This is a genomic window from Trinickia terrae, from assembly GCF_005144415.1.
GTDB lineage: Bacteria > Pseudomonadota > Gammaproteobacteria > Burkholderiales > Burkholderiaceae > Trinickia_A > Trinickia_A terrae.
In genome coordinates this window covers 229,595-273,899 of the sequence record NZ_SWJE01000006.1, presented here as the reverse complement: position 1 = coordinate 273,899, position 44,305 = coordinate 229,595, and the positions used below count along the sequence as shown (strand labels likewise).

At 65.0% G+C, this 44,305-nt stretch carries 43 protein-coding genes and 1 pseudogene (1 of these 44 only partly in view); 20 read left to right on the top strand and 24 right to left on the bottom strand.

The genetic code is table 11. The features are described from left to right. A partial coding sequence (gene kdpB / locus FAZ69_RS13965) for a potassium-transporting ATPase subunit KdpB (RefSeq protein ID WP_136895425.1) occupies positions 1-1,897 on the bottom strand: 1,897 nt, incomplete at its 3' end. A gap of 280 nt (positions 1,898-2,177) precedes the next feature. Continuing rightward, positions 2,178-3,470 carry an aspartate carbamoyltransferase gene (locus tag FAZ69_RS13960; RefSeq protein WP_136895378.1) on the bottom strand — a complete coding sequence of 431 codons (1,293 nt, stop codon included), beginning with the start codon at positions 3,468-3,470 and terminating at the stop codon, positions 2,178-2,180. Between the two features lie 342 nt (positions 3,471-3,812). Between FAZ69_RS13960 and dapA the strand changes: the two genes are divergently transcribed. After that, positions 3,813-4,670, top strand: coding sequence for a 4-hydroxy-tetrahydrodipicolinate synthase (dapA, locus tag FAZ69_RS13955; RefSeq protein WP_136895376.1), 858 nt, complete (start codon positions 3,813-3,815; stop codon positions 4,668-4,670). Positions 4,671-4,787: 117 nt separating this feature from the next. Here dapA and FAZ69_RS13950 read toward each other — a convergent pair whose 3' ends face one another. Beyond that, the gene (locus FAZ69_RS13950) at positions 4,788-5,540 is read right to left on the bottom strand and encodes a hypothetical protein (protein WP_240702225.1); all 753 of its coding nucleotides are present in this window, start codon (positions 5,538-5,540) and stop codon (positions 4,788-4,790) included. Between the two features lie 113 nt (positions 5,541-5,653). Further along, positions 5,654-6,055, bottom strand: a complete 402-nt coding sequence (locus FAZ69_RS13945; protein ID WP_136895374.1) for a rhodanese-like domain-containing protein — start codon at positions 6,053-6,055, stop codon at positions 5,654-5,656. 104 nt (positions 6,056-6,159) lie between these two features. Here FAZ69_RS13945 and ftrA point away from each other — a divergent pair, with 104 nt between their 5' ends. Continuing rightward, a complete protein-coding gene (ftrA, locus tag FAZ69_RS13940; RefSeq protein WP_136895372.1) occupies positions 6,160-7,125 on the top strand; it encodes a transcriptional regulator FtrA in 966 nt (321 codons plus the stop codon). 45 nt (positions 7,126-7,170) lie between these two features. Here ftrA and FAZ69_RS13935 read toward each other — a convergent pair whose 3' ends face one another. Continuing rightward, positions 7,171-8,139: an AraC family transcriptional regulator gene (locus FAZ69_RS13935; RefSeq protein ID WP_136895371.1), complete on the bottom strand. Its 969-nt coding sequence runs from the start codon at positions 8,137-8,139 to the stop codon at positions 7,171-7,173. A gap of 114 nt (positions 8,140-8,253) precedes the next feature. On the opposite strand from FAZ69_RS13935, the gene FAZ69_RS13930 reads away from it, so the two are divergent. Then, complete coding sequence (locus FAZ69_RS13930; protein WP_136895369.1) at positions 8,254-8,790, top strand: carboxymuconolactone decarboxylase family protein; 537 nt, start codon at positions 8,254-8,256, stop codon at positions 8,788-8,790. Between the two features lie 72 nt (positions 8,791-8,862). On the opposite strand, the gene FAZ69_RS13925 is transcribed toward FAZ69_RS13930, so the two are convergent. The 4 genes from FAZ69_RS13925 to FAZ69_RS13910 form a co-directional block, all read right to left on the bottom strand. Continuing rightward, positions 8,863-9,984, bottom strand: coding sequence for a 3-deoxy-7-phosphoheptulonate synthase (locus FAZ69_RS13925; RefSeq protein ID WP_136895367.1), 1,122 nt, complete (start codon positions 9,982-9,984; stop codon positions 8,863-8,865). A 32-nt stretch (positions 9,985-10,016) separates the two neighbouring features. Next, on the bottom strand, positions 10,017-11,765 hold the full coding sequence (locus tag FAZ69_RS13920; RefSeq protein WP_136895365.1) for a tetratricopeptide repeat protein: 1,749 nt from the start codon (positions 11,763-11,765) through the stop codon (positions 10,017-10,019). Positions 11,766-11,884: 119 nt separating this feature from the next. Continuing rightward, complete coding sequence (locus FAZ69_RS13915) at positions 11,885-12,190, bottom strand: high-potential iron-sulfur protein (protein WP_136895363.1); 306 nt, start codon at positions 12,188-12,190, stop codon at positions 11,885-11,887. Positions 12,191-12,236: 46 nt separating this feature from the next. Further along, the gene (locus tag FAZ69_RS13910) at positions 12,237-13,235 is read right to left on the bottom strand and encodes a LysR substrate-binding domain-containing protein (RefSeq protein ID WP_206171200.1); all 999 of its coding nucleotides are present in this window, start codon (positions 13,233-13,235) and stop codon (positions 12,237-12,239) included. A 72-nt stretch (positions 13,236-13,307) separates the two neighbouring features. Between FAZ69_RS13910 and FAZ69_RS13905 the strand changes: the two genes are divergently transcribed. After that, positions 13,308-14,312 carry a carbon-nitrogen hydrolase family protein gene (locus tag FAZ69_RS13905; protein ID WP_136895361.1) on the top strand — a complete coding sequence of 335 codons (1,005 nt, stop codon included), beginning with the start codon at positions 13,308-13,310 and terminating at the stop codon, positions 14,310-14,312. A 30-nt stretch (positions 14,313-14,342) separates the two neighbouring features. On the opposite strand, the gene FAZ69_RS13900 is transcribed toward FAZ69_RS13905, so the two are convergent. Together FAZ69_RS13900 and FAZ69_RS13895 are read right to left on the bottom strand one after the other, a co-directional pair. Beyond that, the gene (locus FAZ69_RS13900) at positions 14,343-15,116 is read right to left on the bottom strand and encodes an SDR family oxidoreductase (protein WP_136895359.1); all 774 of its coding nucleotides are present in this window, start codon (positions 15,114-15,116) and stop codon (positions 14,343-14,345) included. A 107-nt stretch (positions 15,117-15,223) separates the two neighbouring features. After that, on the bottom strand, positions 15,224-15,463 hold the full coding sequence (locus FAZ69_RS13895; protein WP_136895357.1) for a hypothetical protein: 240 nt from the start codon (positions 15,461-15,463) through the stop codon (positions 15,224-15,226). A gap of 107 nt (positions 15,464-15,570) precedes the next feature. Between FAZ69_RS13895 and FAZ69_RS13890 the strand changes: the two genes are divergently transcribed. From FAZ69_RS13890 to FAZ69_RS13880, 3 genes are all read left to right on the top strand, one after another. Next, on the top strand, positions 15,571-16,065 hold the full coding sequence (locus FAZ69_RS13890; RefSeq protein ID WP_136895355.1) for an SRPBCC family protein: 495 nt from the start codon (positions 15,571-15,573) through the stop codon (positions 16,063-16,065). A gap of 261 nt (positions 16,066-16,326) precedes the next feature. Next, entirely contained in the window at positions 16,327-17,847 is a 1,521-nt protein-coding gene (locus tag FAZ69_RS13885; protein ID WP_169708639.1) for an alkaline phosphatase family protein, read from the top strand. Positions 17,848-17,968: 121 nt separating this feature from the next. Further along, positions 17,969-18,340 carry a nucleotide pyrophosphohydrolase gene (locus FAZ69_RS13880; protein WP_136895351.1) on the top strand — a complete coding sequence of 124 codons (372 nt, stop codon included), beginning with the start codon at positions 17,969-17,971 and terminating at the stop codon, positions 18,338-18,340. A gap of 10 nt (positions 18,341-18,350) precedes the next feature. Here FAZ69_RS13880 and FAZ69_RS13875 read toward each other — a convergent pair whose 3' ends face one another. Further along, the gene (locus tag FAZ69_RS13875) at positions 18,351-20,429 is read right to left on the bottom strand and encodes a 2Fe-2S iron-sulfur cluster-binding protein (protein WP_136895349.1); all 2,079 of its coding nucleotides are present in this window, start codon (positions 20,427-20,429) and stop codon (positions 18,351-18,353) included. Positions 20,430-20,665: 236 nt separating this feature from the next. Between FAZ69_RS13875 and FAZ69_RS13870 the strand changes: the two genes are divergently transcribed. Both FAZ69_RS13870 and FAZ69_RS13865 read left to right on the top strand, forming a co-directional pair. Continuing rightward, on the top strand, positions 20,666-21,868 hold the full coding sequence (locus FAZ69_RS13870) for an amino acid aminotransferase (RefSeq protein ID WP_136895347.1): 1,203 nt from the start codon (positions 20,666-20,668) through the stop codon (positions 21,866-21,868). A gap of 21 nt (positions 21,869-21,889) precedes the next feature. Further along, positions 21,890-22,981, top strand: coding sequence for an alpha/beta hydrolase (locus FAZ69_RS13865; RefSeq protein ID WP_240702224.1), 1,092 nt, complete (start codon positions 21,890-21,892; stop codon positions 22,979-22,981). A 4-nt stretch (positions 22,982-22,985) separates the two neighbouring features. Here FAZ69_RS13865 and FAZ69_RS13860 read toward each other — a convergent pair whose 3' ends face one another. The 5 genes from FAZ69_RS13860 to FAZ69_RS13840 all read right to left on the bottom strand — a co-directional run bounded on the left by FAZ69_RS13860 (position 22,986) and on the right by FAZ69_RS13840 (position 29,582). Then, positions 22,986-23,741, bottom strand: a complete 756-nt coding sequence (locus FAZ69_RS13860; RefSeq protein WP_136895345.1) for a P-loop NTPase family protein — start codon at positions 23,739-23,741, stop codon at positions 22,986-22,988. 204 nt (positions 23,742-23,945) lie between these two features. Beyond that, positions 23,946-24,614, bottom strand: a complete 669-nt coding sequence (locus tag FAZ69_RS13855; RefSeq protein WP_136895343.1) for a WaaZ-like lipopolysaccharide core biosynthesis protein — start codon at positions 24,612-24,614, stop codon at positions 23,946-23,948. A 549-nt stretch (positions 24,615-25,163) separates the two neighbouring features. Beyond that, on the bottom strand, positions 25,164-28,076 hold the full coding sequence (locus FAZ69_RS13850; protein WP_240702223.1) for an EAL domain-containing protein: 2,913 nt from the start codon (positions 28,074-28,076) through the stop codon (positions 25,164-25,166). 167 nt (positions 28,077-28,243) lie between these two features. Beyond that, positions 28,244-29,023: an N-acyl amino acid synthase FeeM domain-containing protein gene (locus tag FAZ69_RS13845; protein WP_136895339.1), complete on the bottom strand. Its 780-nt coding sequence runs from the start codon at positions 29,021-29,023 to the stop codon at positions 28,244-28,246. Between the two features lie 271 nt (positions 29,024-29,294). Next, positions 29,295-29,582 (bottom strand): hypothetical protein, encoded by a 288-nt coding sequence (locus FAZ69_RS13840; RefSeq protein ID WP_136895337.1) that lies wholly within the window; start codon positions 29,580-29,582, stop codon positions 29,295-29,297. A 62-nt stretch (positions 29,583-29,644) separates the two neighbouring features. Between FAZ69_RS13840 and FAZ69_RS13835 the strand changes: the two genes are divergently transcribed. After that, complete coding sequence (locus FAZ69_RS13835; protein ID WP_136895335.1) at positions 29,645-30,553, top strand: LysR family transcriptional regulator; 909 nt, start codon at positions 29,645-29,647, stop codon at positions 30,551-30,553. 7 nt (positions 30,554-30,560) lie between these two features. Here the strand turns inward: FAZ69_RS13835 and FAZ69_RS13830 are convergent, their stop codons facing one another. From FAZ69_RS13830 to FAZ69_RS13820, 3 genes are all read right to left on the bottom strand, one after another. Continuing rightward, positions 30,561-31,580: a lysylphosphatidylglycerol synthase domain-containing protein gene (locus tag FAZ69_RS13830; RefSeq protein WP_136895333.1), complete on the bottom strand. Its 1,020-nt coding sequence runs from the start codon at positions 31,578-31,580 to the stop codon at positions 30,561-30,563. A 116-nt stretch (positions 31,581-31,696) separates the two neighbouring features. Beyond that, entirely contained in the window at positions 31,697-32,929 is a 1,233-nt protein-coding gene (gene hpnI, locus FAZ69_RS13825; protein ID WP_136895417.1) for a bacteriohopanetetrol glucosamine biosynthesis glycosyltransferase HpnI, read from the bottom strand. A 471-nt stretch (positions 32,930-33,400) separates the two neighbouring features. Further along, positions 33,401-34,369, bottom strand: a complete 969-nt coding sequence (locus FAZ69_RS13820) for a LysR family transcriptional regulator (RefSeq protein WP_169708638.1) — start codon at positions 34,367-34,369, stop codon at positions 33,401-33,403. Between the two features lie 139 nt (positions 34,370-34,508). Between FAZ69_RS13820 and FAZ69_RS13815 the strand changes: the two genes are divergently transcribed. From FAZ69_RS13815 to FAZ69_RS13780, 10 genes and pseudogenes are all read left to right on the top strand, one after another. Further along, positions 34,509-35,171 carry an NADPH-dependent F420 reductase gene (locus FAZ69_RS13815; protein ID WP_136895329.1) on the top strand — a complete coding sequence of 221 codons (663 nt, stop codon included), beginning with the start codon at positions 34,509-34,511 and terminating at the stop codon, positions 35,169-35,171. A gap of 49 nt (positions 35,172-35,220) precedes the next feature. Beyond that, the gene (locus FAZ69_RS13810; protein WP_136895326.1) at positions 35,221-35,871 is read left to right on the top strand and encodes an NADPH-dependent F420 reductase; all 651 of its coding nucleotides are present in this window, start codon (positions 35,221-35,223) and stop codon (positions 35,869-35,871) included. A 163-nt stretch (positions 35,872-36,034) separates the two neighbouring features. Further along, entirely contained in the window at positions 36,035-36,406 is a 372-nt protein-coding gene (locus FAZ69_RS13805) for a GFA family protein (protein WP_136895324.1), read from the top strand. Next, positions 36,403-36,525, top strand: a complete 123-nt coding sequence (locus FAZ69_RS34215; protein WP_255451533.1) for a hypothetical protein — start codon at positions 36,403-36,405, stop codon at positions 36,523-36,525. Before FAZ69_RS13805 ends, FAZ69_RS34215 begins: the two co-directional genes overlap by 4 nt. A gap of 7 nt (positions 36,526-36,532) precedes the next feature. After that, positions 36,533-37,273, top strand: a complete 741-nt coding sequence (locus tag FAZ69_RS13800) for a response regulator (RefSeq protein ID WP_136895322.1) — start codon at positions 36,533-36,535, stop codon at positions 37,271-37,273. Then, positions 37,270-38,640: an ATP-binding protein gene (locus tag FAZ69_RS13795; RefSeq protein WP_136895320.1), complete on the top strand. Its 1,371-nt coding sequence runs from the start codon at positions 37,270-37,272 to the stop codon at positions 38,638-38,640. The genes FAZ69_RS13800 and FAZ69_RS13795 overlap by 4 nt, the downstream gene beginning before the upstream one ends. Positions 38,641-38,722: 82 nt before the next feature. Then, positions 38,723-38,890, top strand: a complete 168-nt coding sequence (locus FAZ69_RS33260) for a hypothetical protein (protein WP_169708637.1) — start codon at positions 38,723-38,725, stop codon at positions 38,888-38,890. 366 nt (positions 38,891-39,256) lie between these two features. Next, positions 39,257-39,682 (top strand): organic hydroperoxide resistance protein, encoded by a 426-nt coding sequence (locus FAZ69_RS13790; protein ID WP_136895318.1) that lies wholly within the window; start codon positions 39,257-39,259, stop codon positions 39,680-39,682. 89 nt (positions 39,683-39,771) lie between these two features. Further along, positions 39,772-40,659, top strand: a complete 888-nt coding sequence (locus tag FAZ69_RS13785) for a LysR family transcriptional regulator (RefSeq protein WP_136895316.1) — start codon at positions 39,772-39,774, stop codon at positions 40,657-40,659. Positions 40,660-41,343: 684 nt separating this feature from the next. Then, a pseudogene (locus FAZ69_RS13780) lies at positions 41,344-41,520 on the top strand (MFS transporter); the annotation flags it as partial. A gap of 169 nt (positions 41,521-41,689) precedes the next feature. Here FAZ69_RS13780 and FAZ69_RS13775 read toward each other — a convergent pair. From FAZ69_RS13775 to FAZ69_RS13760, 4 genes are all read right to left on the bottom strand, one after another. Then, positions 41,690-42,667 carry a LysR family transcriptional regulator gene (locus FAZ69_RS13775; RefSeq protein ID WP_136895314.1) on the bottom strand — a complete coding sequence of 326 codons (978 nt, stop codon included), beginning with the start codon at positions 42,665-42,667 and terminating at the stop codon, positions 41,690-41,692. Between the two features lie 144 nt (positions 42,668-42,811). Continuing rightward, positions 42,812-43,237 carry a VOC family protein gene (locus FAZ69_RS13770; protein ID WP_136895312.1) on the bottom strand — a complete coding sequence of 142 codons (426 nt, stop codon included), beginning with the start codon at positions 43,235-43,237 and terminating at the stop codon, positions 42,812-42,814. Between the two features lie 62 nt (positions 43,238-43,299). After that, positions 43,300-43,533, bottom strand: a complete 234-nt coding sequence (locus tag FAZ69_RS13765; RefSeq protein WP_136895310.1) for a tautomerase family protein — start codon at positions 43,531-43,533, stop codon at positions 43,300-43,302. A 74-nt stretch (positions 43,534-43,607) separates the two neighbouring features. Further along, a protein-coding gene (locus FAZ69_RS13760) for an SDR family NAD(P)-dependent oxidoreductase (protein ID WP_136895308.1) crosses the window boundary here: on the bottom strand, positions 43,608-44,305 show its 3' portion. 13 nt of this gene lie beyond the right edge of the window; only the last 698 of its 711 coding nucleotides appear in the window; its start codon lies off the right edge, out of view; its stop codon occupies positions 43,608-43,610.

The window sequence follows — 44,305 nt, the reverse complement described above, 5'->3', positions numbered from 1 at the left end:
GCGTCATCAGCATCTGCTTGCCGATCTCGACGATCTCGATCAGCTTGGTCGGGTTCGAGTCGAGGTCGACCATGTTGCCCGCTTCCTTCGCCGCCTGCGTGCCGGTGTTCATCGCCACCGCGACGTCGGCCTGCGCGAGCGCCGGGGCGTCGTTGGTGCCGTCGCCGGTCATCGCCACGAGCCGTCCTTCGGCCTGGTGCGCGCGGATGGTCTTGAGCTTGGCCTCCGGCGTGGCCTCGGCGAGGAAGTCGTCGACGCCCGCTTCGGCCGCGATCGCGGCGGCGGTCAGGCGGTTGTCGCCCGTCACCATCACGGTCTTGATGCCCATCTTGCGCAGCTCGGNCATCGCCACGAGCCGTCCTTCGGCCTGGTGCGCGCGGATGGTCTTGAGCTTGGCCTCCGGCGTGGCCTCGGCGAGGAAGTCGTCGACGCCCGCTTCGGCCGCGATCGCGGCGGCGGTCAGGCGGTTGTCGCCCGTCACCATCACGGTCTTGATGCCCATCTTGCGCAGCTCGGCGAAGCGCTCCTTGATGCCGCCCTTGACGATGTCCTTCAGCTCGATCACGCCGAGCACGCGCGCCGCGCCTTCGCCCTTCTCCGCCACCACGAGCGGCGTGCTGCCGCGCCGCGCGATATCGGCGACGGCTTGATCGATTTCGGCGGCAAACTTTCCGCCGTGGGCTTCGACGTAGGTCTTGATCGCATCGGCCGCGCCCTTGCGGATCTCGCGATCCGGCAAATCGACGCCGCTCATGCGCGATTGCGCGCTGAACGAGAGGAAGGTGGCGTGCAGCTCGTGCATCTCGCGCTGGCGAATGTTGAAGCGCTGCTTCGCCAGCACGACGATGCTGCGGCCTTCCGGCGTTTCGTCGGCCAGCGACGAAAGCTGCGCGGCGTCCGCTAGTGCTTCCTCGGTCACGCCCGGGGCGGGCACGAACGTCGACGCCTGGCGGTTGCCGAGCGTGATCGTGCCGGTCTTGTCGAGCAGCAGCACGTCGACATCACCCGCGGCTTCGACCGCGCGGCCCGAAGTCGCGATCACGTTCGCCTGCATCATGCGGCTCATGCCCGCTACGCCGATCGCGGACAAGAGACCACCGATCGTCGTCGGAATCAGGCACACGAGCAGCGCCACGAGCGCGGTGATCGTCACCACATGCCCTGCCTTCGCGGCTTCCACCGAGAACATCGAGAACGGCAGCAGCGTCGCGGTCGCGAGCAAGAGCACGATCGTCAGCGCGACGAGCAGGATGGTCAGTGCGATCTCGTTCGGCGTCTTCTGGCGCTTGGCGCCTTCGACCATCGCGATCATGCGGTCGAGGAACGCCTCGCCCGGGTTCACCGTGACCTTCACGACGATCCAGTCCGACAGCACGCGGGTGCCGCCCGTCACCGACGAGAAATCGCCGCCCGACTCACGGATCACCGGCGCGGATTCGCCCGTGATCGCCGATTCGTCGACCGAGGCGACGCCATCGACCACTTCGCCGTCGGCCGGAATCGTGTCGCCGGCTTCGACGAGCACGATGTCGTCGCGGCGCAAATCGTTGGCCGCCATGACGCGCACCGCCGCCTTCGGATGCGGCTCGTTGAGCTTCTTCGCCACCACGTTGTGCTTCGCGCTCTTCAACGACGCCGCCTGTGCCTTCGAGCGGCCTTCGGCGAGCGCCTCGGCGAAGTTCGCGAACAGCACCGTGAACCAGAGCCACAGCGCGATCGCGAGGATGAAGCCCGCGGGCGCCTCGGCCTGGCCGTTGAGCGCGGCGATCCAGAGGATCGTGGTCAGAACGCTGCCCACGTAGACGCAGAACATCACCGGATTGCGCACTTGGTGGCGCGGCGTGAGCTTCCTGAACGAGTCGAAGAGCGCGGGCTGCACGAGCGCCGGGTCGAACATCGAACGGGCCGCGGTGCGGGCCTGGCCGATGTTGCCGGGCTGGTGAGCGGGCGGGGCGGGCGGTTGAGTGCGGGTGCTCATGCTTTCCTCGATGTCCCTTTGTTCTCGCGCGCTCCAGAGACGGAGTGTGTCGAATGGACTCTAGGAAAGCTGGCGTAAAGGCTGTGGCAAGGGTGGGGCGGCGCCCGTAAAGATGATGTAAACGGAGAGGCGGACCAAGGCTGGGCGGGCAGCGCGATCACGCGCTGCCCGCCGGCATCTCACGCTTCGTCAGCGCGACTCAATCGATCCCATGAAACACCGCGTCGTCCGGTCCGAGATACGCGGGCGCCTGCCAAGCCGCATCGCGCATCGAGTGCTGGACCAGATGATCGACCCCGAGCAGCACCGCGAAGATCGCCATGCGCACCGGAATGCCGTTGTCGGTCTGCCGGAAGATCGCGAGCCGCGAATCGTGATTCAGATCGGTGCTCAGGTCGTTCGCGCCCGGGCGGCTGTCGCGCGGCAGCGGGTGCATGATCAGCGTGTCGCGCCCGCAGGCCGAATCGACGAGCGCCTGATTGATCTGGAAGTCGGGCGTGTAGCCTTCGAACGATTCGTCTGTGAAGCGCTCCTTCTGGATCCGCGTCGCGTAGACGACGTCCGCGCCGCGCAGGCCCGCGGCGAGCTCGTGCGTCTGCTCGACGACGTGCCCGTGGCGCGAGATCTGGTCGACGATATATGCCGGCATTTCCAGCGTGGGCGGCGAGATCAGGGTGAACTTGATACCGCGGTAGAGCGCGAGCAGCTTCACGAGCGAGTGCACGGTGCGCCCGTACTTGAGGTCGCCGACGAGCGCGATATGCGCACCGTCGACGATCTTGCCGAGCCGCGAGAACTCGCGCTGAATCGTGTAGAGATCGAGCAGGGCCTGGCTCGGATGCTCGCCGGGACCATCACCGCCGTTGATCACGGGCAGGTTGGTCGCGCGCGCGAACTCGGCCACCGAGCCTTGCTCGGGATGGCGGATGACGAGCGCGTCGACGTAGCCGCTCATCACGCGGCTCGTGTCGTAGATCGATTCGCCCTTGGCCATCGACGAGAACGTGAAGCCGGTCGTATCGCACACCGAGCCGCCGAGCCGGCAGAACGCCGCGCCGAACGACACGCGCGTGCGCGTGCTCGCTTCGAAGAACAGGTTGCCGAGCACCGCGCCTTCGAGCACGCGCGAGATTTTCCGGCGGCGCGCGATCGGCTGCATGATGTCCACGACCCGGAACAGCGCTTCGACCGACTCGCGCGAGAACTGGTCGACCGACAGAAGCTGCGGCTTGCCCTCGTGCAGGATCCGGCTCGCCAGAGAGCTTGTATCTACGCTATGCGTACGTTTTTCGTCGTGATTGCCGGTGAGCACGATTTCCGACACGAAGCGCTGCACGATCTCCGGCATGGCGCGCGATTCCTGTGAATCGTCGGGCAGAAGCCACGTATCCAAGGCTCGGCGTGAAACGCCGATGCGGCTGGCGAAGCTTTCGCGGGTCATGTTCATGCGGCGCATGGCGTCGCGCAGGAAAGCTTGCTGGGGGACGGTCATCGTTCGCCTCGTCGGGTTTTTGTACGCGTTGCGTATATTAGGCTGCTTTTTTGAGAAGTCAAGAAAATTGCTTGGCTTGGCGGCCGTCGGCCCTGTACACTCGCCCGGATGGAAATCGCAACCCTCCCCCTCGCGCTCGAATCGCACGCCGACGCCTCGCTCTGCGCCGCGTTCGCTCGCACGGTTTCCAAAGCCAAAAAACAGCTGCTCATCTGACCGGAGCAGGCTGTTCCGTCAGATGTGCGGCGGAACAGTTTGCGAGGCGCGCCTTTTACGTCACCCTGTTCTCCCTCGCTGCACACGCTGGACGGATTCGATTCGGTCACGTTTCGAGGTGAAGTCATGGGTATGTTTTCGGGAATCTGGGTGCCGCTCGTCACGCCGTTCGCGGATGGAGCGGTCGATCACGCCGCGTTGAGAACGCTCGTCGGGCGCTATGCGGAGGCGGGCGTGTCCGGCCTCGTCGCGCTCGGCACGACGGGCGAGCCCGCCGCCTTGAGCGAGGCGGAAAGCGACGCGGTGCTCGCGACGATTCTGGAGGCGGCGCGCGAGCTGCCGGTGCTGGCCGGCGTGGCGGGCAACCAGACGGCGCATTTGCTCGAGCGCGTCGCGCGCCTCAACGAGCTGCCGGTGGCGGGGATCCTGGTGAGCGCGCCGTACTACATCCGGCCATCGCAGGCGGGGCTGATCGAGCATTTCACGGCGCTCGCCGACCTGAGCACGAAGCCGGTCGTGCTCTACGACATCCCGTACCGTACCGGCGTGCGGCTCGAGCTCGACACGCTGCTCACGCTCGCTGCGCATCCGCGGATCCAGGCGATCAAGGACTGTGCAGGCTCGACCGAGACGACGCTCGCGCTGATCCTCGACGGCCGCCTGCAAGTGCTGGCCGGTGATGACGCGAATATCTTCAACACGCTTTGCATGGGTGGCAGCGGGGCCATCGCGGCCTCGGCGCATGTGCGGCCGGAGCGGTTCGTCGCGATGTATCGCGCGCTGGCCGAAGGGCGGCTGGTCGAAGGTAGGGCGATTTATCACGAGCTTGCGCCGCTCGTGCGCGCGCTGTGCTCGGAGCCGAATCCGGCGCCCGTGAAAGCGGCGCTTGCTGCGCAGCGTCTCTTGCGCAACGAGTTGCGCGCGCCGATGACGCGCGCGACCGAAGCGCTCGGCCGGCGGCTCGCCGAACTCGTGCTCGATTGACGGCCGCGGCCGGTGCTGGTGCTGGTGCTGGTGGGGAGGTCTCCTCGCGTGAGCCGATGCGGCCTTCTTGTCGAATCCCCGCTGCTCCTTGCGCGTGTGTCCGGCACGGGCGTCATCTCACATCATGCCGCCCATGCTGCCTCCCGTTCCTGTGCCTGTCGTGCCGGTACTGCCGGTGCCGCTCGACGTGCCAGGCGCCGGCGGCAGCGGATGCTGCGCGCCGAGCGTCGCCATCAGCGAGAGCGCGACGGCGTCGGGCTCGCCGTTCGCGTCGATTGCGCCGGCCGAGCGCAGCGTCTGGAGATCGTGGTCGGCGCCGGGCTGGCCGACCGCAAACGGTGCGATCAGGAAATTCGTCGCAGTCAGCGTGACGTTGTACTGCGTATCGAGCCCCTGGACGACGGCAGCCTGCGCGGTCAGCACGACGCTCTCGTTCGCGAGCGTCTGCTCGAAGTGCGCATTGCCGGGAAAGCCCGCGACGAGGGCGCTTTCGGTCGTGCCGAGCTGTGCGGCCAGGTACGCGAGCAGCAAGTCCGTTTCGGGTGTGACGTTGAAGGTGCCGCCGGCGAAGGCGGTCGAATGCAATACGGTGCTGCCCGATGTCGCGGTGATCACACATGGGGCGCTACCGGTTACGGTCGCCTGAAAGGCGCCGTTTGCATTCGTGCTTGCGCTCGCCGAGCCTTGTGCGCAGACGATGCCGAGCGCGGCGTTCGAGAGCGCCCTGCCGGTCGCGGCGGTGCCGGACATCGCAACGGACGACGGCGTCGAGTTGCCGCCGCCGCCACCGCACGCGCTCAGCAGCGCAACGCCTAGCGCGAGCCACGGCGCACGGCGCAATGGCATGAAGTATTGGAACCGCGTTTTCATCGTTGGCCCCGCCGTGAGATCGGGTACGCCGAATAAACGAATGCTGCGCGGCCTCTATTCCATTCGGTATACCAAATGCCGGATGCAGCATGCCGAATGCCGAATGCGTTTTCTCAGGCAGCTTCAGCCGTTGCGAGCGCGAATCCTTCATCGATCCAGCCGGTAATGCCGCCCGGCATCACCTTCACAGGCCGCCCCAATTGCGCGAGCCGGATCGCACCGCGCGTCGCGCCGTTGCAGTGCGGGCCCGCGCAGTAAGTGACGAATACGGTCTCGGGCGGAAAGTCCTGCAGCTTCGACGCGACGATCTTGCCGTGCGGCAGGTTGATCGCGCCGGCCACGTGTCCGCGGGCGAAGAGCGCGGGGCTGCGCACGTCGAGCAGGACGAAGTCGCAAGCGCCCGATGCGAGCGCTTGATGAACGTCGGCGCAATCGGTTTCGAAACGCAGCTCCGCCTGGAAGTGGGCGAGGGCGGCGCTGCTGTCGGCGGGGGCGATGTCGGTGATGGCGGACAAGGTCGTGCTCCTTTTATCGATCGATGCATCAGGAGCCTTGATTGTCGCGATTGGAGGTCCGATGCGGCAGTGGCGCGATCGACAAGTTCCGGTAACATCGCGCCATGCAAAAACATCTCGTCGCCGCGCTCGCCTACGACCGCCTCTGCACTTTCGAATTCGGCTGCGTGGTCGAGCTGTTTGCGTTGCCGCGTCCGGAGCTCGAGGTCGACTGGTATCGCTTTGCCGCATGCGCGGCCGAGCCCGGCCCGATCCGCGCCGCGGGCGGCATCACGATGCAGGCGCCTTATACGCTGAAGCTGCTCGAGCGCGCGCAGACGATCGTCATCCCCGGCTGGCGCGATCCCGATGAAACGCCGCCCGAGCCTTTATTGCGCCGCCTGCGCGCCGCCCATGAGCGCGGCGCGCGGCTGTGCTCGATCTGCTCGGGCGTGTTCGTGCTGGCGGCGGCCGGCGTGCTCGACGGCAAGCGCGTGACGACGCACTGGCGCTACGCGGAGAAGCTCCAGCAGCGCTATCCGTCGCTGCAGGTCGAGCCCGATGCGCTCTATGTCGACGAAGGGCAGGTCGTCACTTCGGCCGGCTCGGCGGCCGGGCTCGACATGCTGCTGCACGTCGTGCGCAACGACCACGGCAGCGCGGTGGCAAACCGCGTCGCACAGCGGCTCGTCGTGCCGCCGCATCGCGAAGGCGGCCAGGCGCAATTCGTGCCGCGCCCGATGCCGCCCGGCGACAGCGGGCGCCTCGCGAGGCTGATGGACTGGGTGCGAGCGCATCCGGCCTTGCCGCATACCCTCGCGTCGCTCGCCGAGCGCGCGGCGATGAGCCCGCGCACCTTGCAGCGCCAGTTTCAAGAGGCGACAGGGCTCGGTCCTTATGAGTGGCTGATTCGCGAGCGGGTGGCGCTCGCCAAGGACATGCTCGAGGCGGCCGCGCCGCTGCCGATGTCGAGCGTGGCCGAGCGGGCGGGCTTCGGGTCGGAGGAATCGCTGCGCCGGCATTTCCGGCGCATTGCGCAGACGAGTCCGGCGGCGTATCGGCGCAAGTTCGGACCCTCCGCGCGAGGGTGACGCTCGCGTTCGTCTGTTCGTCAGGCGGTGAGCGGCGAAGCCGCCTCACTCGCCCAGCGCCTGCTTCACTTGCCCCGCGCGCCAGCGCGCCGGGCTCACGCCCGTGTGCCGCTTGAAAGTCCGCTGGAACGCAGCCTCCGATTGATAGCCGACCGCCTCGCCGATCGCCGCGACCGGCTCGTCGCTCTGCGCGAGCTTGCGCGCGGCGAGCGTCATGCGGATCTCGGTCAGCACGTCGTTGGCCGAGCGGCCGAGCGCATCGTCGAAGTGGCGCACGAACGTCGCGCGCGACATGTGGCAGAGCTCGGCCAGCGCGGGGAGCGTCCACGGCTTGCCAGGCGCGTCGAACATCGCCGCGAGCGCCGGCTGCAGGCGCGAGCGCTGTGCGAGCGCGAGCAGCCCGCGCGGCGGCTCGGGCGCCTCGCTCGCGAAGCGTAGCGTCAGCGCGAACAGCGCGCCCGACAGGTGGTTGATCAGCGCCGCGCTGGCCGGCGCGCCGTCGAGCGCTTCTTCCCGCATCAATTGAATCAGCCGCGTGAGGCGCGTGCTCGCGAGCGTGGGAGCGTCGCCGGCGCCGGCAGCGGACGACGCCGGCGCGGGCAAGCTGCGCACCACGAGCCGCTGCGGCAGGTAATCGCGCAACAGCCGGTCGGGCATCCCGGGCAGCAGGAAGCAGCCGCACAGGACGTCGGCGCGCTCGCCCTTGCCCTGGCTTTCGTTGACGAGCAACTCGCCTATCCGATGCACGACGACCGGCCTCGCGCGCTTGCCGCTGCCGTCGTGCAGCCGGTGCGGGTCGCCGCCCGGAAACAGCACGATGTCGCCGGCCGCGAGGCGCTGCGGCGCGCCCGTGCCGTCTTCGACCGTCGCTTCGCCCGAGAGCAGCACGTGGTAGGGGATTTCGCTCATCGGCGAGGCGGGATAGTCGATGACCCAGGGCGCGCCGAAGTGGCAGCGCACGTCGACCCGGCCATTGACCGGCAGCAATGCAAGCAGGCGGCTCAGCAGATCCATGTGAGACGATCGAGCATAAATGTGCGGTTTTTGGATATTAACAGGATCAGGGTGCGCGCTTAAAGTGACGCCATGCCAGACGAACTGGCGCATCACCCAACCAAGGAGCCCATCATGTCCCGTTTTCATTCCGTCAATCCCGAAGCCGCCACAGGCGCTGCCGCGGAAGTGTTCGCGAAGATCAAGAAGGCCGCCGGCAAGGTCCCGAACGCCTATGCGACGATCGGCACGCATACGCCGGCGGGTCTGTCGGCGATGCTGGCCGCCGATGCGGCGGTGGCTTCCGGCAGCCTGTCGAAGGCCGATGTCGAAGCGATCAAGCTGACCGTCAGCGAAGTGGGGGGCTGTGACTATTGTGTCGCCGCGCACACGATGGTCGGCAAGATGGCCGGCCTCAGGCCCGAGGAAATGAAGCAGATCCGCGCGGGCGAGGCGACCGGCGTGGCGCCGCGCGATGCGCTCGTGCGCTTCGTGCGTGCGGTGATCCGTTCGAGCGGCACGGTCGACGCCGCCGAGGTCGTTGCGGTCCGCGCCGCCGGCTATACGGAGACGCAGATCATCGAGGCGTTGCTCGCGGTGACCGTCATCACGTTCACGAACCTCGTCAATCGCGTGAACGATACGACGCTGGATTTTCCGGCTGTCGCGTGATGGATGAAAACGGGCCGCGGTCTTGTTCGAAAGTCCGCAGCCCGTGGTTTCGTTCAACGTGTGCTTATCGATTCATCGGAGGCCGCGGCGCGTGCGTACCGCGGCCGCCAGCGTTTCGAGCACCGGCTCGGTCTGCGTCCAGCCGAGGCATGCGTCGGTAATCGACACGCCGTGCTTGAGCGGCACACCCGGCTTCAGGTCCTGCCGGCCTTCCTCGAGATGGCTTTCGATCATCACGCCAATGATCCGCTTCTCGCCGCCCGAGAGCTGGTTCGCGAGATCCTGCGCGACGTCGATCTGGCGCTGATGCGACTTGTTCGAGTTCGCGTGCGAGCAGTCGACCATCACCTGCTCGCGCAGGCTTGCCGCGCGCAGCGCGGCGCAGCTTTCCTCCACCGACGCCGCGTCGTAGTTCGGCCCCTTCTTGCCGCCGCGCAGGATCACGTGGCAGTCGTCATTGCCGCGCGTCTCGAAGATCGCGGCCATGCCCATCTTCGTCATGCCCATGAACGCGTGGCTCGCGCGCGCCGCAACGATGGCGTCCGCCGCGATCTGCACGCCGCCGTCGGTGCCGTTCTTGAAGCCGATCGGGCAGGAGAGGCCGGAGGCGAGCTGGCGGTGGCTCTGGCTTTCGGTGGTGCGCGCGCCGATCGCGCCCCAGGCGATCAGGTCCGCGATGTACTGCGGGCTCAGGAGGTCGAGGAACTCGGTGGCGGTCGGCAGGCCGAGTGCGTTGATCTCGAGCAGCAGCTCGCGCGCGCGGCGCAGCCCTTCGTTGATGCGAAAGCTTCCGTCGAGGCGCGGATCGTTGATGTAGCCCTTCCAGCCGACCGTCGTGCGCGGCTTCTCGAAGTAGACGCGCATCACGATCAGCAGGTCGTCGCGCAGCGCGTCGGCCTGGCGCTTGAGACGGTGCGCGTATTCGATCGCCTGGCCGTGGTCGTGGATCGAGCAGGGGCCGACGACGATCAGGAGCCGGTCGTCGCGGCCCTTGAGGATGTCGGCGATGGCCGCGCGGCTCTTCTCGACGAGGTCCTGGACCGGCTTCGCGGCGGGCAGCTCGTCGAGCAGCAGCGCGGGGGAAATGAGCGGACGGACCGCTCCGATGCGGGTGTCGTCGATGCGGGTGGTGTCCTCGGTCGAGTCGGCGACGCCGACTTCCTGATCGTGTGCGGGGTTGTCGATGCGGCTCAAAATCTTCTCCAGGCTTTTGGGGCAGACGTGGATTATGGCACTGCGGCTTGGGTTGCGAGCGCCGCCAGCGCCTCGCGCGCCGAAGCGATCACGCTGTCCCAATCGCCGAGCGTCGGCTGGCGAAAGAGCCGGACGCCGGGATACCAGGGGCTGTCGTCGCGTCCGAGCATCCAGCGCCAGCAGGTGTCGAGGCGATTCAGGATCCAGACCGGCTTGCCGATCGCGCCGGCGAGGTGGGCCGTCGAGGTGTCGACGGAAATCACGAGATCGAGATTCGCGACGAGCGCGGCGGTGTCGGCGAAGTCCGTGAGATCTTCGGTGAGGTCGACGATGCGCCGGGCGTCGATGCGCCGGCTCGCTTCGTGACGCTCGTTCAGCGCCGCCAGTTGTGACGCCGGCGGTCCTTTTTGCAAGCTGAAGAACTGCACGTTCGGTACGTCGAGCAGCGGCGTCAGGCGCTCCAGGGCCATCGAGCGCCGCGCGTCGTTCTTGCGCAACTCGGGGACGTGAGGCCGGTTGCCGCCGGCCCAGACGAGGCCCACCTTCAAGGCAGCGACGCCCGCCGCCGACGCGACGCGCGAGCCCCAGCGCCCGACGGCTTCTGGATCGGCGAACAAGTAGGGCGCCTTGCCCGGAATGGTCGCGAGGCTGGTCTTGAACGCAAGCGGCAGGCTCAACAACGGACAGTGGCAATCGAATGCCGGCAGCGGCTGGCCCTGCGCGACGAGTTGCGCGACGCCTTCGAGCGGCGCGAGCAGCCGCATCAATTCGGGCTGCACCTCGAGCACCACCTTCGCGCCGCGTCGCGCGACGAGCGGCGCGTAGCGGCAGAACTGCAGCGTGTCGCCGAGGCCCTGCTCGGCGTGCAGCAGGATCGTCTTGCCATCGAGCGGTTCGTCGCCGAGCCACAGCGGCTCCTTGAACGGACGCTGGCTCGCCTTGGTTCGATTGCGCTTCCAGCGCCACTCGTACTCTTGCCATCCCTCGTCGAGACGGCCCATCTGCAGCAGGCAAAGCGCCCGGTTCCAATGGCCTTCGACGGAATCGGGCTTGAGCGCGAGCGCGCGGCCGTAGCTCGACAACGCATCGGCATGGCGGTTCATGTCGACGAGCGAGAGGCCCAGGTTGTTCCAGGCGTCGGCGAGGTCCTGCTGAGCTGCGATTGCCCGCTGGTAGCTCTGTTCGGCTTCCTGGGGCCGATTGAGATCGCTCAAGGCGTTGCCGCGGTTGCTCCATGCCTCGGCATAGTTCGGGCGCAGCGCGATCGCCTGATCGCAGCTTGTCAGCGCCTCCGCGGGACGGTCCAGGTCGCGCAGCACGCAGCTGCGGTTGTTCCAGGCTTCGGGCATCCCGGGCTTGAGCGCAAGCGCGCGGTCGAAGCTCGCCAGCGCTTCGGCCGGCGCGTCGAGCGCACCGAGCGCCGTGCCGCGATTGTTCAGCGCATCGGCGAAATCCGGCATCAGCGCGAGCGCCCGGTTCGCGCTCGCGAGCGCTTCCTTGTGTTGCTGCCTGGCGTTCAGCGCGAAAGCGAGGTTCGAATGAATCGGCGCGTGCATGCCGTTGATCGAGGCGGCTTTCTTCAGGAGCGCGATGCCGTCGTCGAGCCGTCCCGTCTGCAGCGAAAGCGCGCCGAGCAACTGCAGCGCTTCGAAATGCTTGGGCCGGATCGCAAGGATTTCGCGGTACAGCTCCTCGGCTTCGGCCAAGGCGCCGTTTTGCTGCAAGGCCAGGCCTTGCTGAAGCAGGGTGTCGAGTTGCCGCTGATTGCCTGACTTGCTCATGATTGCGTGCTTGAACGGATGCTCCGCCCGGCGGGTCGATGCGAAAGAATGGGGGCGATTATCGCTGAAACGGCGGCGTGCCCGTCACTCGCGCATTACGGTTTTCTTACGCAAGCGGACTACGCGTTCGTATAGGCGTTGCACCATCCGTGCGCCGCGACCTGCTTGGCGCCGAACAGCGGGCAGCCGCCCGACGCGTCGCCGGTCTTGCCCGTGTAGAGCGAGCAGTTGGTGCATTCCTGTCCGGCCTGGTAGCTCGGATACTTGGCCTTGTCGACTTTCGACGCATCCTTTACGTAGCCGTACGACTTCGCGGCCGGATCGTCTTCGCTCAACTGCTCGTCGGCGAAGACGCGTTGTGCGAGGAAGAGCGACGAGCCGATGCCGACGCTGGCGATCAGGAAGCTGCGACGAGATGCTTTCATGACTGGACTCCGTTCTGATGAGGGCCTGGATTGCTGCGAACAGGCCCTACGTTGGGGACTTTTTGCTCTTTGCCGCCGAACGGCGCGCGGTGCGAATGGGCCGCACGGGTCGCACGGGCCGCAAGTCGAGCGCTTGAAACGCCTCGTGCACGATGCCCTTGAACCATTCGAGCCCGGGATCGTGCGCACTCGTTCGGCGATAGACCATCGATACCTCGTAATCGTCGAAATGCACGGGCGGCGCGCAGATCCCGAGCTGCGAGACGCGCGCCAGCACGCGCGCGGCATGCAGCGGTATCGTGGTGACGGCTTTCACCGACGTCAGGAACGCGGGCACCGCGGAGAAATGCGTGAGCGCGGTCTGCACGTGACGCACCTTGCCGATCGCGCGCAGGGCCGTATCGACGGCGCCTTCGCGTCCCGAGAATGATACGAGCAGATGCGGCAGCGCGAGGTATTCGTCGAGCGTGAGCGGCAGGGCGATGCCCCAGCGCGCGCTGTCGGCGAGGCACGCGTAGTTGGACTTGCCGAGCGCTTCGCACGAGGCCCACCGCTTCGGCGCTGCGCCCACGGTCACGGCGAGCTCGATCTGCTGCTCCTCCAGCATCGCGTCGACGGTGTGCCGGTTCGTCTGACGGAAGATCACCGATACGCCGCTCGCGCGCTCGAGCACGCGCCGCGAGATTTCCGGGCCGATCGCCATTTCGAAGTCGTCCGACATGCCGATCACGAAGCGCCGCGTCGAGGTGGGTGGATCGAAGCGCGGCGCGGGCGCGAGCGCGGCGGCGAGCGATCCGATCCCGTTTTCCAGTTGCGCGACGATCTCGAGCGCGCGCTGCGTCGGCTGCATGCCGCCTTTGGCGCGCAGGAACAGTTCATCCTCGCAGGTCTCGCGCAGGCGCGCGAGCGCGGCGCTCGCCGCGGCCTGGCTCAGCGCGAGACGCGCCGCCGCGCGCGTCACGCTGCGCTCCTCCCAGAGCGCGAGAAACACCACGGCGAGGTTCAAGTCGATCTTTCTTGCATCCAGGATATCGATTTTCATCATCCAAAGAATTTGTTTGGTTCATGTCGATGCCGGAAGCATACTGCGTTCTCCATCGTCGAGGAGGAGGGGCATATGAGCAAGCATCGGGTTGCAGTCGTTCAGGCCGGGTCCACGTTGTTCGATACGCCGCGCACGCTCGAGCGCATGCGGGCGCATTGCGAAACGCTCGCGCGCGAAGGCGCCGAGTTGGCGGTGTTTCCGGAGGCGTATCTGGGCGGCTATCCCAAGGGGCTCGATTTCGGCACGCGCGTCGGGTCGCGCTCGAGCGCGGGGCGCGACGACTTCCTGCGCTACGCGCGCGCGGCGATCGACGTGCCGGGCCCCGAGACCGAGCGCATCGGCGCGTTCGCCGCGCAGGCGCGCTGCAATCTCGTGGTCGGCGTGATCGAGCGCGGCGGGGCGACGCTCTACTGCACGGCGCTCTTCTTCAACGACCGCGGCGCGCTGGTCGCCAAGCACCGCAAGCTGATGCCCACGGCGAGCGAGCGCCTGATCTGGGGCAGCGGCGACGGCTCGACGCTGCCGGTTGTGCAAAGCAGCGTCGGCAAGCTGGGCGCGGCGATCTGCTGGGAGAACTACATGCCGATGCTGCGGCAGTCGATGTACGCGCGCGGCGTCGAGATCTGGTGCGCGCCGACGGTCGACGAGCGCGACATGTGGCAGGCGTCGATGCGGCACATCGCGTACGAAGGGCGCTGCTTCGTGCTGAGCGCGTGCCAGTTCCTCACGCGCGAGGATTGCCCGCCCGACTACGACTGCATTCAGGGCAACGAGCCCGGCACGCAATTGATCAAAGGGGGCAGCGTGATCGTGAGCCCGCTCGGCGAGGTGCTGGCGGGGCCGGTCTATGGAGAGGAGGCTGTGCTCACCGCCGATATCGATCTCGACGATACGATCCGAGGCAAATACGACCTCGACGTGGCGGGCCACTATGCAAGACCCGACGTGTTTTCGCTGCACGTGGACATGCGGCCGAAAAGCAGTGTGATTTGCACGACGGATGCGTCCAACACGACGGGCGGCGTGCAAAGCGACGGTTTTGCCGGCCCCGATCTGCCGGAGCCGCGCGACGAGTGAGCCGAGTGAGCATTTCGCGGCGTTGCCGCGTCACGCCTGCGGCAAGTCGCGCACGTCGGCGGTCGGCGTCTGGCCGAAGCTGTCGGAGAGCACGTAGCCGATCAGCTTCGACGCCGATTGCCCGGGCGTCGCGAGCAGTCCGCTGCGCTTGAGGTCGTCGAATTTCCCGCGCAGCGGGAAGCGGTCGATTCCCATGCCGCGGATCTCGGCCTGCATGCCGGTATCGACGACTCCCGGCGCGACGCTGCAGATCCTGAGCGCGGGGCTTCGATCGAGCGCCACCGAGCGCGCGTGATGATCGAGCGCGGCCTTGGTCGCGCAATAGATGCTCCAGCCTGCGTAGGCGTTGCGCGCCGCGCCGCTCGAAACATGGACGATGCGGCGGTCTTCCAGGCCGGCGCTCACTGCCGCGAACGCGCTCGCGAACATCAGCGGCGTCGCGACGTTCAGCGAGACGGCGCGCGCGATCTCGCGCGCGTCTTGCACTTCGCACGGCCCGATCGGCTGCACGGTTCCCGCGTTGTTGATGAGCACGAGCCGCTGCGCATCGCGTGCGAAGTGGCGCAACGCATCGCCCGCAAGCCATTGCTCGACGCGGGCAAGATCCGCCAGATCCAGTTCGGCTTCGTCGAGCAGTTCAGGGAAACGCTCTGCCAGCGTGGCGTGACGCGATCGCGAGACACCCAGCACGGCGATGCCGCGTGCCAGGAACTGCTCGGCGAGCGCGGCGCCGATTCCGCGCGTATGGCCGGTGACTAGGGCCTTGGTGACGGGGTGGCTGCTCGAGGATGTTGGCGTGGTCATGGGCAAGTCGGCAGGAGGCTGGTATGGAACGAGCGGAGCGCGCGCCGCGCGCGAGTTGCGATTTTACTTCGCACGCCTCCTGGCAGACTAGATCGATCACAACAGCATCAGCGCTCGTTCAGCGTGTCTGCGAGACGTTCGCAGAACGCGTCGCAAATGGCTTCGTCGTGCGCGATCGAAAGGTATAGCTTGGTTCCCATCGGATTGAGAAAGACGCCCCGCTCGAACAGTCCCAGCATCGTCTTGCGCGCGCGCTGCTTGCCGCTGCACGGCTTCGACGATTTCGGGACGCGATGACATTGCGAACTCTCCTGCGAGCGCGGAGGATTCGATGCACTTTGTTGCAATTGGCAAGACGTCCCTATGTCAGCATAGACGATGAGGCTCGAATTGAACGGCTTCGCGCCGGCCTTCGTGCTCGTGTGTCAGGTTTCACGAATACCGGGAGAACCTTATGACTCGACAAACCGATTGCATCGAAAAGAACGTGTTGCTGCGCGCGCCGCTTGCGCGCGTATGGGAAGCGATCAGCGACGCGAAGCAGTTCGGCAGCTGGTTCGGCGTCGCTTTCGACGGCCCCTTCGTCGCGGGCTCGCGTCTCACCGGAAGGATCACGCCGACGACCGTCGACGCGGAAGTCGCGAAGTCGCAGGAGCCCTACGCGGGCGCGGCGTTCGAGATCGTCGTCGACCGTATCGAGCCCGAGCGGCTCTTCTCGTTTCGCTGGCACCCGTTCGCGGTCGACTCCGGCTTCGACTATTCGAGCGAACCGATGACGCTGGTCGCCTTCTCGCTCAATGCCGTGCCCGGCGGCACGGCGCTTACGCTCACCGAATCGGGCTTCGACCGGATCTTCGCGGTCCGGCGCGCGAAGGCGTTCGACATGAACGACCGAGGCTGGACGGCGCAAATGAAGCTCATCGAGAAGTACCTCGCCACGGCGGCTTAGCGACGCTATCGCGGTAACGGCCGTCGCGGCCGCTTCGAAATTCAATCCCGTAACCGGGGCCATTCCTGTCGAACCGGCGTTGCCGGGCGCGCTCGCGGCTTGCTTGCGCGCATGGCGATGTGCATCGTTGCCGGCGACATCAAATCGCCACAGGACACGCCGAGCATCGTCAATTCGCCTGCGCGGTTTCCCGTGCACGGCGGCCAGGCCCCGCGAGGGATCAACGCAACCACGTCTCACGATTCAGGAAAGGAGTGCACCATGGCGCTGCAATTCGACCACGTCGTTGTTCTGATGCTGGAGAACCGTTCGTTCGACCACTTGTTCGGCTATCTCGGGATCGGGGAAGGGGTGTCTGCCGCAGGCTTCACCAATTACCTCACGCCCGGCAACGCCGAGACGACGGCCTTCAAGACGCGCAAAGGCGGAGACTACACCTCGGTCGGCGAGGGCCCGTCGCATTCGCTCAAGCAGACCAGCGAGCAATTGTTCGGCACGACCAACGTTGCCGCGGACGTGGCCGCCGGCACCGCCAAGCTCGATGGCTTCATCGCGTCGTTCAACACGTCGCTGAACTACGACCTCAAGCGCGCGCCGACCGAGAGCGAGCTGCAGCAGGTGATGAATTGCTTCGATCCCGTGCAATTGCCGGTGCTCTCGACGCTTGCGAAGAACTTCGTGCTGTGCGACCACTGGTTCGCCGACGTGCCGGGGCCGACGGTGCCGAACCGCGCGTTCGTGCATGCGGCAACCTCGCAAGGCTACACGTACAACGCCAACTGGAAGCCCAACCTGACCTGCGACACGCTCTACGACCGCATCAACGCGAAGGACGGCTGCACTTGGCGCGTCTACTACCACGACACCAACGACGTGCTCCAGCTCTTCCAGCATATCGAGAAGACGCCGGAGAACAACGCGCTGTTCGAAGGCAACTTCCTCGCCGACGTGTCCGGCGACAAGCTCGCGACGTACTCGTTCATCGTGCCCGCGTTCATCGGCTCGCCGACGCAGCCGGTCAACAGCATGCACGCGCCGGCCGACGTGCGGCCCGCCGAAAAGCTCGTGGCGGACATCTACAGCGCGTTGAAGGCCAACGAGGACGTCTGGAAGAAAACGCTCTACATCATCGTGTTCGACGAGCACGGCGGCTATTACGACCACGTTCAGCCGCCGTCCGCCGTTTCGCCCGACGGCATTCCTGGCCGGCTCGACGAGAAATATCTGGCGCCTTTCGATTTCGATCGCCTCGGGCTGCGCGTGCCGTGCATCCTGGTCTCGCCGTGGTTTCAGGCGGCGGTCGATTCGACCGTGTACAGCCATTCGACGATTCCCGGTTCGATGATCGAGGCGTTCGGCCTCGGCGGTTACTTGACCAAGCGCGACGAGGCGGCGGCGAAGCTCACGCAGACATATCTCGTCAAGGACGGCACGCGGCAATGGCGCACGGCGACGCCCGACTTGACGGTCCCGGTCCAGCCGCAGGTCATGGACGCGATGCAGCGCGAGATGCTCGACGGCTCCGTGCACCTCGACCCGCATCCGGGAAACCGCAACCCGCTGCGCACGCAGGACATTCGCGATCCGCAGCAGGCCAAGGCGTTCGTGCGCACCCAGGTCTCGAAGCATCTGGAGCACTACTTCGCGTCGGAGGGCGACAGCAAGGTCGCGGCCGGCTTGTCGGCTGACAACCAGCAGCCTGCGACGTCGGTCAGCGCGTCGCGCATCGATGAGTTGAGAGGGTCGAAGGGGCATCACGCGGCGGGGAAGGTGCGGCCGTAAGCGGTCGCGTGCGCGCCGGCCCTCGATGTCGCGGCGGGGGCCGGCCAAGCGCGGGACGGTCGAAAGAGGCGTATCGTTTCGCACAGAGCGAAGCACACCTTCTACGAAGACGGGATCAAGGATGGATAGCCGGGAAATACGAAGCGACCTGATCGAGCTGCGCGATGCGCTGCGACGATTTGCAGAGGAGCGGGACTGGGGCCGGTTTCACACGCCGAAGAACCTGGCGACGGCGCTGAGCGTCGAGGCGAGCGAACTGCTCGAGCCTTTTCAGTGGCTCGCGACCGGGCAAAAAGACGAATTGGATGAGACCAGGCTCGAGGCGATCCGTCAGGAGATGGCGGACGTGCTCGCCTATCTCGTGATGCTCGCGGACAAGCTCGATGTCGATCTGTTCAAGGCGGCGCTGGAGAAGATCGAGATCAATCGCGCCAAGTATCCGGCGAGCAAGGTGCGGGGGGACGCGCGCAAATACTCGGAGTATGGCGATTAGGCGCCGTGCTTTACAGATCCAGCAGCAGCCGTTCGCCATCGTCGCTGCGGGCCGCGGGAACGGCGCAGCAAATCAGCGCTTCATTGCCGGGCACCTCGAACGAAGGCGGCTCACGGTACGCGACCGCGCCCGACACGATGCCCGTGCGGCACGCACCGCAGACGCCTGAGCGGCAGCCGAACTCCGGGGCGAGCCCGCGTTTCTCCGCGAGCTCGAGCAGCGTTCCGCTCTCGGGCGTCCAGCGCGCCTCCTTGCCCGACGCGATGAAGATGACGGGAACCGGCCCTTGAGCAGGCGCTCGCGCCTGCTCGGACTCCTCGCATCGATCCTTGCTGCGCTTTAACCCGGACGGTCCGAACGATTCGGCGTGGATGCGCCGGTCCGCGATCGAGAGTCCGCGCAAGCCGTCGTAGAGCGATTGCGTGAATGCGGCCGGGCCGCAGAGATAGAAATCGAAGTCGTCGAAGGGCAGTGTCTGGCGCAGCACATCGATATCGAGGCGGCCTTTGGCGTCGTAGTCGCGTTGCTCGATCGCGCCTTCGGTGTCGGTCAGCAAGCGCATCACGCGTACCGCGCCTTGCGACATCGCAGCAAGCGCTTCGATCTCCGCCGTGAAGGCGCGCTCGGCAAGCGAACGCGCGGAATAGAAGAACCACACGGGGCGGATCCGGCGCGTGCGCAGACCTTCGTAGACGAGATGCCGCAGCATCGCGAGCATCGGCGTCACGCCGATTCCACCGGCGAGCAGCACGGCGGGCCGGCGCTCGCGGGCGTCGATCGTGAAGTTGCCCGCGGGCGCGCGGGTTTCGATCTCGTCGCCCTCGCGCAGCGCATCGTGCAGATGACGCGACACGGCGCCGTCGCGCTTCACGCTGATCCGGTAGAAACCGTCGGACGGCGCGACTGAAAGCGTATACGTGCGGATCAACGGCGTCTCGCCTTCGGTTCGCGTGATGCGAACCGGCAGATGCTGGCCCGCGAGGTGCGGAATCAAACCGGCGCCGTCGGCCGGTTCGAGATGAAACGAGCGGATCACCGAGCTTTCGTCGACCACCTTCGCGATCGTGAAGGGCCGCCATCCGGTGGCGAGTGCGATGGCCTTCATGCGTTCGGTGCTTTCTTCCCAACTGCCCGTCATCGTCGAATAGGGCGAGACGCCGTTCTCGGGCAGCGTCCAGCGCAACGGCATCGCTCCGGCGCGATAGACGATGCGGCGCGGCGTGAAGCGCCACAGCCGCTCGGCGCCGCGGAACGTGGCGATCTCCGGCGAATCGGTATCGACTTCGGCATCACCCGTGAGCTGCAGCAGGTCGCCCGTTTCGAAGTCGACAAAGACGAGCCCGGCCTTGGGGTTCGACAGGAAATTGCCGAGCGTGTTGAAGTACAGGTTGCCCGAAAAATCGGGGATGGTCAGCACGCCGTCGTCACCGACGCGCACGAAGCCGCGCTTGCCGCCGCGATGCGAGACGTCGACCTCGCGTCCTTTGCCGGGGTGCTCGACGTACGACGCGACGAAGAACGTATCGGCGGAAGCGATCAAAGCGGCCGCGCGCGAGTCGACGCGCGGCATTTCTTCGGACGCTTGCGCCGACGGCGCCGAAGGCTCGCGGACGAATTCGAATTGGCGCGCCTGGATATAGCGCGGGCAGTTGCCGAACGACTGCCTCACGCCGACTTCGAACCCTCGCTCGGAGCGATGCTGCACGATGCCGTTCAACCGGTTGCGCCGCCGCGTATGCAGCTCGACGCCGACGAGCGCGACCGAGGCGCCGTCGTGTATGCCGGCGACAGCGGGATCTCGCGGATCGAGCATGGCGTCCACGCGCAATGCCTGCGGCGTGGGCGCATGCAGGAAGCCCGGTTCTCCCGCGAGCAGCGTCGCCCACACGTCGCCTCGCGCATCGACCGCGCCGAGCGCGACGAACGGAATCAGCGGAAAGAACTCGCGATGCTGGTCGATCAGATGATCGCGCACGTTGCGCCGGCCGAGCTCGTCCATTTGCGCGACGACGCCCACGCTTTGCTGCAGCGCCAATTCGCCTGCGTGCCAAGGCGAATTGCTGTCGTGGTTTTCGAAAGGTGTCGGCATGATAGGCCCGTTTCGCTGGCGCGATTCCGGTGGGAGATCGCCGTCGTAGAGTAGCGTCTGCCATCGCGCTTCGAAAGGCCCGCTGCACCTGCTTGAGACGAATGAGCGCTTTTATGAGCGTCTCGAATGTGCTTGGCGAACGCCGCGATCTGTCCGACACTATGCGTCCCAGAACGAAAGACATGGGGCCAGAGTAGGCGCTAAAGCGCCAACTCTGGCCGACACAGGAGATCGCGATGTTCGAACACATTCCCGCCTACCCTGGCGACCCGATCCTGAGCCTGAACGAGGACTTCCAGCACGATCCGCGACAGAACAAGGTCAACCTCAGCATCGGCATCTATTTCGACGATGCCGGCGTGCTGCCGGTGATGGGGGCCGTGCGCGAGGCCGAAACGGCCATGCTCGGCAGCATCGGCGCGCGCCCTTATCTGCCGATGACGGGCTATCCGCAATACCGCGACGCCGCGCAGGCGCTCGTATTCGGCGCTGCCAGCGAGGCGCGCGCGAGCGGCCGGATCGCGACGCTGCAGACGATCGGCGGCTCCGGCGCGCTGAAGGTCGGCGCCGACTTCCTCAAGCGCTATTTTCCGACGTCGCAGCTGTGGCTGAGCGATCCGAGCTGGGAGAACCATCGCGTCGTGTTCGAGAGCGCCGGCATCACGGTGAACACGTACCCGTACTACGACGAGCATTCGGGCGGCTTGCGCTTCGACGAAATGCTCGACGCGATCAAGGGCCTGCCGCCGCAGAGCATCGTGCTGCTGCATGCGTGCTGCCATAACCCGACGGGCGTCGATCTGAACGACAGTCAATGGATGGAGCTCGTTCCGGTGCTCCAGCAACGCAAGCTGATCGCCTTCGTCGACATGGCGTACCAGGGTTTCGGCGCCGGGCTCGACGAGGACGCGGCGTGCGTGCGGCTGCTGACGGCGGCGGGCGTGCCGCTTATCGTCGCCAACTCGTTCTCGAAGAATTTTTCGCTCTACGGCGAGCGGTGCGGCGCGTTGAGCGTCGTGTGCGAATCGGCCGACGAAGCGAAGCGCGTGCTCGGTCAGCTTGCATCGAGAGTGCGCGCGAACTACAGCAATCCGCCGACGCACGGCGCGCGCGTCGTCGCGAGCGTGCTCAATGCGCCGGCGCTGCGCGCATCGTGGGAGCAGGAGCTGAGCGCGATGCGCGAGCGGATTCTCGCGATGCGCAAGGCCATCTACGACGGACTGAACGGTCACGTCGAGGATCGCTTGCTGACACGCTATCTCGCGCAGCGCGGCATGTTCACCTATACCGGTCTGACGGAAGCGCAGGTCGAGCATCTGCGTGAAGACCAGGGGGTGTATCTGCTGCGCTCGGGGCGCATGTGCGTTGCGGGCTTGAACGAGCGCAACGTCGGCTACGTGGCGTCGGCGATCGCGAGCGTCGTGAAGCGCGCGGCGTGAGTCTTGTTTCGGGAGGGCAACATGACGTGCTTCGAGCGATTGCGCAATAGCGGGCGCGGTGCGTTCCTGGCGGCCCTCCTGTCGGCGGCTGCGCTTGTCGCATCCGTGCCCGGTGCATGGGCGCGGGAGGACGAAGGCCACCCGCGCCTGCATCCTGTCGCCGTGATCGCCGACTCGCGCCTGTCGATCGACACGCCTCGAGGGCGCGCGCAATTTCCGCTCTACCTATCCGGCGATTGGAGCACGCCGCACCCGCAGATCGAGCGTGCGGTGATCGTGATTCACGGCAGGTTGCGCAATGCCGATGTCTATTTCCGGACCGTGGAGAACGCGCGCGACGAAGCGGGTGCCGACGGCGGCAAGACACTGCTGATTGCGCCGCAGTTTCTCGCGACGATCGATGCAAAGACGCATGTGCTGCCACCCGATCTGCTGCGTTGGGAGGGCGACGCGTGGATGGGCGGGGAGCCGGCTGTCGGAGCAGTTCCGCTCAGCTCGTACGCGGTGCTTGATGCCATCGTGGCGCGGCTCGCGGACCGGCGTTTGTTTCCCGCTCTCAAGTACCTGACGATCGCCGGTCACTCGGGGGGCGCGCAGGTGGTCCAGCGCTATGCGATCGTCGCGCGCGGCACGCCCGCGCTCGCCGATGAGGGCATCGTCGTGCGGTATGTCGTCGCCAATCCGTCTTCCTACGCCTACTTCGACAAGCAGCGCCCGAACGCGCAGGGTGTCGCGTCGGCGTTCGACGCCACGCGGTGTCCGTCGTTCGACGCCTGGAAGTACGGCATGGGGGATCGTCCCCCATACGCGAACGACCGTACGCCGGCGCAGCTCGAAGAGGCGTTCGCGAAGCGTCGCGTGGATTATCTGCTGGGCGGTGACGACACCGACCCGGCTCACCCCGCGCTCGACAAGAGTTGTGCTGCCGAGGCGCAAGGCTCGCAGCGTTTTGCGCGCGGCCGCGCCTACTTCGCCTATCTGCAAAGCCGCCATCCGGACGACCTGAACCAGCGCCTGCATGTCGTGCAGGGCGTGGGCCACGACGGAGACCGCATGTTGACGTCTCCGTGCGCGCTCGACGCGATGTTCGGAACCAGGGAGTGCGCGAACTAATCGCTCAGCGCGCGAGGCGCAGCGCCTCGATCAGGTATCGCCACGGCGACTGGGCGGCCTTGCGCGCTTCCCATCGGTGATTGGGCAGCGCGACGGCCAGCCACGGCTCGCCGCCGCTGGCGAAGCGCCGCGCGCCGAACCGGCCGGGCGCCTCGAAGAGGTCGAGGTAGGCTCGGCGATAGTGCTCGATCAGCGTTTCCTCGCGGTAATACGTTTCGATCCAACGCCGTGATGCCGCGCCGAGTTCGGCGCGAAGCGCGCGATCCACAAGCAATTCGCGTAGCGGTCCCTCCGCTTCCTCCAGGCGAACATCGATCCAGGGCAGCTCCAGCGCACCGGTCAGTTGCCGCAGCTGTGATTGAACGCGGTTGTCGAGATGGCCGAGCGTCGGCTTGCCTTGCGACAGCGCTTCCAGGCCGCTCAAGTGATAGTTTCCGGTCACGCATTCGTCGATCGCGACGGCCGCCCGCTGCTTGGCGCGCAAGCACGCATCATGCGGCGTATCGACGATCAGCTGGACGCGGCACAACCCTTTGCGCTCCAGTTTGCGCAGCAATGCCAGCGTCTGCGGGGTGCCCTTGGTTTCCCAGCGCGTCCTCCATGCCGAGGAGCGCCCGCTCGGCGAGAACGTGACGATCGGCATGCCGTCTTCCTCGGTTGCCGGCATGTAGCGAGGATCGTTCTGGGGAATCACGTTCGGCACGACCCTGGCGAACGGATAGTAGCGTTCGGGGCCTTGCGCGATGACGAGTTGCGGCACGTCTTCGTGGACGATGCGCTCGATCAGCGCCGTGTCGTTCCTGGCCCATAGGTGCGGGGCCGATAAGCGCTGCTGTTGAAGACGATATGACGCGCCTGCACATCGGTGAGCCGATTGAGCGCGGAGACGATGTTGCCAGGACTTCCTGCAACAGGCGTATTCGATAGATGGACTACCTTCATTGCGTGCGATGGCTGCGGGCGCTTATTGCTGCTCGGCCGCTTTCATGGCGAGCGAATGCCAATCGCTTTTTTCGAATATGTCGGCGCCGAGCGCGCTGTCGGCGGACAGGTTCGCGACGCGGACGCCGCGTGCTTTCAAGAGCGCCGCCGCGTGCCGAAAGGACGGTTCGATGACGGCCCGAAAATTGGCGTCGAGGGCGCTCGGCTGCATGTTCTCCAGGGTCTCATAGAAACGAGGCGTGCGGGATGCATTGACGAAATCGAGTCCATGCAGATTGATATCGTTGAACCCGAGCCACGCGAGGATTTGCAATGCGGTGTAGGCGACCGTGCGCCCGTCGACGGTGCCGCGCCTGATGTTCAGGCTGAAGCCCAGGCTGCGAGCGTTGTCGAACAGCACGAGATCGGACTCCGGGTGCACGCTGGATAGTTCCTCGGCAGCGAGCGCGCGTTTGCCTGCCGGATACTGAATGTCTTCGACGAGAAAAATGCGGCAACGCAACTGCGACAGCGGAAAGTACTGCGCGATGTACCACATGACGAGCGGCGTCGCGAAAAGGGTCAGCTTTTGCTGCACGACGCGCGCCACGAGATCGGGACGGTTGCGCACGAATCCCGCGTCGACGATGCAGTAGTAGTCGAATTGGACTTGATGAGTATCCTGCAGCGCGATTGCGCCATTTACGCCCATTACATTGCAAAGATCAATTGTGCCGTAATCGATTTCCCGGACGGATGGTCCTGTAGCAATAAGATGACAGGCTCCTTTACGATTTGCCGTCAAGTCTTTCGAATTGTCGACGCGCAATTCGTGATTCCCGATCGACAGGCGCTTTAGAAAGCCGCGTGCGTCCCTTCCGATCGAAACGCCATGCCACAAGCGCTCGTTATGCCGAAACGCACGCGAATGCGTCCATCGGTAAAGGAGCTTGAAGAATGTGAGGGATAGGCGCTTTGTAGGCGCCGGCCACGCATACTTGCAACTTGATGACATTTCCTGTTCTTACATCGTTTTCGACCTGCGGATTGTATTCCTGATCGCTTTTTTTGGATTCGAGACCGAACAAACGATGCAATACGATTCAATACAGCCGCTTTGGCTTGTCCTGTCGGCACAGTACCCGGCGAGCCTTCGCTGACAGGGATTGCGCGAATTGGGGTATTGGAACAATTTGAAACACTGGTAACGCTTCGTAATTGAGATGTGCCGTATTCAATGGCGGACCGCTTGGGCCGCTCGCTAAGACTCCGCGCCAATCGTCTCGCGCGGTTCCGGCAAGCTCTCGATGAAACTCGCAACGGCCGGGTCGGCGATGAAGCTCGCAGCCGAGTCGGCCGTCAGGATGGCCGAGCAGTCCTGCGGCCGCGCGACCACATAGCCTTGCACGTAGTCGACGCCGATCTCGTGCAGCGCCTTGAGCGTATCCAGATCCTCGACCCATTCGGCGACGCTGCGCATGCCAAGGTTGTGCGCAAGCGCCACGAGCGCCTCGACGATCGCCACGTCGGCGGGATGCGAGCACATCGAGCGCACGAACTCGCCGTCGATTTTCAGCGCGTCGGCCGATAGCGACTTCAAGTAGCGGAACGACGTGTACCCGGCGCCGAAATCGTCGAGCGCGATCTTGGCGCCCAGGTCGTGCACGCGGTTGATGAAACGCTGCGTGTTGCCGAGATCGTGCAGCGCGACGCTTTCCGTGATTTCGAGGCACAGGTAGCGAAGAATCGGGCGGTACTGCATGAAGAGCGCGAAGACCTCCTCGGTGAAACGTTCGTCGTTCAGCGACCCGCCGTTCAGGTTCACGCAGATGAAGCGCGTCTTCGGCAGCGACGCCAGATTCGTTTCGATCCAGTCGAGCGTCGTGCTGACCACCCACATGTCGAGCGCGGCGATATTGCCGGATTCTTCGGCAGCGGCAATGATCTTGTCAGGCGAGACGACCTTGCCGTCAGCGCCGCGCATGCGCAGCAGCACCTCGAAATTGAGCGACTCGGTCGGCGAGGTGAGCGACATGATGGGCTGCATCACGAGAAAAAGTCCCGTCGGCAACCGGTTGCGGCCGAACGATTCGACGAGCCGCAATTCCGCTGCGCGCTGCTCGAATGCGGCCGCGCCCTTGCGATAGACGACGAGCCCGTGTTGCCGGCTCTCCTTGGCCTCGCGGCACGCGCGGTCGGCATGCGAGAGCGCGTCCTGCACGCGCACGCCGTGCGAGCATTCGACGAGGCCGATCGACGCCTTGACCTGAAAGGCGCGGCTGCCGACCTGGTAGGGCGTTTCGTTCAGCTCCGCGAGCAGGCGCGTGCAAATCCCGGCGGCTTCGTCGATCGGCGTATCGTTCATGACGCAGACGAACTCGTCGCCGCCCATGCGTCCGAACGAGAAATTGCCGTGGAAGCGCGCGAGCACGCGGTCGGCGACCTGCTTGAGCACTTCGTCGCCCGCGCGGTGGCCGAACAGGTCGTTGATCAGCTTGAAGCGATCGAGATCGATGTAGGCGAGGGCCCAGAGCGCGGCGTTCTCGCTTTGCGCCACGATCGCTTTTTCCAGGCCGCGCCGGTTCAGCGAGCCCGTGAGCGGATCGTGCTCGGCGAGAAAGCGCAGCCGCTCGATCGCCTTCGAGCGTTCGGTCACGTCCTGCAGCGAGCCTTCGATCCAGTCGTTCGAGCTGATCGCCTTGAGCAGATAGCGCCGCTCGGCGGTGCCGCGCGCCTCGGAGCCGCCGATTTCGATTTCGCTCTCGCGTCCTTTCAGCGACAAGGCCTGCAGCGAGCCCCATGCGCCAGGCTCGAAGTAATCGTTCCAGTGGCGCAATCCGTAGTCGCTCTTTTGCATGCCGAGCATGGCGCGCAGCGCCGGATTCGCGCGCACGAAGCGGCCGCGCGAATCCAGCGTGAAGAGGCCGATCGGCGTGACCTCATAGGTGTTGCGCAATTCGATCTGCGCCTGGCGCCGGTGCTCGCGTTCCGCGCGCATCTGCTCGGCGATGGCGAACGCGGCCATCATGCTCGAGGTCAGGGCGGCGAGCACCGGGCTCACGCCGGCGGCAAGCTGCCGTACGCCGAACGCGGCGCCGAGCACTTCGGAGAACGTTGCGAGCAGCACGACCGCGAGCGAGGCCGCGTACCACATCACGGTGCGCGAGCGCGCTTTCCACAAGAGCCGCGCCAGCAGGAAGATCAGCACGCCGATGCCGAATCCGCCCAGCACCCACAGCGCGGGGATGAAATGCGCGTAGGAGAGCGGGATCGAGAGCGCGAGCAGCACGAGCCCGACGTTCTGGGCCACGCGCAGCAGCCAGCGGCAGCCGACGACGCGCAGCTCGCGGCGAAACAGTTGACTGAAGAGGGCGCCCGTCAGCAGGTAGTAGGCGGCGAACGTGACCTTGCGCAGGAGCGGCAGGTCGGCGGGGGGAATCACGCGGTCGAGCCATTCGGCGTCCCAGCCCATCGCGTTCGCGCACAGGCGCAGGTTGCCGACGAGCCACATGGCGAAAATGACGTACGTCCATTCCCGGTTGATCATCGCCGTGACGAAGACGAATACGGCGAGCGTCAGCAAGCCGCCTGCGATCAGGCCGGAACTCTCCTGGAAGTCGAGCGCGGAATTGCGCAATTGCCCGGCGTCCCAGGCTTGCACGGTCAGTTGCGCCGGTCCCGAGAACGTGCCGCGGCAAAGCATCGGCGTCGGGGCCGCGGGGATGCGAAGCGAAACCGCGAAACCGGCTTTGACTGTGCGCATCTGCCCCGATACACCGTAGCGGCTGGCTTGCCCGAGCGGCTGCAGCGCCGGCGCCGTCCAGCATTCGAGCGTTTGCGCGTGACGCGAGGGGAATTCGATCAGGGTGGAAACGCGTGTGCTTGCCACGGGGGCGTTCAACGTGAACCAGATCGGGGTTTCCGAAAGCCTGGTGCTGAAGTGGCTGACGGTTGGCGCTTTTTTCAGCGCTTCCAGCGCGGCAGCGGGGGTGAGCGCCGACGTCTTGTCGTCGAGTGCGCGAAAGGGCAGTGTGCCCGAACCGGCCGATTCGTATTCGCGGGGCAATAGCAGCAGAACGACGATCGTGCTGGCGGCAATCAGCACCGGCACGACATAGATGGAAAAGAAGTAAAGCGTTTGATCGAGCCGCGAGCCGGCGCGCGCGCGTCTCAAGCGGGCAATGCGACTGCCAAGCGGGCCACCGAATGGACCAAGCGACGCCATATCTGCATTTCCCCCAGCCATACTCTCGAGGCGCGTGACCTGCGGCGGTGCGAATCGTCGCCCGCCGCGGCCCGTTCGCTGTTGCGCACGGTCGTACTAGAGCCCGGCTTCATTTCCTAGCTTGATTGAGCAATCCGCGATCCTTGCTGGCATCGTACCGGTTCCGGCCTCAAAGATAAATCGTTCGGCACACGCAAATCGATATCCGGATGATGTGTCTGGAATATGAATTTGAATAGTGGGTGTTTTGCTTCCCCCCACCTTTGCCGCGCCACGCCGACTTCGCCGGCCATGACCCGATGCGGCAGGCCACCCACATGCTTCATCGGAATAAATTGCTGAGGCTTTAATACATCTTCGAATAGCATGGCGTCATATTCGCGATCGATCGGAGAGCGGGCCGTGATGATCAGCCAATCGATTTGCTGTTGTTCGCAATAGAGGAACAATGCCTTGAACAGCATCATTTTCACGACTTTGCCGACGGCGCCGTTTGCCACCCCCAGACGAGTGGCCTCCGCAAGCCGCGCCCCGGTGAACCCGGGCGGCAGCGTCACTGACTGCTCGACGGGAAGGGGCGCGAGCTCGTTGGTTTGAATCCGGATCGTGCCGATGGGGGCGTCGTCGAGTTTCGCTTCGGCAAGCAGGACCGTCGTGCCGGGCTCGCGGTCGGATGTTTCGACCGCCATCTTTTGCGCGAACTCCGGCAAGTGCCTGCCATACGCGGAACGCCGTACGTCCACGGCTTTCCTGAGGTCGCGTTCGCCTGAGGCGATCCGGATCGTGAACGGCATCCGTTCCGGATTCTGGAGTGCTTGAATAGCCGGCAATTCAAGCCTGCTGACTGGCCTGCGGGATAAGAACGCGAGTTCTGGCGTGATTTCCATTGGTTTCATTTGAAAACCCCATTGTTTTGGTGAGGGAGAGCCGCAGCGCCGACCGTATCGGGCGTGGCAAGACGGCGGGGTTAGCGTCTCACGAAGACAAATTTCGGAGTGCGGTGTACCGACGGTTCGCAGGCACTTTTTGCGGCTAATCATGAGAGATTGGCGGAATGCGGCAGCGGCGATGCCGCCTGGGCGAGCGACACAGCATTGACGCCAAAAGAGCCATAAGCCTGAGATGTCAGGTGGCAGGAAGGCGGTGGGGGTTTTCAGTCGCGCATCGTCATTTCTTTTGCGGCGTCTTATAGGGATTTCCGGCGATTTTCATTCGCCGCGATTGAAATGGCGCTGGCGTTTGTTTAACGGCAAATCCCGGCAATTTCGCAATGCGCGATGAGGCGTCACCAATACGGTGACCATTCGCTTTTGTCTTATTCGCGTGACGCGCGGGCAGACTAACGTGATAGCGACACGCCAATTCTCGTTCCATTTCAAAAGCTATTTGAAAGGTTTCCCGAGGTGCCCGATTGTTTGCAAGGCGAAGCCCACCATTGAAGACGGGCTTCGACACCGGCTAGTATTCGGCAATGGGGCCGCAACAGGGCCGGATAACGACTCGAGAGGAGCACCTGCATGGACCGCCTTCAGGCGATGGAAGTCTTTACGCGCGTAGTCGAGACCAATAGCTTTTCCAAGGCAGCCGAGATGCTGGAGCTGCCGCGCGGGTCGGTCAGCAACCTCGTTCAAGCGCTCGAGCAGCACGTGGGCGTGCGTCTCTTGAACCGGACGACGCGGCAGGTCAGCGTCACGGAAGACGGTGCGCTTTACTACGAGCGCTGCGTCAGGATCCTGGCCGAGATTGCGGATGCCGATTCGTCGCTATCGAACGAGCGCAAGAATCCGTCGGGCACGATACGCGTCGACACGTCCGGCACGCTCGCGAGATCGCTGCTGCTGCCGGCGCTGGAGGAGTTCTATCGTCTTTATCCGCTCATCGACGTTCGGCTCGGGCTGGCCGACCGCAATATCGACTTGATTCAGGACGGCGTCGATTGCGTGATCCGCATGGGCGCTCTGGAGGAGTCGAGCTTCGTCGGGCGCCGCATCGGCAGCGCGCGAATCGTGACATGCGCGTCGCCGGCCTATCTGGAGGCGCATGGCGAGCCCGCCACGCCGGACGAATTGGCGACGCATCGCGCCGTGAACTACGTCTCGCAGCGCACCGGCAGGGTCTTTCCGTTCGAATACGAAATCGGGGGCGAGCTCGTCAAGATTTCGATGGAGGGCCCGCTGTCGGTCAACGACGGCTCGACCTATATCACGGCTGGGGTGCTCGGCTACGGAGTCATCCAGCCTTCACGCTACATGGTTTCGGATTTGATCGCGCAGGGGCAATTGAAGGAGATTCTTACTTCATATCATTGCCCGCCCACGCCGATATCGATCGTCTATCCGCATCGTGAGCATTTGAGTTCGCGCGTGCGCGCCTTCACCGATTGGGTCATCGAAATGGCGGGGCGGCATCCTGATCTGCGCGGTTGATTGGCGCCTACCGCCGGCTTGCGCCGAGCACCGCGGGCAACGCCCCGGCGAGGCGCGCCAGCATGCCCGGCGATTCGGCGGCTTGCCACGCGACCAATCCGGGCACGTAAATCAGCAGGTCGCGGATGCGCCGCGCGCCCGCGAGCGCGAGGCACGTGGACGGATCGAGGCCGAGGGCGCCGCCGATCACGACGAAGCCGCCCTCCTGAACGCCGAGTCCGCCCGGCACGAAGAACGCAGCGCTGCTGATCGCCTGGATCAGCGATTCGAGCACCACGGCCTCGAAAAAGCTCCGATGCGCGCCAAGGAAATGCAGCGCGAGCCATAGCTCGAACGCAGTCGCGAGGCATTGCAGCGGCTGCCAGAAAAACAAATAGCGGAGCACGACGCCGCGCCGGCGCCAGATCAGCTTGATCGACTGGTCGATTTGCACGGATTGGCCGACCAGCGCCGCCAGCTGGCCGCTCGTCGCGCGATTGAGGAGGCGCGTGAGCCGCTCGAACGGGCTCGCGTGCTGCACCAGGGCGAACAGCAGCAGGATCGGCGCCAGCGCGACCACGCCCCAGGCCAGGTCGCCCGCCAGCCGCCACGCGCCCGATTGCGCGCGCTCGAACAGCACGCCAATGCCGACCATCGTGAAGAGCAACTGGCTGATCAACGTGAGCTGAATGTCGGCGACGAGACTCGCCGCGGCCGTCGCCGGCCGCAGGCCGCGCTTCTTCAAGAGCCGGAACGAGACGATCTCGCCGCCGATGCGCGCCACCGGCAGCATGCCGTTCACCGATTCGCGAATCCACACGAGCTGCAGCATGCCGCTCAAGGCGGGGCGTTTGGCGCCGCGAATCAGCGTTTGCCAGTCGCGCGCATTGGCGAGCATCGGCAGCACATGGACGAGCGCGGCGAGCACGAGACCGCCCCCCGCTGCGCGCATCAGCCCCAGCACCGCCGACGGATTGTCGCGCCACACGAGCCACAGCGAGACGACGAGGCCGGTGAGCGCAGCGATGCGGCCGAGATGCTTGCTCATGCGACTCCCAAGAAAACGCCGGGCCGCCCCAAGTTTTCCGCCCCGAAGGAAGTCCCCTTGTGGGATTGGCCCCCTCGGGGGGCCTGGCGCGCAGCGACAGGTCTGGGGGCGCTCATTTACTCATCCTGGACCGGTGACAGCAAGCCGTTGCCGTCGACCTTGAAACGAAAGCCGCGCCAGACCACGCGGGTCGAGAAGTAGCTGGTGACGAAGATCATGAACGACACGATGTCCCAGACCGGTTGCAGCCACAGGTCTTCATGCGGCTGCTGGAGAACGCGATCGGCCTGCAGCTTCAGCGTGAAGCGCGCGAGAAGCGCCGCGAGTGCGAGGAGCCAGGCCCAGCCTGCGCCGCCCGTGAGCAGCACGACAAGCATGGCGAACGCGAACGGATGGATCAGCGCCGAGCCGAGGTGACCGGCGGGATCGATCGAGCGGATGGTCCGGCTCCAGCGCAATTCGTGCGCGAACAGCTTGGCGGCGCTGGTTTCCACGCATGCGTGCGAGATGGCGAAGGGCGGGATGACCACCTTCTCGCCGATCTTGCGCACCGCTTCGCCGATCGCGTGATCCTCGGCCAGATGATGGACGAATTGCGCGAAGCCGCCGATCTTGTCGAACGTTTCGCGCCGCATGGCGATCGTCTGGCCGAAGCACGGACGCGCCAGGCCGAGCGCCAGACCCGTCACCACGCTCGGCAGAAACTGGTAGTTGGTCGCTTTCGCCGACAGACGCGGCCAGAAGCCGGGATCGGGCTGGCCGCGATAGACACAGGTGACGAGCCCCACGCCGGGTTTTTGGAGCTCGCCGATCACGTGGCGCAGATAGCCGGGCCCGACGCTGACGTCGCTGTCGGCGAAGACGAGCATGTCGTGGCGCGCTTGCGGCAGCATGTTGACGATGTTGCTGATCTTGCGGTTCGGCCCATAGAGCCGCGCATCGGCCACGACGGCGATGTCGGCTTCGGGATAGCGGCGCCGCAATTCGTCGACGGTTGCAAGCGCCGGGTCTTGCGAGTCGTGCACGCCGAACAGGAATTGCACGGGGCCGGGATAATCCTGCTGACAAAAGCTCGACAGGTTGGCGAGCAGCGCCCACTCTTCACCGTGCAATGGCTTGACGACCGTGACAGGCGGATAGCTCGCGGGCTCGGCGCTCGGGCGAGCGAAGAAGCGCCCGAGCAGCGCTGTCGCGAGCAAGGTGTAGACGACGCCGAGGGCAGCCGCCGTGCCGCAGAGCGTCACCATGGCAACGAAGAGCCAATGCTCGGCCTGCGGCGTTTTCTCCAGCGCGATCAGCGAGCCGGCAATCAGCAGACCAATGAGGCATGCGCGCCACGCGCGGCGCATGGCAGTGACGCCGTCGGAGCGAATCGACGAGAAGAACGTCCACGAGTCGCGTTTCGTGCGCGCGTCGAAAGCGGCGGAATGGTGCGACCTGTACAAGGAAATGCGTGGTCTGCGGAAGCGAGTGATGCCGTCATACTCAGGTTTACCCTGCAGTCGCGAATCTGCCATTAGCGTTCCCCAGGCATGTGTCGAATCTCGCGCGCCTCTATCGATCGCCGAGGTGTGTAGCGATGTTTACCGAGTACGACTTCCTTGGTGTTTGCCCATGTCGAATAGTAATGCGAGTGAGGCGGCGCGGGAGTAGTTTCTTGAGGGGCAGTGTCGACAGTCTTCGATGAAGCCATCAGGCGTGCTTTCATTTTTCTTTCGGGTTGCGGCGCGAAACGCGGCGCGCCGTTCGATGCGTTCTATTCTTGCGCATTCTCGGGCCGGAAGATGACGTTTTGACAAGGCGGCGGGCGCCACTCGTCTTTACCGCGCGTTACAGCGTGGCCGAGCGAGCGCTGATGCGCGCTTGAGCCCCTCGCTCTGCCTGAGCTCTTCGACGACGAACTCGACGAACGCCGTGACGCGCGGCGGCAAGTGCTTGCGCGCCGCGTAGTAGATGCTGATGTCGCCACGCCTCTCGTTGAATCTGGGCAGCACGCACTCGAGCCGGCCCTCGGCGACGAGCGGCGCGGCATGATGGACGCCCAGCAGCGCAATGCCGCATCCGGCCACGGCGAGCTCCGTCATCGCTTCCGTGTCGGTCACGATCAGACGGGAGCGAGGCTGCACGATCGCTTCCTTGTTTTTCGAGCGCAATTTCCAGGGGTCGATTCTTCCCGATGAGGGCGAGCGGAATGCGATCAGCTCGTGCTGCTCGAGATCTTCGACGGATTGCGGCTCGCCGTTGCGCTTCAGGTAGGCGGGTGCGGCGCACAGCACGAGTGTCAACGGGGTAAGCGGGCGGGCGATCACGCTCGAATCCGTGTCGGGCAGTTTGCCGATCGCACAGTCGAACCCTTCCGAAATGAGGTCGACGCGCCGGTTTTCGAATCGCAGATCGAGCGTGACCTGCGGATAGCGCTCGCGGAACTTGCCCAACACCGGCAGCAGCGCCACCCGGCTCAAGGCGAGCGGCAGCGACACCTTGACGATGCCGCCGGCCTGCGTGTCGTCGGCCGACAGCGCCGCCACGGCGTCTTCGATTTCCTGCGCGGGCTGCTGCACCATCGCATACAGGCGGCGGCCTTCCTCGGTGACGGCGAGGTGCCGCGTCGTGCGCTGGAACAAGCGGCAGCCGAGCGATGCTTCGAGCAAGCCGATCTGTTTGCTGACGGCGCCCGGCGTCACGCCGAGCTGACGGCCCGCCGCGGAGAAGTTCTCCGATTCGACGGTCGCCGTGAACGTTTTCAATGCCTTGAACAGGTCGATCGAAGTGCTTCCGAGGTTCTTCATTTTCGACTGGCGCTCACAACTGTTTGACCGTTCCATAGCATAGACCGTCGCCACGGCTCGAGATGACAATGAAGTCCATCGTGCGTGCCTGAACGCGGTCGGTTCAGGGGCGCGCGCGATTCGCAAAGGAGCGTCGATCATGAAAATCGGAATCATCGGTGCCGGCAACGTGGGGACCGGTCTTGCGAAGCATCTCGTGCCGCAAGGCCACTCCGTGATGCTGAGCTTCAGTCTCGACATGGAGCGCCTGCGCGCCGAGGCGCATGCGCTTGGCGCGAGCGTTGGCAGCGTCGCGGAGGCGGTGCGGTTTGCCGACATCGCGGTGCTTGCGGCGCCATGGGGCGCGGTGAGCGATGCGCTCGCTCAAGCGGGAAACGTGGCGCAAAAGAAAATCTTGTGGGATTGCACCAATGCGCTAAAACCTGACATGAGCGGCCTTGTCATCGGCACGCATACGTCGGGCGCGGAAGAGGTGGCGAGGCTCGCGCCGTGGGCGACAGTGGTCAAGGCCATTCCGCCGTTTGCGCAGACGCTGCATTCGCCGAGCACGCTGATCGGCGGGCATCGTCCTGCCGTGTTCGTCTGCGGCGACGACAGCGATGCGCGTGCCGCGGTCGCCGGGCTGGTCGCGGAAATCGGCGCCGAGCCGGTGGATGCCGGTCCGCTCGCTCTCGCTCGCTACACGGAGCCTGCCGGGATGCTGCTCGTGCAGCTCGCTTATGTGCGCGGGTTTGGCACGCGAATCGGATTGTCGTTGCTGCGCGATACCGGCGCGGGCACGTCCGATGCCGCTCGCCGTTGAACGTGCGGGCGCAGCGTGACGCGGGCCATGACCCGCAAAGGAGATTCAGATGAAAGTGGGCATTCTGGGATCGGGCGATGTCGGCCGCGCGTTGGCAGCCGGTTTTTTGAAGCACGGGCACGAGGCCATGCTCGGCACGCGCGATCCGGACAAGAGCGATATTCGAGCGTGGGCGCACGATACGCCGCGCGCAGCGCTTGGGACGTTCGCACAAGCCGCGAGTTTTGGCGAGATTGTCGTATTGGCGGTGCTCGGCCGCGTTGCCGGCGACGTGATCGACCTTGCAGGCGTGGACAATCTAGCCGGGAAGACGCTGATCGACGCCACCAATCCGATTGCCGACGCGCCGCCGGTGAACGGCATCCTGCAATTCACGACGGGCCCCAACGAATCGCTGGGCGAGCGGGTTCAGGCGAAGATTCCGCGCACGCGCGTGGTGAAGGCGTTCAACAGCGTCGGCAATGCGCTCATGGTGAATCCGCATTTCACCGAAGGCACGCCGACGATGTTCCTGTGCGGCGACAGCGAAGAAGCAAAGGCGCAAGTGGCGCGCATCATCGAGCAGTTCGGATGGCAGCCGTACGACTGCGGGAGCATCGTCTCGGCGCGGGCGCTCGAGCCTTTGTGCATGCTGTGGTGCCTGCCCGGATTTCTCAAGAACGACTGGCATCGTCACGCGTTCAAGATGCTGGTGACATGAGAGGGGTTTCGGCCGGCAGTGGTCTGGGATTTCGCCAGCCTGAGGTGTCGGCTTCCAGCGCCAGTGCAATGTTTTGTGTCCGTGCCGGGCGTGGATACACTGCGATACAAATCGCCGCTCGGCTTGCGCTATAAAGCAGGCATTACCTCTTGTGGAGAGACGAATGAGCGTCGATGTGCTGCAAGGGTCCTGCCATTGCGGGGCCGTCAAGTTCGAGGTGCGTACCGCACTGGTTCCTGCGGTACGGTGCAATTGCAGCCTGTGCAGGCGCAGGGGCGCGCTGATGTCCCCGTTCTTTCCGCCGGAAGCGCTCGAGATCCTGAGCGGCGAGGATGCCCTGTCGATGTACCAGTTCAATACGCGCGTGGCCAGGCACTATTTCTGCAAGCATTGCGGTATTTATCCGTTTCATCAGTCGCGCAAGGGAGCGGGCTTCTGGCGCGTCAACATCGGCTGCCTGGAAGGCGTCGATTCGTATGCGCTCGAGGCCGAGCTGGCCGACGGCGCGAGCCTGTCCGTCGTGGAGGATGCATGAAGCGTTTGGCCGCCATCGCCTTGTTCCTTGCCGGCGGAATCGCGACGGAGATCGCGCACCCCGTGCAGTGCTCGCTGATCACCGTGAGCCGGATGCAGGCCAAGCGCAAAAAGGTATGAGCATTCGATGGAAAAAATCGATCACGTCCTGATCGTCGACGACGACCGGGCCATCCGCGAGCTCGCCGGCTCCTATCTGGAGAAGAACGGCACGCGTGTTTCGCTTGCCGCGAACGGCCGGGAGATGCGGGCCGCGCTCGAGTTCGGTGCACCCGACCTCATCGTGCTGGACCTGATGATGCCCGGCGAAGACGGCCTCACGCTGTGCCGCGAATTGCGCGCCGGCAAGTTCCGCACGGTGCCCGTGCTGATGCTGACGGCGCTTGGCGAGGAGACGGACCGCATCGTCGGCCTGGAGATGGGCGCCGACGATTACCTCACCAAGCCCTTCGCGGTGCGGGAGCTGCTCGCGCGCATTCGCGCGGTGCTGCGCCGCACGCGGATGTTGCCGCCCGGCATGCAAGTGACGGAGGCGGTACAGATGCTGGGCTTCGGCGATTGGCGTCTCGACACCACCGCGCGCCATCTGCTCGACGCCGAAGGCACGATGGTTGCGTTGAGCGGCGCCGAGTACCGCTTGCTGCGCGTATTCCTCGATCACCCGCAACGGATCCTGACGCGCGATCAACTGCTCAACCTGACGCAAGGCCGCCAGTCCGACGCGTTCGACCGCTCGATCGATCTGCTGGTCAGCCGTCTGCGTCAGCGCTTGCGTGACGAGGCGCGCGAACCGCGCTACATCAAGACGCTGCGCAGCGAAGGCTACGTGTTCTCGGCGTCGGTGACGGTAGTCGAAGATTCGCCATGACACCCTTGCCGATGCTGCATTGGCCGCGCACGCTGTTCGCCAGGCTTGCGCTGATTTTCTGTGTCGGCCTTGCGCTCGCGCAGACGCTGTCGTTCTGGTTCACGATGACCGAGCGCAACGAGGCGACCACCCACCTGATGATGGGATATATCGAGCGCGAGGTCACGAGCTCGGTTGCGCTGCTCGACCACTTGCCGCCCGCCGAGCGCGCGGCCTGGCTGCCTCGGCTCGCACGGCGCAGCTACGATTTCATCCTCGGGCCGGGCGTCGCGGGCGATCCGCCGGATGCGCGCCTGTCGGCCGAAGTGGCGAAGTCGATTACCGAAGGCATCGGCACGGCTTATCCGTTGACCGTGAATACCGTTCCGGACAAGCGGGAACATCTGCAGGTCCATCTGACGCTGAGCGACGGCACGCCGCTCACCATCGATATCCGGCCGATGCCGGGCGTCCCGCTGTCGGGCTGGCTGCCGGCCGTGCTCGCCTTGCAGCTCGCGTTGCTCGCCGGCTGCTGCTGGCTGGCGGTGCGTCTGGCGACGCGTCCGCTGCACCAGCTCGCGCGGGCGGCCGATACGCTCGGCCCCGATCTGAAGGCTGCGCGCTTGCCCGAGGACGGGCCCTCCGAAGTGTCGCGCGCGGCGCAGGCGTTCAATGCGATGCAGGATCGCATCGCGATGTACATGGCGGAGCGCATGCAAATTCTCGCGTCGATCTCGCACGACCTGCAAACGCCGATCACGCGCATGCGCCTGCGGCTCGACGTGATCGAGGACAGCGAGCAAAGCGCGAAGCTGCGGCAAGACCTGCTCGAGATGGAAAAGCTCGTGAAGGAGGGCGTGACCTACGCGCGCACGCTGCACGGTGCGGCGGAAGCGCCTTGCCGCATCGATCTCGACGCGTTGCTCGACAGCCTGGTTTGCGATTACGTCGATGCGGGGCAGGCGGTGTCTTTCGACGGGGGCGTCGCGGTCGCATTGGTCACGCGGCCGCAAGCGTTGCGCCGCATCGTCGGCAACCTCGTGGACAACGCTTTGAAGTTCGCCGGTGCAGCCGAGATCAAGACGCAAGCGGGGCGTGATGGGCGCTTGACGATCTCGGTGCTCGACCGCGGCCCAGGCATCCCGGCTGAATCGCTCGAAGCGGTGTTCGAGCCGTTCTGCCGGCTGGAAACGTCGCGCAATCGCCATACCGGCGGGACCGGGCTGGGCCTTGCCATCGCCAGGCAGCTCGCGCTCGCCATGGACGCGGCGCTGTCGCTCTCCAACCGTTCCGGCGGCGGCCTTGAAGCCACGCTGACGTTGAAGACCGGCAGCGCAGGCGAAGCGCGTGAAGTTTCGCCGTCATTGTTCGTCAACAAGGAAAGGTGAATTCTCCCGGGCTCGATTGATGTCCGCTTCAAGACGATTAATCTTGGAGTCATAGGCTGTTGACTTCGGCACGGAGGCTCAAATGGACATTCTCGACATGGCCCGCAAATCCGGGATGACGGTGGTTCTCGACGCGAAAATCGGACATCAGGAATACCAGACGGTGCATAGCTCGATTACCGCGCTGGAGCGCTTTGCCGAGCTGGTTGCCGCTGCTTCGGCGCATTGCGAAACGGCGGAGCAGCACTGAAGCAAGCGGCTGGTGCGCCGGCCGCTTGCTTCCCATTCAATCGTCCAATCATTCCCTCCTGCTGCTCCATGCCCCCTCGCGCCGATCGGTGAGCGAACCTTCTTGCGCCGGTCATCGAATGAGCACGCCTGCTACCGCAGGGATATCATTCAGGTCACGCACGAATCGACCATATCGGCCTCGAAGATCGTCGATGTCATATTGGATGAACATCCGCCTGAAAATATCAGTGTTTCCAGCCGCGTCGACTGAGCGGCGTTCAAGAAGCCGAAGACGGGCTGACCGTGCGGCTTGCATGACAACCCGCGTCCTTGCCTTCATGTATCCCGTTCGCGGATGCATGAACCCTTTCTAAAGGAGGTAGTAATGTCGATCGAAAAGGTTCTTTATCGCGCTCACGCTCATGTCACCGGTGGCCGCGACGGCCGCGCCGCGGTGCCGGACAGCAAGCTCGACCTGAAGCTGACGACGCCGAAGGAGCTTGGCGGAGGGGGCGGCGACGGCACCAATCCCGAGCAGCTCTTTGCGGCCGGTTATAGCGCCTGCTTTATCGGTGCGATGAAGTTCGTGGCCGCGCGCGACAAGATCGCCATGCCCGCGGAAGCGTCGATCGACGGCAACGTCGGTATCGGGCCGATTCCGAATGGCTTCGGCATCGAGGTCGAGCTGAAGATCTCGTTGCCCGGCATGGCGCGCGATGCGGCGCAGGACCTGGTCAACAAGGCCCACATCGTGTGTCCGTATTCGAACGCGACGCGCAACAATATCGACGTGAAGCTGACGCTGGTCTAAACCGCCGTTTCGCTTGACCCGCTGCTGGCCGCCTGCTTTGCAGGCGGCCAGTTTTTATGCAGGTTGTCGATCCAATCGAGGTGCCAATCATGGACGTTGCCGACCTCAAGGTATTCGAGGCAGTCGCCCGTCATGGGAGCATGAACCGGGCCGCCACCGAGCTTCATACGGTTCAGTCGAACGTGACGGCGCGAATCCGCGCGCTGGAACGGGAAATCGGGGTGGCGCTGTTTCAGCGGCACGTGCGAGGTGTGAGCCTGACGCCGGCCGGGCAGCGGATGCTGCCGTACGCCGCGCGGATCGCGAAGCTCGTGGCGGATGCCAAGCTCGCCGCGCTCGACGACGGGCCGCCCAATGGCGCGCTTTCCCTCGGCACGCTCGAGACGACCGCTGCGTTGCGGCTTGCTCCGATCTTGAGCGGCTATGCGCGGATGCACCCGCAAGTGCAGCTCTCGCTGACCACCGGCACGAGCAGCAGCCTGACCGCGGACGTCGCGGAATGCCGGCTCGACGGCGCGTTCGTCGCCGGCCCGGTCGATCATCCGGATCTGCATGCCGAGACGATTTTCCAGGAGGAGCTGGTACTGGTGACGCCGCGCACCTTGCGCTCGGTGGAGGCGATCCGCTCGGTCAAGGATCTCAAGACGATCGTCTTTCGCATGGGCTGCTCATATCGGCAGCGGCTCGAGGCGCTGCTTGCCGAAATGGGGATACTGACCGCGACGCCGCTCGAATTCGGCTCGCTCGACGCGATCGTCGCGTGCGTTGCGGCCGGTATCGGGGTTACGCTGCTGCCGCGCGGCGTCGTTGCGAATGCGGCGGGGCGGGACCTCGTTTCGATTCACGCGATCGCCGCTGAAAAGGCCCGGGTCGGCACCATGTTCATTCGCCGGCATGACGCTTATGTGTCGAGCGCCATGCGCGCCTTCGTCGACATCGCGCGTGCTGAGTTTGGGCCGCTCATGGTGGCTGCTTGAGATATTTCCTGGCGTTTATGTGCGATCGTGTTTGTTCTTGCTGTTTAGGTTTTCGTGCAACTTTGAATTCGCGGCGGTGCGTATAGTCCGTCCCTCCCCGGGACCGGGGTCACTTTGGTCTTGCCCAAAGTAACCAAAGGCGTGTCCTGGGCGGACGGCCTTGGCCGAAGCGCACTCAGTCCTGTTCACGGTAGCGTTCTGGGGGGCATCTGTTACCGCTCGCCGCACGTCCCGTTAGCACGCGGCACGGAATTGCGCTGATTCGAATCAAACCAATACTGTTGGTCAGGCCAGGCCCGAAGACCTTTGTCTTGCGATGCTGCTTCATGCGTTCCCGCTGACTTTCAATCGTAGGCGACATGGGGCGAGGCCAAACCAACGTCTTCACTTTGTTTCGTCGCAAAGCAAGCCCGTGCCGCGTGCTAACGGGACGCGCGGCGAGCGATGACGCTTGCCCCCGACCGCTATCGCTGACAGAACTGAGTGCTAACGGGCCAAGGCCGTCCGCCCAGGACACGCCTTTGGTTACTTTGGGCAAGACCAAAGTGACCCCGGTCCCGGGGAGGGACGGACTATACGCACCGCCGCGAATTCAAAGTTGCACGAAAGCCTAAACGGCAAGAACAAAAAGCCGAAGCCAGGTATTGTTATCGACCCTTAGCCCGCCGCAGGAAAAGCACTTCGATGGCGGGCATCGTCATGGCCTGTTCCGCGTTCGGCAGCATGCTGATGGCGGCGCGCCTCGGCGCGCTGGCCGACCGCATCGGCGGCTGGAACGTCATAGTCGGCTGTCTCGTGGCGACGGGCATCGTGATGATCCCGCAGGCCTTCGTCACGGAGTGGTGGCAGCTCGCCGCGCTGCTGATCGGCTGTGCTGTGTTCAACGGGTGGGTCAAGCAGAAGCAGGAAGCGGCGGCCGATTGATGGGCCGGTCGAGGTTGCATTGACCAGGCAAGCCGCCCGCTTTGGGCGGCTTGATCGTTTCTGACGGGGTTATGAGCGCATCGGGTGCATCGGGTGCATCGGGTGATTACGCGGCGGCAAGCTCGGGCGCTTTACGCTTGATTTGAAGGGGAAGCTCGGTACTCGAGGCTGTTTGGCGACCGGCATTGCCACGCCGGAAAAACTCGGTACAGAAATCCACGAACGTCCTGAGCCGCGCGGGCAGCAGCTCGCGATGCGAATAGAACAGGCAGATCTCGACATCGCCGTCCGTGGTCGAGCAACTGGGCAAGACCGGAACCAGGCGTCCCATCGCCAGGTCTTCCTGAACCATGGCTTCTGGCAGCGCCGCGATCCCCGTGGCGGTGAGCGCCGCCGCGCGCAGCAGCACCTCGTTGCCGTCCATCGACGACATAGGGACCACCTTCAGCGGCTCGCCATCCTCGGCCAATTCGATGAAGTTCGTGCCGCGCCGCCGCAACTGATGCGGCAACAGCAGAAAGTGACCAGCAAGATCGATGGCATGAACGGGCATGCCGTATTTGGCGAGATATCCGGGAGCCGCGACCAGCACGCTCGATGACTTCGACAACGTCCTGCGAATCACCGCTGATTGCTCGACCGACTGAGCCGGCAGGATCGCCGCGTCGAATTGCCCGTCGTAGAGATTGACGGCGCCTTCCTGAACCGACACCACGAGATTCACGTTCGGCGCGATCGCGCGATAGTTCGAGAGGAACTTCGAGAACGTCTCGCTGACGAGCATCGGGTGGACCACGAGGCGGAGCTTGCCGCTATCGACCTCCCGCTCGCGCTTGATCCGGCGATTCGCCTCATCCAGCTCTTCGAGCAGACGGCAGCAACTGAGGTAATACGATTGCGCTTCCTCGGTCAATGTGACCGACCGTGTCGTGCGATGGAACACGCGGGTCTGGATGGCGGCTTCGAGCTTGGCGATGGCTTTCGAAATGGAGCCGGTCGTGACGCCGAGCGATTCGGCCGCCTTGCTGAAGCTGCGATGCCTTGCCGCCGCGACGAACGCCCTCAATGTGTAGAGCTGATCCACCTTCCGTCTCCATTCCGATGGTTGCCCGATTGCTTGGCAATCACTTTAGCAACAGATCAGGGGCGGGACGCGCGGTTTGTTTCGATAGGGCTATCACTGGACGCGATAGCCCGTTGGCATTCGATGTGCGAATGGAAAGGGAAGTCAGGCAGCCGCCTGAACACGCGGGTCGAAATCGAATTCGAGCCGGATGCCGCCCGGCTCGTAGAGCATCGTGTGCCGCTTCGGTCCCTGCCCGAGGTTCTCCGGCGCGAACTCGACCTTGACGCCCGGCCATTGCGAGACGCGCGCGTGGATTTCCTCAAGCGCTTCTTCCGAACCGGCGCGCAACGCAAGATGATGCAGACCCACGTTCGTCTTGCGGTCGAACTCCACGCGCTGGCCGCGGTTGGTGACTTCCCACAGCGTCAGCACGACGTGGCCGTCGGATACGAAAGCGGCCGGGTAGCCCGGCCGTTCGCCCACCTGGGTCCAGCCCAGGCAGTCGACGAAGAAGTCGCGCGTGATGGCGAGGTCACGCACGGCCAGCCCGACATGATCGATGCCGAGCGTCAGCGGTTTGGCGGTCATTTTCATAAGCTCCTATCGAGTGCAATGAGGGAGTGCGGTCTCTTCGGGGCATCCAGCTTACGTCATGTCTTCAATCCTCGCTGCTTGCGGTACACATCGGTGGGCAATCCGCCCCAGCCCCAGTTCTCGGTTTCCACCTCCTGAATGACGACAAAAGTGGCTTCGAGCGGTTTGTTCAATACGTCGAGCAGGAGCTGGCTCACGCCCTTGATGAGCTGAGCCTTTTCATCCGCGGTGACGGACGTGGCGCCAGGCTGGGTGCCTTCGCGCGTGACTTGAATCGTGACGATCGGCATGTGAATCTCCGTGATGTTGACCGATGAACGGAAGCGCCGGCTGGCGGCGCTTCCCGTTTGGCGCCGGGCGCGCTTTAGTGGCCCGCGCTCTGGCCGCCGTCGACGTGCAGGATTTCGCCCGTGACGAACGGCGCCGAGTCGAGATAGAGGATGGCGTTGACGATGTCGCTCATCTCGCCCATATGGCCCATCGGGTGGAGCGCGCCGAGCGCGGCGTGCGTTTCCTCAGGATGCATCGGCGACTTGATGATGCCCGGGGAGATCGCATTCGCACGAATGCCGCGCTTCGCGTACTCGATCGCGAGCGAGCGTGTCGCGGCGGCCAGCCCGCCCTTGGTCAGTGAGGCCAGCACCGAGGGCACGCCGTCGACCGCGTGGTCGACGAGCGTCGTCGTGATGTTGACCACGTGGCCGCTCGAATGCTTTTCCATTTCGGCGACGGCGAGCTGCGTGATGTAGAAGTAGCCGGCGAGGTTCACGTTCGTAATCGCGGCGAAGTCTTCCGCCGTGTACTGCGTGAAGGGCTTGGCGATGAAGATGCCGGCGTTGTTGACGAGCGTATCGACGCGGCCGAAGCGCTTGATGGCTTCGTCGATCACGCGGCGGGCGGTGGCCGGGTCGCCGATGTCGCCGGCCACGGTCGCGAGATGGGGATCGTCCGACGGTTGGATCGAACGCGCAGTGGCGACCGCGCTGTAGCCCTGCTTGCGGAACGCCTTGACTGTTTCTGCGCCGATGCCTTGCGACGCGCCGGTGACGATGACGACTTTTT

Coding starts and splice junctions, on each gene's coding strand:
- FAZ69_RS13960 (WP_136895378.1), bottom strand. CDS start 3,470: ATGACCGTCCCCCAGCAAGCTTTCCTGCGCGACGCCATGCGCCGCATG.
- dapA (WP_136895376.1), top strand. CDS start 3,813: ATGGGTATGTTTTCGGGAATCTGGGTGCCGCTCGTCACGCCGTTCGCG.
- FAZ69_RS13950 (WP_240702225.1), bottom strand. CDS start 5,540: ATGAAAACGCGGTTCCAATACTTCATGCCATTGCGCCGTGCGCCGTGG.
- ftrA (WP_136895372.1), top strand. CDS start 6,160: ATGCAAAAACATCTCGTCGCCGCGCTCGCCTACGACCGCCTCTGCACT.
- FAZ69_RS13935 (WP_136895371.1), bottom strand. CDS start 8,139: ATGGATCTGCTGAGCCGCCTGCTTGCATTGCTGCCGGTCAATGGCCGG.
- FAZ69_RS13930 (WP_136895369.1), top strand. CDS start 8,254: ATGTCCCGTTTTCATTCCGTCAATCCCGAAGCCGCCACAGGCGCTGCC.
- FAZ69_RS13920 (WP_136895365.1), bottom strand. CDS start 11,765: ATGAGCAAGTCAGGCAATCAGCGGCAACTCGACACCCTGCTTCAGCAA.
- FAZ69_RS13915 (WP_136895363.1), bottom strand. CDS start 12,190: ATGAAAGCATCTCGTCGCAGCTTCCTGATCGCCAGCGTCGGCATCGGC.
- FAZ69_RS13910 (WP_206171200.1), bottom strand. CDS start 13,235: ATGATGAAAATCGATATCCTGGATGCAAGAAAGATCGACTTGAACCTC.
- FAZ69_RS13905 (WP_136895361.1), top strand. CDS start 13,308: ATGAGCAAGCATCGGGTTGCAGTCGTTCAGGCCGGGTCCACGTTGTTC.
- FAZ69_RS13900 (WP_136895359.1), bottom strand. CDS start 15,116: ATGACCACGCCAACATCCTCGAGCAGCCACCCCGTCACCAAGGCCCTA.
- FAZ69_RS13890 (WP_136895355.1), top strand. CDS start 15,571: ATGACTCGACAAACCGATTGCATCGAAAAGAACGTGTTGCTGCGCGCG.
- FAZ69_RS13885 (WP_169708639.1), top strand. CDS start 16,327: ATGGCGCTGCAATTCGACCACGTCGTTGTTCTGATGCTGGAGAACCGT.
- FAZ69_RS13880 (WP_136895351.1), top strand. CDS start 17,969: ATGGATAGCCGGGAAATACGAAGCGACCTGATCGAGCTGCGCGATGCG.
- FAZ69_RS13875 (WP_136895349.1), bottom strand. CDS start 20,429: ATGCCGACACCTTTCGAAAACCACGACAGCAATTCGCCTTGGCACGCA.
- FAZ69_RS13870 (WP_136895347.1), top strand. CDS start 20,666: ATGTTCGAACACATTCCCGCCTACCCTGGCGACCCGATCCTGAGCCTG.
- FAZ69_RS13865 (WP_240702224.1), top strand. CDS start 21,890: ATGACGTGCTTCGAGCGATTGCGCAATAGCGGGCGCGGTGCGTTCCTG.
- FAZ69_RS13855 (WP_136895343.1), bottom strand. CDS start 24,614: ATGGGCGTAAATGGCGCAATCGCGCTGCAGGATACTCATCAAGTCCAA.
- FAZ69_RS13845 (WP_136895339.1), bottom strand. CDS start 29,023: ATGAAACCAATGGAAATCACGCCAGAACTCGCGTTCTTATCCCGCAGG.
- FAZ69_RS13835 (WP_136895335.1), top strand. CDS start 29,645: ATGGACCGCCTTCAGGCGATGGAAGTCTTTACGCGCGTAGTCGAGACC.
- FAZ69_RS13830 (WP_136895333.1), bottom strand. CDS start 31,580: ATGAGCAAGCATCTCGGCCGCATCGCTGCGCTCACCGGCCTCGTCGTC.
- hpnI (WP_136895417.1), bottom strand. CDS start 32,929: ATGCGCCGCGCGTGGCGCGCATGCCTCATTGGTCTGCTGATTGCCGGC.
- FAZ69_RS13820 (WP_169708638.1), bottom strand. CDS start 34,369: ATGAAGAACCTCGGAAGCACTTCGATCGACCTGTTCAAGGCATTGAAA.
- FAZ69_RS13815 (WP_136895329.1), top strand. CDS start 34,509: ATGAAAATCGGAATCATCGGTGCCGGCAACGTGGGGACCGGTCTTGCG.
- FAZ69_RS13810 (WP_136895326.1), top strand. CDS start 35,221: ATGAAAGTGGGCATTCTGGGATCGGGCGATGTCGGCCGCGCGTTGGCA.
- FAZ69_RS13805 (WP_136895324.1), top strand. CDS start 36,035: ATGAGCGTCGATGTGCTGCAAGGGTCCTGCCATTGCGGGGCCGTCAAG.
- FAZ69_RS34215 (WP_255451533.1), top strand. CDS start 36,403: ATGAAGCGTTTGGCCGCCATCGCCTTGTTCCTTGCCGGCGGAATCGCG.
- FAZ69_RS13800 (WP_136895322.1), top strand. CDS start 36,533: ATGGAAAAAATCGATCACGTCCTGATCGTCGACGACGACCGGGCCATC.
- FAZ69_RS13795 (WP_136895320.1), top strand. CDS start 37,270: ATGACACCCTTGCCGATGCTGCATTGGCCGCGCACGCTGTTCGCCAGG.
- FAZ69_RS33260 (WP_169708637.1), top strand. CDS start 38,723: ATGGACATTCTCGACATGGCCCGCAAATCCGGGATGACGGTGGTTCTC.
- FAZ69_RS13790 (WP_136895318.1), top strand. CDS start 39,257: ATGTCGATCGAAAAGGTTCTTTATCGCGCTCACGCTCATGTCACCGGT.
- FAZ69_RS13785 (WP_136895316.1), top strand. CDS start 39,772: ATGGACGTTGCCGACCTCAAGGTATTCGAGGCAGTCGCCCGTCATGGG.
- FAZ69_RS13770 (WP_136895312.1), bottom strand. CDS start 43,237: ATGACCGCCAAACCGCTGACGCTCGGCATCGATCATGTCGGGCTGGCC.
- FAZ69_RS13765 (WP_136895310.1), bottom strand. CDS start 43,533: ATGCCGATCGTCACGATTCAAGTCACGCGCGAAGGCACCCAGCCTGGC.